Below are 57671 nucleotides of genomic sequence, written 5' to 3'. Positions count from 1 at the left end.
GAGAGGTCAGTTAAGACTGGCTCAGTATGACAAACGTCTGGCTAAAGAAGATTTTCTGAAAGCACAGGAAATGGGAGTTAGCCAAACAATTGTAGCCGACTTTCTCAAATTGTGCAAATAACAAAAAGCCTCTCTTTCATCAAACATAACATTTATCAATATTAACATAATTATTATCTATTTGATTTATTAAGATTATGCTTCTATATTTGCAAGTATAACAAATAAACTAATAATTAAAATTAAGTAATTATGTCAGTATTAGTAGGAAAGAAAGCACCCGTATTCAATACAAGTGCTGTAGTGAATGGAAATGAGATAGTAGAAGGCTTCTCTTTGGAACAATACAAAGGAAAGAAATATGTATTGTTTTTCTTCTACCCTGCAGATTTTACATTTGTATGTCCGACAGAGATTATCGCATTCCAAGAAAAAATTGCAGAATTCGAATCACGTAACGTAGCTGTTGTTGGAGCTTCTACCGACTCAGCTTTCTCTCACTGGAAATGGTTACAAACAGAACAAAATGATGGAGGTATCAAGGGGGTTAAATATCCATTGGTATCAGACCAATCACTCATGATTTCTACTGCTTATGATGTACTGGCAGGATCATTTGACTACAACGATGAAGGTGAAGATGTATTCAACGGTGCGCCTCAGGCTTATCGCGGACTTTTCTTGATCGACAAAGAAGGTGTTGTACGCCATCAGGTAGTAAATGACATGCCGCTGGGACGTAGTGTAGACGAAGCTATACGTGTAATCGATGCACTTCAATTCACTGAAGAATACGGCGAAGTTTGTCCTGCAAACTGGAAGAAAGGAGATAAAGCTTTAAAAGCAACCCAAGAAGGGATTTCTGATTATTTATCCCATAAACATTAGTTCTGTCTTGTTTATAACGGATATAAGTTTAAGTTAATTTAGTTCATAAAAGCCGTAGTCCTTCTGATTACGGCTTTTTAATACATAAAAGGAATATATTGCCCTTATTTTTCATACTTTTGTACTCGTTATTTTTAATTTAACTCAAAATGAAATATAATTTCGATGAAATTATCAATCGCAAGGGGACCAATGCCTTAAAAACAGATGCTCTTGCGGCACGTTATGGTAATGCCGAACTCATTCCTTTATGGGTTGCAGATATGGACTTCAAGTCCCCACCGGCAATAACGGAAGCCATCATCGAACGAGCTCATCACGGCATTTTTGGTTATACTTGTGCATCTCAAGAATATTATAATTCTATTATAAATTGGGTTAATCGCCACCATAACTGGCAAATCCAACAAGAATGGATTACATTTATTCCCGGAATAGTAAAAGGAATAGCCTTCGTTTTAGATTGCTTTACGTCCAAAGATCATCAAATAATAATACAACCGCCCGTATATCACCCTTTTCGTATAATCCCGACTTTGCACCATCGTATTGTTGTAGACAATCCTCTAACATTGGAAGCCGGACAATACAAAATGGATTTGGAAGGATTGAAGAATATAATCAATCCGGCTAGTAAAGTACTGATACTTTGCAATCCTCACAATCCGAGTGGAAGAGTCTGGACACGTCAGGAATTAATTGATATAGCTGAAATATGTTACGAGCACAAAATATTGGTTATATCAGATGAGATTCATTCAGATTTGGCCTTTGCTCCACACAAGCATATTCCATTTGCCAGTGTGTCAGAGAAAGCTGCGCAAAACAGCATTACATTCATGGCTCCTAGCAAAACATTTAATATAGCGGGTATTGTAAGTTCATATTCAATTATTCCGAATGACGAACTCAGAAAAAAATTCAACAAATATTTAGAAAGCAGCGAGCTTGACGAAGGTCATATATTTGCTTATTTGGCAGCACAAACCGCATACGAGCACTGCGACGAATGGTTGGCACAAGCTAAAGATTATATATGGAATAATATCAAGTTTGTGGACGAATATCTAAAAGCGAATATTCCTCAAATAAAAGCAATGACTCCTGAAGCATCATTTCTTGTATGGCTAGACTGTAGAGAATTGAATCTTTCTCAAAAGGCATTAGTTTCTCTATTTGTAGACGATGCCAAATTGGCACTGAACGATGGCGAGATGTTTGGACAAGGGGGAGAAGGATACATGCGCTTAAATGTGGGTACGCCTTTGGCCAACATACAAAAAGCGTTGGATAATCTTAAAAAGGCAGTATACGCAAAACAAATACATGACTAGAATTGTTTCTATTACAATTTTGGGCACGATTATTGTCATACAAAAATAAAGTAAAAATAGGTCTTAGGACTTGGTTATTAATCCATATAAACAATTAACAAATAAAATGAAAATTTCAACTAATAAGTTTGTTGCTCTATCTTATGACCTGACAGTTGGTGAAGGTGAGGAACGTGAACTAATGGAAAAGGCTACAGCTGAGACTCCTCTTGAATTTATCTTTGGTACAGACTCTATGCTTCAGGCTTTTGAGAAGAACATCGATGGATTAGCTGAAGGAGATTCTTTCGATTTCACACTCACACCGGAAGAAGCATACGGCGAATACGATGATGATCATGTGGTTGATCTCCCACGAAATATATTCGAACAAGATGGTGTATTGAATGAAGAAGTGATCTTTGAAGGAAATACAGTTCCAATGATGGATACAAACGGAAATCGTTTGAATGGTTCTGTTGTGGAAGTAAAAGAAGATGTTATAAAAATGGACTTCAATCACCCATTAGCTGGAGAAACATTAAATTTCTCAGGAAAAGTACTAACTGTAAGAGAATCTACACCTGAAGAAATTGCAGCATTGTTTGCACCTCAAGGTGGTGGATGCGGATGCGGTTCAGGATGTGGTTGTGGCGACGGAGAAGAAGACTCTTGCGGATGCGGCAGCGAAAAAGAAACAGCTGGCGGATGCGGTTCAGGATGTGGATGTCACTAAAATTTGATTGACATTATATAATATATAAAAGACAGATGCTAAAAAAACATCTGTCTTTTTCTTTTATCCGATTATTTCAATCCGGGCAAACTTTAATAATAATTGCTTTACTCCGGAATTTTCAAATTCTACGGTTGCCTTACGACTATCTACATCACCTGTTACTGCGGTCACTTTTCCGATGCCAAAACGTTCGTGTTTGATAATAGCCCCTACACTTACCTCTCCTGCATTACTCCCTGCCGACGTTTTAGGCGTAGCTGTTCTAGCATTTACAAATTTAGGTTGACCGAAGCTTTCATTTTTCGGTTGAGATAGAGGAGTTGATTCTCTTTGTACAGATCGTTCCGGATGAGTAGTACGAGTATTGGATGAGTAGTCAAACAGCTCTTTGGTGTATGTCTCTGGACGATTGAGAACACCAAAGCCTCCCGATCCGAGTACTCCGGCATTTACATTCAGATAATCCGTATCGATATCCCTTAAGAAACGACTTGGATTACATGCATTAATCTGACCATTACGAAATCGGCTTTTCGCATAAGTTATCATACAAAACTCCTTCGCCCGTGTTATTGCCACATAGAACAAACGCCGTTCTTCTTCAAGTCCTCTGAACTCATCCTTTGCCATAGCCGAAGGAAAAAGATCTTCTTCGAGCCCTACGACAAAGACATTATTAAATTCCAATCCTTTAGCTGCATGGATTGTCATCATGGTCACCTTCTCTTTATCTGCCTCCTTGTCGGTATCTTGATCACTAAGAAGAGATACTTCGGACAGAAAGTCCATCAATCCAATTCCACCGAGCCCTTCTTCCTGACGGCTCTCACAGAACTCATGAATACCTCCGAGCAATTCCTGTAAGTTCTCCTGACGGCTCATACCTTCAGGAGTCTGATCTTGGTATGCATCAGAAGCAATACCACTTTCCTTCACAATACGGGTAGCCAGTTCGTAAGCAGAGAGTTCTTGCAATTGAGCGATAAAGCTTTCTATCAGTTCTTTGAATCCGGCCAATTTCTTTGCAGTACCGGCATTAACATCCAGATTGAAACCCAACGGATTGCTGATTACCTCCCACAAGCTTACATTATGCAGGCGTGCTGCATCAGCAATTTTATTTAAGGTTGTATTGCCTATACCTCGGGTAGGAAAATTAACAGTACGGCGAAAAGCTTCCTCATCGTACGGATTTACCACCATGCGAAAATATCCTATTACATCTTTTATTTCCTTACGCTGATAGAAAGATAGTCCGCCATAAATACGATAAGGTATATTCTTCTTTCTCAATGCTTCTTCAAAGATACGAGACTGTGCATTTGTACGATACAGAATTACAAACTCACTGTATGGAGCATTCTTATCACGACGCAAATCCCATATCTTATTAGACACAATCACCCCTTCCTCAAAATCGGAGAAAGCACTCGCCACTTCGAGTCGATCTCCTTCTTCATTTTCGGAATATATTGTTTTTTTTATTTGATCTGTATTTTGTTTTATCAAGCTATTTGCTGCATTTACAATATTCTGGGTAGAACGATAGTTTTGCTCGAGTTTAAACATCTTAGCTTCCGGATATACCTCCTTAAACTTTAATATATTTTCAATATTGGCTCCACGAAACGAATATATACTCTGGGCATCATCTCCTACCACACACACTCGATGATGTGCATCAGCAAGCTGTTTCACAACAAGATACTGAGCAAAATTTGTATCCTGATACTCATCTACAAGTATAAACTGATAACGCTCCTGATAGGCAGCTAACACATCCGGATGATCTCGAAACAATCGGTTGGTATAAAACAGCAAGTCATCAAAGTCCATTGTATTCGAAGCCCTCAACCGATTGTTATATTCTCTGTATAGATCTTTTATCATGGGCATCTTTGCTCGCTGATCATACTCTATAAGCTCTTTGTTGTGAGCATACATCTGTGGAGATATCAGAGTATTTTTTGCATTCGATATGATCGATTGCACACGTGCCGGCTTGTAGACTTTATCATCAAGCTGAAACTGTTTTATTATGGTTTTTATAAGATTACGGGAATCAGCAGAATCGAAAATAGTAAAGTTAGCTGTGAAGCCTATTCTTTCTGCTTCGGTACGTAAGATTCGTGAAAAAACAGAATGAAAGGTACCCATCCATAAGTAGCGGGCATATTGCCAGCCAATAAGTTGCGCGATACGTTCTTTCATTTCACGTGCAGCCTTATTGGTAAATGTTAGCGCCAATATACTTTGAGGATGATAGCCTTGCTGCATCAGATAGGCTATTTTGTATGTCAATACACGAGTCTTGCCAGACCCTGCTCCGGCGATAATTAGAGAAGGTCCGCTATTATATTCTACAGCTTCGCGTTGTTGTTTATTTAATTGATCGAGTAAGTTATTCATAAAAAGTTGAGATAGGATAACAAAGGTAATGCTTTTTCAGCGAACAATAATAAGCTTATCACCTACAGAAGTACATGTATTTTTCGTACTCTTCAAATTAATCTATATAAATATTATAAGGTTGAAAGAATATATCTACTAACTTTGTTTTTGTTACAGTAAAATAAATATTCAAGAGTATTAATCATAAATCGAAATAGATAGATGTATGTATTTATATCTCCACATTTTGACGATGCCATAGGGTCGTCCGGAGGTGTTATAAACAGACTCGTTGAATCTGGAGAAGAATGTTGCGTAATGACTATTATGACAGCGATACCATGGTATCATCCCAAATATGCATATTATGTATTACACAGACAATCTGAAAACAGGAATGCAGCCAAGGCATTAAAATGCAGTGTAAAAAATGCCCCGTTTCTGGATGTTGTATATAGAAAAGGGATGAGAAAACAGATGAAGCAGGCGAAGAAAAAGTTATTCACAGTAGAAATTACAGAGTATGATTTGATTGAAAAGATCCGATATTATATTCTGATAAATACAAAGTCTGATGATATATTGATTGCTCCTGCAGGACTGGGTAATCATATAGATCACCGTATCGTAAATATTGCGGTTCAGGGTCTCGATAGACGTGTTTATTTATACGAAGAATTCTATTATGATATTGATCGCCATTGACAGCCGATTATGCATACGTGTATTTAACAAAGAATGAAATTTCTGAAAAATTAGATGCAATGTTGATGTATAAGAAAACCCTACGAAAACTATTTCGCAGAAATTGGAAAGAGAGAACGGCCCACTATTATATGAAAGAACGTATACATGCAGGCAAGCCTTATGAACGGTTTAACGATATTACTTTTATAGATGGGAAATAAAAGAATGATAGGATCATTAACATCTTATCCGGCTAGGATAACGACTGTTCACCGTGTAATTGAAACTATTTTAAATCAATCGGTACCACTAGATAAAGTTATCCTGTATCTGGCCGATGAACAGTTTCCCGATCGACAATTGCCACAAACATTAACTGATTTGGCAAAAATGAGGATTTGATGTATGACAACACACAAGGGAAAAAACTCAATGACAAGAATATTAATAATATTATGGATGCATATCCCGAAGTAAGGGCTCGCCTCATCAATCGGAATATAAAGTGACAAAACAACGGTGTTTTTTACCGTTGTTTTGTCACTTTATATTTCTATCGGATATGTTCTACTCTTCTATTTTATAACTAATGACTACAAACTTTACTTACATCTACAGTAAATCCATTATCATTTGAAGGCATAAATTTTCCTTTATTCTTTAAAAACACTATTAATTCATCAATATCCATATCTTCTGCTGAACAAGCATAAAACTTTTGATCTTTACCAAATTGTTCAATAATGGCTTCCTTTAAAGAAGACTCCGTGTAATTATTTCCTTCCATCATATGAAGTACTTCATGAGCATGCAATTGTTCCATAATTATCTTATTCTTAGTTTTCCATACAAAGATAAGGAGTAAACACCCAGAGCGAACGTAACATATGTTACACAAATATTCCTCTTTACTTAAAAAATATTTTTATTTAGTTTTCTATTTTGTTGTATCTTTATGTGTTCAAATCTAAAATCAAAAAAGTTCATGAGAAAAACCCTTAAAACCATTTGTTATTTTTTACTTGTAACCGCTACATTAGCCGGATGCGAGAACAAAATTCCACTAAAGGCTAATTACGAGGTTATACCATTACCTCAAAGTATAACTTTGGCGGGAAATGAAAGTTTCACGTTAAATAGTAATACTCAGATTAGTTATTCGAAAGGCGATGAGATACAAAAGCAAACAGCCGAATTTCTGTCCGAGTACCTCAAATTGAGTACAGGTTTGAGCCTAAAAGTAACAGATAAAAAAGTATCTGAAAACTCGATTATACTGAAAGCTGATTATCAGGGAGAGAAGTCTGAATCATACAGTCTTATTGTAAACAGCAAACAGATAATCATTAATGGGAAAGACAATGCCGGAACATTTTACGGAGTACAAACATTAAGAAAATCGATCCCCGAAGATGCATCAAACAGTACAATCATCTTTCCGGCTGTAGAAATAAAGGATTACCCACGTTTCGAATACCGAGGAATGATGCTTGACGTAGGTCGCCATATGTTTCCTGTAGAGTTTATAAAAAAATATATAGATATCTTAGCTCTACACAACATGAACCGTTTTCACTGGCACCTTACTGATGATCAGGGATGGAGAATAGAAATAAAAAAATATCCCGAACTCACCAAGGTAGGGTCTCAACGTGCTCAAACTGTTATCGGAAGAAACTCTGCTAAGTATGATGGAAAACCTTATGGGGGTTATTATACACAGGAGCAAATAAAAGAGATAGTAGCGTACGCTCAGAAACGTTTTATAACTATTGTTCCGGAAATAGACCTTCCGGGCCATATGTTGGCAGCATTATCAGCCTATCCTAATCTTGGTTGTACAGGAGGCCCATATAAGGTGGGTGAATCTTGGGGTGTATTTGACGATGTGCTATGTGCCGGTAATGAAGAGATATACACTTTCCTGGAGAATGTATATTCTGAGCTTATAGAGCTATTCCCATCTAAACTTATACATGTAGGTGGTGATGAATGTCCTAAAGTGAGATGGAAGGAATGTCCTAAATGTCAGGCTAAAATTAAAGAATTAGGACTTAAAGGAGATGCAAAACATACGAAAGAAGACATGCTACAAAGCTATGTAATATCTCGTATGGAGAAATTCTTGAATAGTAAAGGACGTGAAATCATTGGTTGGGATGAAATACTCGAAGGAGGATTAGCCCCTAATGCTAAAGTCATGTCGTGGAGAGGTATGGAAGGCGGTGCATCTGCTGCAAAAATGAAACATGAAGCAGTGATGACTCCTACATCTCATTTATATTTCGATTATTATCAGACAGATGACACAACGGGAGAACCTCTTGCTTTCGGCGGATTTGTTTCTGTAAAGAAAGTATATAGCTTCGAACCTGTTCCTAGTGAACTTACAGCGGAAGAAAGCAAATATATAATAGGTACTCAGGCTAACTTATGGACAGAGTATGTAGTAGACTCTAAACAGGCAGAATATATGGTATTGCCTAGAGCTGCGGCATTAAGCGAAGTGCAATGGACAATGCCGGAAAAGAAAAACTATGAATTTTTCCTGCCTCGCCTTGGCAAATTGATGGACCTATATAAAAAGCTGGATTACAACTTTGCAACGCATGTAGTAGACATTAGTTCCGAAATTATTCAAGATGTTGCTAAAGGTGTAGTGAATGTAAAACTTTTCACCTATGATAACGCTCCTATATACTATACTCTAGATGGTAGTACACCATCGACTAAGAGTATAAAATATGAGCACCCTATTGAGATTAGTACAACAGCAACTATAAAGGCTATAGCATTCAGAGACAAGGAACAAAGTAAAGAATATACCGAATCTTTTGAGTTCAATAAAGCCACATTCAAAAACATCAAACTGGAGAATGCCCCTCATAAAAATTATACTTACAACGGAGCAATCACGTTGGTAAATGGAAAAAGAGGCGGTACTTCTCACGCGAATGGTGAATGGCTCGGTTTTTATAATACAGATTTCGTTGCAACTATTGACATGAAAGAACCGACAGAAATGTCAGAGGTTACTACCGGGACTTTTGTTAGTCCGGGATCGTGGATTTTTGGAGCAACAGGATATATTGTATCTCTTTCTGAAGATGGAGAATCTTTCAAACAAGTGTTCGAAGAAAAATATCCAATTGTGGATAAAGATAGCCCGAGTGACAGAGTGCAGGATTTAGTAGCGAAATTTCCAACACAGAAAGCTCGTTATGTAAAAATAACAGCAAAAGTTACCAAGTCAATCCCTGAATGGCACGTAGGGAAAGGAAGCCCTTCATTCGTATTTGTAGACGAGATAATCATTGAATAAAAAAATGTAATGATAAAAAGCAAAGGAGCTGTCTGATTAGACAGCTCCTTTGCTTTTTATATAGAATTATACTTATTTCAACAGTTATACACAACACTATATATTTTACTGCGAATATCTACCAAGTTACGCTCAATATCAATATCTCCGTAAGACATTAGTTTCATCGGAATGGCATTCCCATCATTATGATAAGCCGGTTGTTGATATTGTACATTCTCCCACAATCTGAATCCTAAACGCTGATAGAAACCAACACGGCGCTCGGATAATATAGTCGTAGGAAGTTCTACTTCAAGAATTATAGGCCTAGAGGCTTGCATAAACAACTCCATCACTTTACGTCCGTAACCTCCATTTCGGAAGTCGGGTGAAATAGCAAAGTGTTCTGCAAAAATAAATTTATCTAAGTCCCAATATGTGAGAAAACCAACTAATTTACCATCTTCTATCGTAACAGATATAACAAATGGGCTCTTGCCTTTATGCAAATCCAGCATTTTCTCGAAAGGGCGTCGTTCGCTAAGAGGAAAAGATTCGATATAAAGATTTTCTATAAACGAAACCTCTGCATGATTTGATATATCTAATTCCTTAATCTCCATTTTCTTGTGTTATTTTTATTAATTCCCTTGGCTGGTTTTTACTTCTTTCAAGTAACCGTCTTCGCATTTTACGATGCGCCCGGGATATTTTTGTACAACGGCATAATTATGCGTCGACATGACTACAGCCGTACCATTTCCTGCTATGGTATGAAGTAATTGAACAATCTGCCCCCCCATCTCAGGATCTAAGTTTCCGGTTGGCTCATCAGCCAATATAACCTCCGGTGAGTTGAGTAGAGCTCGAGCAATAACAATTCGTTGCTGTTCACCACCCGAAAGCTCATGGGGCATTTTATAGCCTTTATTTTGCATACCAACCTGAGTCAGTACTTCATTAATCCGTAGACTTATTAAATCTTTGTTTTTCCATCCGGTAGCCCGTAATACAAATTCAAGATTCTTTTCTGCCGAGCGATCGATCAATAATTGAAAATCCTGAAAAACAATACCGACCTTTCTTCTCAGGTAAGGAATTTGTTTCTTTTTGATATTTTCTAACTCATAGTCCAAGACTTTTCCTGTACCTCTAACTAAAGGTATCTCATGATACATACTTTTGAGAAGAGTACTTTTCCCTGAACCAACTTTGCCAATCAGATAAACAAAATCTCCTTCTCTGATAGTCAGATTAATATCACTTAATATTGTGTTGCCATCTCGTTCGAGATCAACTCCTTCGTATTTTACAATTACTTCTTTTTCTGTATCCATAATTACTCTATTTCAACAGTTAAACAATTAGCAGATACTATTTGCTCACAGTCTACGTGTTTTATTTCTTATGCCTCTTTTGAAGCTCTCTAGCTAAATCTTCAATACTCAAACCTTTTGATGTTAGCAAAACAATCAAATGATAAAGCATATCGGCAGATTCATAAATCAGGCGATCATCAGTACCATTACATGCTTCTATTACAGATTCTAATGCCTCCTCTCCCACTTTCTGAGCCATACGGTTTATTCCTGACTGAAAAAGAGATGTTGTATATGAGCCTTCGGGCATTTCTTTGTAACGTTTCTCTATAAAATGCTGCAGATATTTAAAGAAAAGAATATCTTCTTTATTATCCTCCTCAAAGCAGGTATCAGCACCTGTATGACACACAGGGCCAACAGGATTCACCTTAATGAGTAGCGTATCATGATCGCAATCGTCTTTTATACTAATTACATGAAGAAAGTTTCCACTCTCTTCTCCTTTTGTCCACAAACGTTGTTTCGTACGGCTGAAGAATGTAACCTTTCCTGTCTCCTGAGTTTTATTCAGAGCCTCTTCGTTCATGTAACCCAGCATTAGAACTTTGTTTGTTACATTATCTTGTATAATTGCAGGGATAAGTCCACCCACTTTATCGAAATCAAGTTTCATCTTACATTTATATTTTCTTTTTTCAAATACTCTTTCAAATCTTTTATTGCAATCTCCCCAAAATGAAAAACACTCGCTGCAAGTGCTGCATCGGCTTTACCTTCCACAAAGACATCCCGAAAATGTTGCATATTCCCTGCGCCTCCGGATGCGATGATGGGGATATTTAATGTTTCGGATAACATGCGTAAAGCTTCATTCGCATAGCCTGTCTTCACCCCATCGTGATCCATACTAGTAAATAGAATCTCTCCTGCGCCTAAATTTTCAACTTCCTTTGCCCACGAGAAGAGTTCTTTATCAGTCTTGTTGCGTCCACCACTCGTATAGCAAGACCACAGTCCATCTTTGAGGCTGGCATCTATCGCACACACACATACCTGAGAACCAAAATTCTTGGCTATCTCTTCTATTATCTTCGGATTTCTGATAGCCGTAGAATTTACTGATATCTTATCAGCTCCCGCATTCAAAAGTCTGTCTACATCAGAAAGCTCATTAATACCACCACCTATAGTAAAAGGAATATTAATATTTGCAGCAATGCGCTTAACTAGATCTATAAAAGTTTTACGTTCTTCGTGCGACGCTGTGATATCAAGAAAGACCAATTCATCCGCTCCTTGCTCACTATAACGTACTCCCAATTCGACCGGATCTCCGGCTTCTCTGAGATTTACAAAGTTCGTCCCTTTTACGGTTTTCCCATCTTTTACATCAAGACAAGGTATAATTCTTTTTGCTAACATTTATTCTTTTTATTTTATCTCCTACTCAGTTCCTTTAGTGTTACTCTATTCTCATAAATAGCCTTTCCTAAAATAACGGCAGGCACTCCCGATTTTTCTAAATCAAGTATGTCTTGAAAACAACTGACACCACCACTGGCAATGAGATACAAATTCGGAAAAACATTTAATATATCCTTATACAAATCAATTGATGGCCCCTGTAACATACCATCTTTGCTTATATCGGTACAAACAACTTTCGAGATGCCTTTTCGGTTATAATCGCCGATAAAAGGTATTACCTCAACTGAGGTTGCTTCCTGCCAACCCGATACGGCAATCTTATGATCTTTACAATCGGCACCAAGGATAATCTTGTCTGCTCCATATTTGGTTATCCAAGAAGTAAAAAGCTCCTGATTTCTGACAGCAATGCTGCCTCCGGTAACCATCGATGCGCCCGAATTAAAAGCGATTTCAATATCCTCATCACTTTGCACACCTCCTCCAAAATCAATGATAAGAGATGTGTTGGATGCGATTTTCTCCAATACTGATTGATTGACTATATGCTTTGTCTTAGCTCCATCAAGGTCTACCAAATGTAAGCGCCGAATACCGGCACCTTCAAACATTTTGGCAACCTCCAAGGGGTCTTCATTATATACTTTTTTGGCTTCATAGTCTCCTTGCGAAAGGCGTACACACTTCCCATCAATGAGATCTATAGCCGGAATTATTTCTATCATTTATATCAGGTAAAAAACGGTATGCTTAGAGGATATTTCCAATACTCTCCATTATTGGCTTTTAAGGCAGCAATAATAATGAACACAATCTCAATTATTCCTAAAGCGATAAGCATAGGTATACCAATAAGGACGAGACAAAGTATGATTGATATAACTATATAGATAAGCATACTCAACATAAAGTTGGCGATATTCTTGCCATGCCTGCTTACAGCCTCACTCTTATCTGCATTAACCAACCACATCACAATTGGGATAACAAAACCCAAGCCGGCAATAATGAAGCCGGCAAACTGAGAAAGGTGCATCAACATCAAGTATGTGTTTTCTTCCATACCGAGTGAATTTTTCGTTTGGCCACTAAAAGAGGAATTCAGGATTTTATCCTTTTCCCTTTGATATTCTTCTTCTGATATGGCTCCTTTCGATCTTAGATCTTCCAATATTCTCAAATCCTCATATTTATCCATAACAAAATGACGTTTTTTTTAAAGTAAAACGATAATCCTGTAAAGATAATATAAAGTTGTAAGTTATAAGATAAGTGTTAGGCGTTTATTACACGTACTTTACCCGATATCATTTCCAATTCGCCACGATCAACTAAAAAGCGAATGGTATCCAAGATGTCTTTTTGATTATATTCCGACAATGAACCGACAACATGATCCACAGACAATAAATCGCTTTTTATCAACTCCTTTACAGACTTAGATATTTCATTAAACGTCTTATTATTCAGCCCCGAACCATTCTTTGTCAAGCATATATCACACTGTCCGCAATCATTTATTTTCTTTTCTCCAAAATAAGAAAGTAAGATACGACTCCGACAGATTTCATTTTGTTCTGCATAATGACTAATCGCCTCTATGCGTTTCTCGAAGCGAAATCTACGATCTTCGTTCACTATTCGGGGGATATTAAGATACTTAACATCTATACGAGGTTGGGTATAAGCAATCAGTGGAGTTTTTTTATGAGGTATAAAATCGATAATATTTCTTTTATCTAGTACTTTGAGCATCTCATAAACTACATTCCGCGACTTATCCATCCTTAAAGCTATCTCAGCCTCATTTATAGTTGCATAATTAGTAAAAAGTCCGGTATAAAGTCGCAATATTGTGTTTACCAATTGCTCATACTCCTTATCAAAATTATAATGGTATAAATCATCTCGGTAAACAGTAAACATGAGCCTAGAGCGATTATCTACTTCATCCGTATATTCAATATAACCGGCAAGATCAAGAATTTTCAAAGCATTATGTACAGGTAATATCGGTAACTTATACACCGAACAGAACTGATGAATATTAAAATCGTAAATCATGCCTATTCCATAACCTTCAGCTATTTGAAAAAAATAAGCTAATGATTGATACACGTGAAAGATAAACTCTCTTTCAGGAAATTCATCTCTTATGCGCTTTTTGAGTTTAGCAGTGTCATTTCTATCGTACAGTATAACTGCATAAGACTTTTCTCCATCACGCCCTCCACGTCCCGCTTCCTGAAAATATTCTTCGATAGAATTAGGTAGATCGGTATGTACTACCAAGCGGACATCAGGCTTATCGATTCCCATTCCAAAGGCATTTGTACAAACTATTATTCTGATCTCATTATTCTTCCATGCATTTTGCTTGCGTATTTTATCCGAAGCATTCAATCCTGCATGATAGAAATCGGATGAAAAACCATTTTTAATTAAGAAATCAGAGATATCTTTCGTCCGCTGCCTGCTACGCACATATACAATGCTAGACCCTCTTATTTTTTCGAGAATTCGAACTAACTCTTCTTGTTTTCCCTCTGTGCTACGAACGATATATGCCAAATTCTTGCGCTCGAAACTTTTTCGGAATACATTTTTTTCCTTAAAGTGAAGCTGCTCTTGAATATCATCGATCACATCAGCTGTTGCAGTCGCAGTAAGAGCCAATACAGGCACTTCGGGTATATGCTGACGTATTTCTACTATCCGGAGATAAGACGGACGAAAATCATACCCCCATTGAGAGATACAATGCGATTCATCGACTACAAGTAAGCAAACATTCATATGTTGAAGCTTACTCAGGAAAAGTTGTGTAGCAAGTCTTTCAGGGGATACATACAGAAACTTATAATCACCAAATACTGCATTCTCCAGTGTAGTTATAATCTCTTGGCGAGTCATTCCCGAATATACAGCCAAGGCTTTAATTCCTCTTTCACGAAGATTATCCACCTGGTCTTTCATCAATGCTATAAGAGGGGTAACAACTATACAAATGCCCTCCATAGCCATTGCCGGAACCTGAAAAGTTAGAGATTTCCCTCCTCCTGTGGGCATAAGCCCCAATGTATCTTTCCCTTGGCTAACTGAATGGATAATATCTTCCTGTAATGGACGAAACTCATCGTAACCCCAATATTGCTTTAATATTTTGTGATATATATCCATTCTAAAAAACCTATTAATAAATATGCCAACATCCCAATTTGATTATAATATTGGCATATTGGCACATTAAATTCAGTTTATCCTATATTAGTTTTTCATTGGACGAATCTCTAATTTTATATTAGTATCATCCAAGTACTTACCTATTTTCTCCTGATCAAATTCTGACATGTGATAAGGGTAAAGAACTTTCGGCTGTACTTTTTTAGCAGCATCAACAAACATATCGTCATTCATTGTATAAGGAAGATTTTTGGGTAAGAAAGCGATATCTATCGTACCTTTCAACTTATCCATTTCAGGAATATTTTCGGTATCCCCAGCTACATATACTCTTTTATCTCCGAATGCTATAATGTATCCGTTTCCTCTACCTTTTGGATGATAGGCTTCTCCATCCGGCTTTTTATTGACGATGTTATATGCAGGCACAGCATCTATATGAAGATTAGCCCAGTGAGCATGATCACCATTGTTGATTACATCACCGTATTTAAGGATTTCATTACATACTTTAGATACAATAAAATGTGTATCTGCCTTTTTCACGGCAGCAACAGCAGCACTATCGAGATGATCTCCGTGCTCGTGAGTGAGCAGTATAAGATCGGCCTTAGGCAACTTCGAATAGTCTGCGACTTTTGAGTAAGGATCTACATGTATTATTTTCCCTCCAAACTCGAACATAAGTGAGGCATGACCAACCAGAGTCACTTTCAAAGGACCAGCATTGGTTTCATACACATCCGCTTTAATATATTCAGGTTGAGTATTCATACTTAATGAATCGGTTGGCGCTACAGATGAATTTGCTGTAGATTTATTACCACAAGAAACGAATAAAACTGCAGTTAATACGAATATTGATAATAATGATTTCCTCATAAGCTTATAATTTTGAAGTTAGCAAAATTGTCCGGTATCAATATCTTTCACATAAAGCTGAATATTAGTCTTGCCATTATGCGTATTTTCTTCCAATGTATAACATATATCGAAAGGCTTACCGCTTTTAACCTTATCTGAACTATCCTGTTGCCTGAAAGCAATTCCATTAACAGGTGTCGACATTGTATCGTCTATCATTTCAAGCTTGAGATGAACATTATCTTTTCCCACCAATTTGCTTGTACCGTAATCCATAACATTGCACGTAACAAATATAGGATTCAGGTTTTCAGGACCAAAAGGAGCAAAAGCAGCTAAATCTTCAGTAAACTTCTGATTTATTTCCTTAAACGAGAGTTCAGCATCGACACGTATCTGAGGACGCATCATCTCGGGAGCAATCATTTCGAGAGAAAGGGCTTCGAAACGGCTTTTGAATTCCTTTAAATTTTCTTCTTTCAATGATAATCCGGCAGCATAGGTATGTCCTCCAAAGTTTTCCAAGATATCTTTGCAGGCTTCAATCGCCTTGTAAACGTCAAAACCCATTACAGAACGGGCAGAACCGGTAATTAACCCCTGAGACTGGGTAAGAACGACTGCCGGCCGTAAATATTTTTCAGTCAAACGTGAAGCGACAATCCCGATAACACCCTTGTGCCATGTTTCATTGTAGATAACGATACTTTTCTTTTCTTTCATATCTACATTTTCATCGATAAACTGTATTGCTTCTTCTGTAATTCGTTTATCGAGCTCGCGGCGATCATCATTATAATGGTCTATATTCATACTTTTCTCACGAGCATCTTCGATCGTGCTCGACAAAAGTAAATCTACAGCCTCTTTTCCTTTCATCATACGCCCCGAAGCATTGATACGTGGTCCGATTTTGAAAATTATATCATTGACTGTAATGTTCTTATATGTTAAGCCACAAATATCAATTATACCTTTCAATCCTAAACTGGGATTGGAGTTTATCTGTTTCAATCCAAAATAGGTAAGTACCCTATTTTCTCCTGTAATAGGTACAATATCGGATGCCACACTTACAGCTACCAGATCTAGCAAATCTGTAATTTCTGAAAAATCGATTTTATTACTCTGAGCCAATGCCTGCACAAGCTTAAAGCCGACTCCGCATCCCGAAAGATGTTCGTAAGGATAGGTAGAGTCTAAGCGTTTGGCATCTATTACCGCTACCGCATCGGGCAAGACATCATCGGGCATGTGGTGATCACCGATGATGAAATCGATCCCCTTGCTTTTAGCATAGTCTATCTTCTCATTTGCCTTTATGCCGCAGTCGAGCGCAATGATCAACTTAACGCCTGTTTCCTCTGCATAGTCTATACCTTGTTCGGATATCCCATAACCTTCATCGTAACGGTCGGGAATATAATAATCCAGATTGGTGGTAAACTTCCGAAGAAACTTGTACACAAGAGCAACCGCAGTTGTTCCGTCTACATCGTAATCTCCGTATATAAGTATACGTTGTTTTTGTCCCAGTGCCTTTTCTATTCTCTTTATAGCCTTATCCATATCAGGCAACAAGAAGGGGTCATGCAAGTCTCTCAAGCTAGGATGAAAGAACTTACGGGCCTCTTCGGCAGAAGATATCCCTCTCTGAATCAAGAGCTGGCAAAGAACAGGGCTTATGCCTAATTTCTTAGCAAGCTCATCTCTCTGCTCTTTTTGCTGGGTTGTTAGGGCTTCGTAATTCCATTTGTAAATCATTATATATAGTTTTTCTTTCTTCTGTCTCAAGAGAGATAGGCTAGCATTTTTTTGTTAAATATGACAACAATATGCCCTTTTACCAATCTCTTAGTACGGCTATTTATATCGAAAAGTAGCCTAGTACGAATTCGTAAAGATAATATATATAAGTGAAATCAGTATCGCCGATTTTACTTTTTATTTTTTATTATGATAGAATAATCTATGCGTAAAACACAAATACAATCAGGCTATCGAGTGATTTATATGTATAAAAAAAGTCTTACTATTTTGAGTAAGACTCTATATCATTCGGAGCATATATTACTTTACATTACTTGCTTTCAATCCTTTGATAACCGATGACGTAAACCCTGCATGCTCCATTTCATTAAGACCCTTGATCGTTATACCTCCGGCTGTGGTTACCTTATCAATCTCGGCTTCGGGATGGGAGCCATTTGCCTCAAGCAGCTTCACTGCACCCAACAACGTCTGCATCACTATTTCTTTAGCCTGATTGGGGTACAACCCCATCTCCACACCACCTTCCATCGCCGCTCTAATATAACGAAACGCGTAGGCTATACCGCACGATGCTAAGGATGTTGCTGCAGGTAGTAGCTTTTCATCGATTAATTCTGTTTTTCCTAATTCATTAAATATTTCTATAATCTGTGTTATATCTTCTTTTTGAGCATTCAGAGTAGAGACAAAAGTCATACTTTGTTTTTCGGCAATCGCTGTGTTTGGCATCACCCGAAAGATGCTTTTCCCGACTACCGACCAACTCGCTAACTGCTCTAATGAAATACCGGAAGCAACAGACACCAATATCTGAGCTGGATTTTTCAATCTATCTTTGTTTTGCAACAATACTTCCTCTATAAGCCATGGTTTAACTGCAACAATTACAATATCGGCTGTATCTAATGAATCGTACTCACTGGCGACTACATTTAAGCCTGAACCCGAATCTTTCATCCGAGTTGCCGAAACCGAAGTCTTCGTAATGACTGTTATATCGTGAGCTTTAAAAAGTAAGCCGGTAGACAATCCTCGGGCAATAGCCCCGCCCATGTTTCCTCCGCCTATAATCGATATTTTCATATACTTATTTATTATAGTGTTTCTTTATATAGTCTTTATAATCTTCTTCCAATTTATCTATCTCGTTTATGAGGAAATCATAGAAATTACCATCAAATATAATCCCTTCCTCTTTTATTCCATTTTCTAAAACAGTTATTGCCCCTTCACTGTTTATATATGCCCTATAAAGATTTCCACTTCGTTTATAAAACATCTGTCCATAATCCCCATTGCCTGAACTTGCGGTCTCCTTATATTTTTCATCGTAAGTAAGCCATGATAGCATATCTTTATCTGAGGATAATCCATAAATAAACATTCCATACCCAAATTCCCATGCCGGAACTACATCATATTCTTGAGGTCTAGGCCAAATTTTCTCTTCTACTTCGAGTATTACAGCACCTAATGAGAGTAAAAACGTCCTCACTTCTTCGTTAAAACTTATTCCATACGATCTTTCATAATCTTCAATTTGCTCTATTGTTGCCGGACTGTTTTTATAATTGTACCACATAAAATCATCGTTCAATAATTCTATACGGTCTAAAAAGTCATCTAATATAGCCATTCTTACCTGTTAAGCTTCTTTTGTGGTAATAAAAAACAGTTAATGCTTTACTCGTTATATTATTTCTTTATCACCATTTACTATTTTTTGCATTCTGTATTTTAATGCCTGATTGATATCAGTAAAACGTAAAATTATCAAAAAATATTTCTTTTTTATCTAAAACACCTCCAATAACAAGATAATTATTTCATTTTCCTTACTTTTGCACAAATTCTAAATTATGCTCGATAGATTATTCAAGAAAAAAGACATTTCGGTTATACTTGCAGAGCCTTCAGAAAACAAAGAAGGGCTTAGAAGAAGTCTGACTGCGACCAACCTTATAACCTTAGGAATTGGAGCCATTGTAGGCACAGGTATTTTTGTTATTACCGGTCAGGCAGCTTCAATGTATGCGGGCCCGGCTTTAACTATTTCTTTTGTTATATCAGCACTGGGATGTGTTATGGCTGGTTTATGCTATGCTGAGTTTGCCGCAATGATACCGGTATCAGGAGGAGTGTATTCCTACAGCTATACTACAATGGGCGAAGTATTAGCTTGGTTTGTAGGTTGGATTTTAGTTCTTGAATATCTTTTTGCATGCTCCAGCGTTGCTGTGGGATGGTCTGGTTACATGCTCAGCTTATTAAATGAATGGGGAATACATTTTCCCGAGCAAATAGCAGGAGCCACTTTCGATCACCTGAAAGACGGAAGCTGGGTGTGGACAGGGAAAATTATCAATTTTCCTGCTGTATTTATCGTAGCCATAGTTTCCGCATTTCTTATAGGAGGCATAAAGCAATCAGCTCTTGTCAATAATGTCATTGTTGTTATAAAAGTCGGTGTTATTCTATTATTCATAGGTTTTGGTTTATCATATATCGACACAAGCAACTGGGTGCCATATATCCCTGAAAATACAGGAGGGTATGGAAACTTCGGATGGACAGGAATCCTTCGTGGGGCTGCTGTTGTTTTTTATGCATATTTAGGTTTCGATGCCCTGTCTACTGCTGCGGGAGAGGCCCGTAATCCTCAAAAAGATATGCCAAAAGGTATCCTCATATCATTACTTATCTGTGCTGTTCTTTATATTGGTGTAACAACAGTATTGACAGGAATAGTAAATTACAAAGACCTCAACGTAGATGCACCCATCGCATTAGCAATCGACCGTGCAGGTGAAGGTTTAGCATGGCTGAGCCCCTTTATCAAGCTTGGAGCTATTGCCGGACTTAGTTCCGTAATCTTAGTTATGATGTTAGGACAATCGCGAATATATTATGCTATTTCAAAAGATGGTTTATTACCAAGTATCTTCTCTAAAGTAAGTCCTAAACATGGCGTTCCTCATAATGCAACCATATTCGCCAGTATTGTAACAGGGTTAATAGCGGGTCTATTTCCATTGCATGTACTCAGCGAATTGGTATCAATCGGTACGTTAATGGCATTCACTATAGTTTGTATATCAATTGTTATACTACGTAAAACTCAGCCAGACCTAAAGCGTCCATTCAAAACACCACTTGTACCATTTGTACCACTCTTAGGTGCTGCTATATGTATCGTACAAATGGTATCTCTACCTTGGAGCACATGGGAAAGAATGATTGGCTGGACTATTCTAGGATTCATTATATATTTCACTTATGGCATTAAGCATAGTAAACTGAATAATAAGTAAGGCATTGTGCAGAAGGAGTAAGTTCGTACAATCCTCTCAGAACCAATACACACCTTTAAGAAATTTAATTTCAATATTTACAATCATTTTGACACACAACTAACACAAAATATTTCAAAAAGTTATTATTTTTGTCAACACGCATAAAATATAACAACTTAATGAAAGAACAACTACTCCGCAAGAAGAATATTGCATCCATTCTCAAAGATTCCCTCCAAGAAAAGGGTGGGTTAAAAAGGACCTTATCGGTCAGGCATTTAATCGCCTTAGGCATAGGAGCGATCATAGGTACCGGAATATTCGTTCTTACAGGAACTGCCGCTGCAAATTATGCTGGTCCTGCTCTGACAATTTCTTTCATCATTTCTGCATTAGGATGCGCAATGGCCGGTCTTTGCTACGCCGAATTTGCATCCATGATTCCCGTAGCAGGAAGCGCCTATTCTTACAGTTATTCTACATTAGGAGAATTCTTTGCCTGGTTTATAGGCTGGGATCTAATACTCGAGTATCTGTTCACGGCCGGAACTGTAGCTGTTGGGTGGTCGGGATATTTTGTGAGTTTTCTCGACGATTTCGGATTACATATACCAATGAATATGCGCCTAGCTCCATTCGATCACACCTCCGCCGGAGGTTGGGTCACAACCGGTAGCATTATAAACTTCCCGGCTATGTTTGTTGTGGCAGTTATGTCTGTACTGTTGATTCGGGGAATAAGTCAGTCTGCTACGTTAAACAACATCGTAGTTGTCGTTAAAGTTGTTGTTATACTATTATTTATAGGTTTTGGGCTATCATTTATAGACACTGCCAACTGGACACCTTACATTCCTCAAAATACAGGAGAATTTGGCCATTATGGTTGGAGCGGAATATTTCGTGGTGCAGGAGTTATCTTCTTTGCTTACATCGGATTTGATGCTGTATCAACGACTGCGCAAGAAGCCAAGAATCCCCAAAAAGATATGCCCAAAGGAATACTGCTATCGTTACTTATATGTACTATCTTATACATTGCCGTTACAGTTGTATTAACAGGGATAGTAAATTACAAAGAATTGAGCGTCCCTGCTCCCATCGCTCTGGCTATAGACAATGCGGGAGAAGGTCTTGTATGGCTGCGTATGCCAATCAAAATAGGTGCTATAGCAGGACTAAGCTCTGTTGTTTTGGTTATGATGCTTGCCCAATCACGTATATTCTATACTATATCCAGAGATGGCTTACTTCCTAAATTCTTTTCGAAAGTACATCCTAAGTATAGCACACCTCACAATTCAACGATTGTAACCTGTATTGCTGTTGGTCTTATAGCAGGGCTTCTACCGATAAATGTACTCGGGGAGCTTGTGTCTATCGGAACTTTAATGGCTTTCACGCTGGTATGTATATCAATAATAATTCTACGCAAAATGCGTCCGGATGTAGAGCGTCCATTCAAAACACCTCTTGTTCCTCTTGTTCCTATATTAGGCGTTTTAATATGTCTGTCGCAGATGCTTGCCTTGCCTTTGGATACTTGGCTTAGGTTGATAGTATGGATGGTTATAGGTTTTGTTATTTACTTCACCTACGGAATTAAGCATAGTAAACTCAATAAGAAATAATACAAAAGAGGTTGTACCAAAAGTAAAATACTTTTATCATTATCCGTCTTGTCATTTTTAGTGTAATGGAGAATCTCGGCTATTGAGATACGAGATGTTTCACTTCATTCAAACTTGACTGGTGATAAAAAATATTTTCGGCACAACCTCTTTAATCTTTATAATTAGTAGGTTTATTACTTCAGCTCCTTAATTTTTACATTTTTAAACCACACTTCATCTCCATGATCCTGTAGTAAAATATTGCCTTCCGCTGCATTTCCAAAGTTAGGCCAGTTTGCGTATTTACTGTAAGCAACCAATGCATTCCACATCTGATTGTTACGCTCATACTCAACAATTTTGACGCCATTCAACCAATGTTGAACTTTATTATCAATAACTACAACAGTAGCAGTGTTAAAACCATTCTTGATAAAAGGTTTATCTGCCGATGCAGGAATCAGATCATATAACGATCCTAAAGTTCTATTCCCTTTTACGCCCAATTTTGCATCCGGGTGCTTTTCATCATCAAGTATCTGGAACTCACAGCCAATTGCAGAACCCTCTCCTTTATTTAAATCAGGGTTCACAAAATATTTTATTCCACTGTTTGCTCCTTCTGTAATTTTAAAATCTACTTTCAGTATAAAATTCTTATACTTACGGGTAGTTACGATATCTCCGCCATTCGTTGATTCGCCGCCACCGCTTTTCAGTACTTTCAAAATACCATTATCTATTACCCAACCCTTAGAAGGGAAAGTAGTAATTCGAGCTCCTTTCCATCCTTCTGTTGTTTTACCATCCCACAATAATTTCCATCCATCTCTTGTTTCCTGTTCGGTCAATACATTATCTTGAGCAAACAGAGACATCGTAAATAAACTGATAGCAACCGCTAATATATATTTCTTCATGTATGATATCTGATTTTATATTTTATAATATTGTTCCCAATCTTTGCGCGGAGGAATTCCGGTCAGCATTGCGTTGGCAAACGCATTATTTGTTATTTGTTTTGTTCTACTGTCGAAATAAAATTTCGTATTCAAGCGTTGAGCCATTACTCCTAAAGAGAAAACCTGACTTAATGGTCCATGAATTTCAAACGGAGAACGAGTCTTTTCTACTCCTGTACATGCTAGTAAGAAGTTTGCGAAATGATTTGAAGGGCTCTTCGGTACTTCCGGCAATTTAGAAGCCATATCCCTAGCCTTGCTTTCTGGTATGATAGAAAGTGTAGTGCCATGTGAAGCTCCTTTGAAAATCAAATCTTTACTATAAATAATCTTTCCCGGATTTAGAGACGTTTTCTTTATTTCACCTGCTCCCGAGGCAGGAATATTAGGGTCGAGAGCTGACTCTCCATATCCTTCAGGGATTGGAGGAAGGTTATCCACACCATCGTACCATGTTATATCACAAGCCGGCATTTCACCTCTTGGACCAAATTTAAACTGAATAGTCGAAGATGTTGGGAAAAAATAATCATTGTGTCCGGTCAATTTCACCGGATTGATTTCATAAGGTAGTCCTAAATCCAGAAATTCATGTACAGTATCTAAAATATGAGCACCCCAATCTCCTAAAGCTCCCATACCAAAATCGTACCAGCAACGCCATTCTCCATAATGATATTTTTCGTTATAGTCATGGTACGGAACAGCACAATTCCAAGTCATCCAGTCTAGTGTCGACGGAATAGGTTGCGCCTCAGGCAGCTTATAAATATTGGTATCCCATGTATGCCATCTGCGGGGATTATTCATATGAGCTACTACAGAAGTTACATCCTTTATTATACCTGCTTCTTGCCAAGCTTTGAATTGAAAGTAATTAGCTTCAGAGTGCCCTTGATTTCCGACCTGAGTAACCACATTCGGATACTTACGGGCGGCTTTCATCATCAATTCAGCCTCATAGAAAGTACGAGCCATTGGTTTCTCGACATACACATGCTTACCGTTAGCCATAGCCAACATTGTGATCGGAAAATGTGAATGATCCGGTGTAGCGATAGCAACAGCTTCAAACTCGTTTGCTATTTTGTCGAACATCACCCTAAAGTCTTTAAACTGCTTTGCTTTAGGATATTTGCCCATCACTTTTTGGGTATGCTTCGCGCCCATATCTACATCACATAGAGCAACGACATTCACCAAGCCCGTTTTTTCAAAGTCATCGATTATCTGTTCGCCTCTATTACCTATACCTATATAAGCAATATTCACCTTGCGATTTGCTCCCGCTACTCTGCTATAGCTTGCCGCATTCAATGGGTTCATCGTACCTACAGCGATACCGGCAGAGGTCATTGCAGCGGTTTTTAAGAAATTTCTGCGTGTTACCATGTATTATATATTTAGTTTTAATAGTCACCAAGTGTTATATAAATATGAGCTATACAAAATAAGGCATATATTTATTAAAATCAAAACGTGTGTGCGAACACACAGCCACGAAATACCCATAAACAACTAATAATAAACGATATATAAAAACAGGCTTACAACCTTATTTTTTATGTTTTATAACATAGAATCTTTATTCAGCCACAAACTACATATCGCCCTATTATTTTATTAAAGTTAACAATAAGGGTTATCTAAACATTGATTAATAAAGATCTTAAAGAAGCTATTCTTTTGCTATTTTAATCCAAGTTGCTTTTTTCCACAGCCATTCCAATGGCCCATGACGATGAGAACGAAGCCACCAATGACAAAAGAAAAACTGAATAAGGAATATTCCGATACCCATCAAGAAACATACAGTAATACCTGTGTATTTATAAAGACCTAATCCCCAATTGTAAAACAAAAAACCACCGATCAAAGACTGCGACAGGTAATTTGTCAAACTCATGCGTCCATAAGGTGCTAATAGGTGAAGAACATTTTTAAACTTTGTCAAATAATAAACAAGTATTACTCCAGCAAATAATATCCCCGTGAAAGCAAGATTCGAAAGAGATTTAAGTATAAGGATAGAAGGAACAAGCAGTGCATCCCGACTTACAAATTCAGGAAGAGTAGCAATCAAGCCATAAATTGGAAAAAATGCTATGACTGCTATAATAAATACTTTAATCCATAATTTTATATTTTTCTCGGAATAAAGAAATATTCTTCCTCGTCCTATTAACATACCAATCATAAATAGTCCTGCAGTTTGTGTAACCCTCCCATGTAATAACATCCACCCCATATTGGCAATATTACCTGTCCATATAGCTGTTTTGCACATTTCGAAGAAAGAGCCTTCTTTCTGAGCTACATTGACTATCTCCCAATATGGAGCGTCTAACTGAGCATTAATCCCGGTATATTCGGGATTGAAGAGAGCATATATTACTTGTCCCCATTCAAAAGGTTGCAGAAGAAGAACAATAGCTATAGCCATTACCGTACGAGTAGAAAAACGACAAACTGCTATCAGCACATAACCGAGTAAAGCATAGAGTACTAATATTTCACCCGGAAATAAAGCAGAATTGATACACGCTATAAAAAACAGTAATACTAATCGCCAAGCAAACCGTCTACGAAAATCTTTTCTTTTTTCTTTTTGTGAATTGTCTTGAATAAAAAAACTGAAGCCAAAAAGTAATGCAAAAATACAATAAGCCTTACCGGAAAAAGTAAAAAATATACTATCCCAAATTATTCTATCGGTAAACATCATAAAATTTGATGTTTACTCCGGAAAACTATAGAGACTAAAACGTTCAATAAAGTGAATAAGGGTAATTCCCATTACAGCGAAACCGCGCAATACATCTGCGATCTCGATACGATTATTACTGATTAGAGTAGTAGATACGGGCATTTTTTAAGATTTAAATGTTAAGATACTCTTCTATTTTGAGATGCAAATCTAACATAAACCTTTTATGTAACCTAACAGGCACAATATATTTAATTCCAATCTTTATTTCCCTACATTTGTTATAGCATAGTATTATTTGCTAATTTATACTCATTATTAAAATCGATAACTTTTAGATGTTGTGCTTCATAACCTTTCTAATATGCAGAGAAGATTGTATTGCCAAAACAAATGATTAGAGTTTAGAGTTTAATAATAAACAACTCAGTAAGAAAAAAAAATATCAATAAAAAAATGAAACTGACTTATATTTTTCATAGCGGTTATGCAATAGAAGGTGATGATTTTACCATCATTATAGATTATTACAAAGACTCGTCTGATATATCCGGCGAAGGCATCGTTTACAAAGAACTTCTGAAAAAAAAGGAAAAGCTATATGTCCTCTGTACTCATTCACACCACGACCACTTCAACAAAGAAATACTAAAATGGAAATGGGAACACCCGAATGTTATTTATATCTTTTCGAAAGACATCTTAAAATACAGGAAAGCGAAAGAGAGGGATGCTATATACCTTGACAAATCGGATACATACAGTGACGAAACACTCTCTATTGAAGCCTTTGGCTCTACCGACTTAGGTATTTCTTTCTTGATAAATGTAGAAGGAAAAATCATCTTTCATGCAGGTGATTTGAATAACTGGCATTGGAATGAAGAGTCTACTAAAGAAGAGATAGATGAAGCGGAGGGCTTTTATCAGAAAGAACTGAATTTAGTAATCGACAAAGTTAAACATCTCGACTTAGCTATGTTTCCTGTAGATCCTAGGTTGGGGAAAGATTACATGAAAGGTGCTGAACAATTTTTAGATGCTATACAAACAAACCTTTTTGCACCAATGCACTTTGGAGAAGCTTATGATAAGGCAAACGCATTTGCTGAATATGCCGAAAGCAAAGGTTGTAAGTTTATAAAGTGGCAGCACACAGGGGAAAGCTTCGAATTTTGACATCAACAAAATATATTCAATTAATGACGTAATTTATTCTATTTTCATTAGATTTGTACATAACAATGCTACTGTACAAAACATTTGGATACAATAGGTAAATCCGTTACATCATGAAAAATATAATATCTCTATTATCGTTATTAGTGACATTCTTGTTTACTTCTGCGCAAGAGGGTCATAAGCTTAATGCCGGGATAGATATGTCTTGGGGAATGCATTATTTCAATAGTGAGAAGAACAACCCCACGGCTGTTGGTGGTAGCATAGGGTACGAGTATGATTTTATCTTTTTCTTCGGAGTAGAAGCCGGATTTCGTTTTGGTGGATTCAATCAAAAGGTAGGTTACACAGATCCTAATATAGGACAAGGAGGAATAGGTGAAACCAACGGAGATTTCAAAGACATATACAGAGGCACATATTGGGCACCCTATATTGCCCCCAAATTATATTTCCCGATAGGTTATGACGAAAAGAGAGATCGAGCTCAGTATCTGTATCTTGAGAATAGGCTATCGTATACCCGAATGAATCTCAATCTGGACAAAATAACCAACATGGAGGGATCTGCTCACAAATACAGACTTCAGTACGAGATTAGGGCTGGCTATCAATTTCCTGTAACAGAAAGATGGGCTATTAACTGTTGGTTAGGCTATAATACTTTCGATTTCTCTAAAATTAAACCGGAAGCTATTAAATTCAAAAACTCTACACCTATACAAATTGGAATAGGATTTAATTACATTATAAAACAATGACAAGCCATGCTACGAAATGCCTCCCTGCTGATTTTTCTGTCGTTTTGTTTGTTATCTATACAAGCACAACAGAATAAAATAACCAGTATTCTTGAAATACTGAATATCGAAACAGGTGAGCGAACCACAGTAAAAGAATTCCCTTATCTGATAGAAGCGCCAAACTGGACTTATGACGGACAATGGCTTATTTATAACAGTGGAGGTAAACTTTGGAAGCTCTCCCCTGCCACTCCTACCGAGCCACAAGAAATATATACAGGTTTTGCAACCAATTGCAACAACGACCATGTATTGTCTTTCGACGGAAAACAAATAGCAATCAGCCACGGCACAAAAGAAGATGGGCTGTCACGCATCTATACATTACCCATTGGCGGTGGAGATCCTCAACTCATAACCCCATTAGCACCAAGTTACCTACATGGCTGGAGTCCTGATGGCCTATACCTAACTTATTGTGCAGAGAGAAAAGGCAATTATGATATTTATTCTATTCCGGCTAAAGGTGGTGTAGAAAAGCGACTCACACATTCGGACGGTTTGGATGATGGTCCGGAATACTCGCCCAATGGAAATTATATTTGGTTCAATTCGGTGCGCACAGGCCTAATGCAGATATGGCGAATGAAAGCTGACGGAACGGAGCAAACTCAAATGACATTTGACGAAACACGTAACTCTTGGTTTCCACATATATCACCCAATGGTGAGCTTGTTGTATTTATTACATATTACAAAGATGATCTAAAGCCCGATGAACACTTGCCTAATAAGAATGTCGAATTACGCATTATGCCGACTAATGGAGGAGAAGCTAAAACATTGGCAAAACTATTTGGAGGGCAGGGTACTATAAATGTTAATTCATGGTCACCCGATAGTAAATATATTGCCTTCGTAAGTTATCGTCTAAACAATTAATAATAAAATGAATTATAATCCCGAACCGGAGAAAGTAACCAGTATACTCGAAATATTCGATATCACTACAAACAAAAGTATATTAATAAAAGAATTTCCTTATCTCATAGAAGCTCCCGACTGGACGTCTGATGGAAAATGGCTCATATATAACAGTGAGGGATTAATATATAAACTATCTGCATCGGGAGGCGAACCGCAATTAATAGATACCGGCTTTGCAAACCAATGTAATAACGACCATCTAGTTTCTCCCGATGGCAAGTGGCTTGCAGTAAGTCATCGCTCATTGCCTCAAGGGAGACCTACTATTTTTATACTCCCCGCCGAAGGTGGTACACCCAGACAAGTGACGCCATCAGCTCCGAGTTATCTGCACGGGTGGAGTCCTGATGGAAAATCACTGACGTATTGCGCAAACCGAGAAGGAGAAATGGATGTATATACTATAAATATAGATGGAACGAATGAGACTCGTCTTACTTTCTCGGAAGGCTTGAATGACGGGCCGGAATACTCACCTGATGGTAAATACATCTGGTTCAACTCAGTCCGTACCGGATTGATGCAACTATGGAGAATGAAAACTGACGGTTCGGAACAGACTCAAATGACTTTTGATGAAGATAGCAACTCATGGTTTCCTCATATCTCACCCGATGGCAAACATGTAGTTTATATAGCATACAAAAAAGGGGATCTTGAACCTCATGAGCATCTACGCTACAAAAATGTAGAGATTCGCATAATGCCGGCTACAGGAGGCAAACCTCAGACATTAATAAAACTTTTTGGAGGCCAAGGAACATTCAATGTCAATTCTTGGTCGCCAGACAGTAAACAGTTTGCTTATGTAAGATACAAGACAGAACTTAACTCTAAATAACTAATATGAAATCTATTAAACTTTTATTACTTGTAATACTACTTTCTACAGGGAATTATATTGCAGCTCAAAGCTCTCCATTGTCTTTTACTATCAATGCAGGAGGAAGTCTTTCCGATATGCGGGTAAAGGGTAGTTCCACCGATTCCAAATATGGATTTCGAGGAGGGGTAGGCCTGGAAATGAATCTCCCTAATAATTTATTTTTGCAAACAGGATTGGATTTTGCTATGAAAGGAGCAAATTCGAATTCAATGGCAGTCGGAGATATTAACGGAGATGGCTATTCTCCTGATTTTTATATGGCGGAAGAAAAGGTGAGAGCTTCATATCTTGTCTTACCCATTAAAGCGGGCTACAGACTTAATGTGTCAAGGGTGGTACGCCTCAATTTTACTTTTGGACCATATCTTGCCTACGGTATTGGTGGAAAATATAAAGCAAAAGAAGCTATAAAAATGGCTCTACCGGGGGATCGTGAATTATCGAATGGTACTTATACCGAATATTCAGAGTTTGAATATGACACTTTTTCAAGCGAAACACTGAAACGCTTCGACATGGGCTTAGCCGGATCTGCAGGAGTAGAATGTAAACGTATATTACTGAACTTTGGTTACGAACATGGTTTGGTCAATTACTCCAGAGGCAATTCTTCGTCATATAACAGTGCTTTGTTTTTAACTTTAGGTTATCGGATATTTTGAATTCAGAAATAATACAAGACTAGGATTTGATTAAAAATATTTTTTGATTTATAAGATTCAATGCTGTATAATTATTTTATAGATTTGTAGATTAATAATTACACCAGAACAGATGGAAAACATTAAAGCTCAGTACTGGAAGTATTCTCTTATAATACTTATTCTTTTCATAGCCGTTGTCCTGTTCCGAGAACTTGCACCGTTTATGAGTGGGGTACTGGGAGCTTCTACCATCTATGTTATGGTAAGAGGGCAAATGAGATACCTTACGCAGAAAAAGAATTTGGGACGGGCTTTGTCTGCTATTCTTATTGTTATCGAGGCCATATTATGTTTTCTTATCCCCATTTCTGTGGCAGTATGGTTATTAGTCGGGGAATTGAACAATATAAATCTTGACCCGTCGTCTTACATATCAGGAATACAACATTTCAATGAGTTAATTCAACAAAAGACAGGGTACAATGTACTCAGTTCAGAAAATTTGATAAGTGCAGCATCTTATTTACCTAAAATAGGCCAGATATTACTAGATAGCGTCAGCAGTTTTATCATCAATTCTCTGGTACTTGTCTTTGTGCTTTATTTTATGCTAATCGGTGGTGAACGAATGGAGAAATATCTTTTCTCACTCCTTCCTTTCGATGATGATAATAAAAAGAGCGTTATACATTCTGTAAAAATGATGGTAACATCAAATGCTATCGGAATACCTCTATTAGCTATAATACAAGGTTTTGTTGCTACAATCGGATACATTATATTTGATGCGCCCAGCCCTATTCTTTTCGGATTCCTTACATGTTTTGCCACAATTATACCATTAATCGGTACATCGCTGATATGGTTCCCGTTGGCTGTCTATTTAGCACTAACCGGCGATTGGTTTAATGCCATTGGCTTAGCTATATATGCTCTGATCGTAATATCCAACTCCGACAATCTGATCCGTTTTATATTGCAAAAGAAAATGGCCGATACGCATCCATTAATAACTGTATTCGGAGTTATAATCGGTCTTACATTATTTGGTTTTTGGGGTGTAATATTCGGTCCTTTATTGCTTTCCGTATTTATCCTTTGCATTGATATATTCAAGAGAGAGTATTTAGATGAAAAAGACACAGCAATGACTATTGACGACTATAAAGATGATGAAAACCTAAATTAATAAACATGAAAAGAACTTTTTTATTTACCATTACTTTAATCATATCAATGGTATATATCCATGCACAACAGGCATTGGGTGAGGGTTCGGAGATTACATCCCCGGAAGTACACAGTAATAATACTGTTACATTCCGTCTATATGCTCCGAATGCAAACACGGTAGAAATAACCGGAGATTGGATTCCTCGAGATAATTGGAAGCCGGGAATGGTAAGCCTTACTAAAGACGCAAAAGGGCTTTGGTCTTACACGACAGAAGCTTTACCTTCTGATCTTTATAGCTATTCATTCTTTGTAAACGGAGTAGAAACAAAAGACCCTAATAATGTATATCTCAACAGAGATGTAGCTACTGTATCTAATATATTTATAGTAGGTAACGGCAACGGAGATCTGTATAAAGTGCAAAACGTACCTCATGGTTCGGTTACTCGTCGTTGGTACGACTCTCCCGGAAATAATAAAACACGCCGCATTACAATCTATACTCCTCCGGGATATGAAACAGGTAAAGATAAATACCCTGTTTTATATCTACTACATGGAATGGGTGGAGATGAAGAAGCATGGATGGCTCTGGGGCGAACTTCACAGATCGTAGATAATCTTATTGCTCAAGGCAAAGCTAAACCGATGCTTATCGTGATGTCGAACGGAAATGTATCTCAAGAGGCTGCTCCCGGAGAATCGAGCTTAGGGTTTTACAAACCTATATTCCAGTTACCTCAAACCATGGATGGAAAGATGGAAGAAACATTTCCGGATATAATAAAATTCATAGAAAGCAATTACCGGGTCTACACAGACCGTTCGGAACGTGCTATAGCCGGTTTATCTATGGGAGGATACCATTCGCTGCATATCTCACGATATTATCCGAATACATTCGACTACATTGGTTTGTTTTCTCCTGCGATAAATCCGCCAAATAAGAATTCAAAAGTTTATGAAGATATTGATGGAACACTATCAGGACAAATAAATAATGGCTATAAACTTTATTGGATAGGAATAGGAAAGACAGACTTTTTATATAAAGATGTAGAAGCATTCAGAGCCAAGCTTGATAATATGGGTGCTAAATACACTTATGTAGAATCTGAGGGTGGACACACTTGGAGCAACTGGCGTGTATACTTATCAGAATTTTTGCCATTACTATTTAAGTAATTAAAATATAATATAAGTGACGGCTGTAAAAGATGAGACATTAATATTTTTTGCAGCCGTTCGACTTTTTGATCCACACGGAAAAACGATCCTCTTTAACTGCAAATTCTCCATAACCATACTTATCTATAAGTATATCATATTCTACATTCCCGGTTAAATCACACCAAACTTCGCCACCTCGGTGAATGCCAACATTCATCATTTTACTTCCATCTTCACCATTGGATATGAGTAAAGCCAGACCTGAATCTAAATGATCTGTATCACCCAGTCTCACAAAACCAACAATAGCTGCATGGTCAAAATAATCAACCTGATGACCGTATGCATATTTATGTCTCGTTTTTAGTAGTGTATCTATCGTTTTTCGATGATTGGATATTTTACCATTCACACCATAATAGTCTCCATAAAAAATACATGGATATCCGTCTTTCATTAATAATATCAAGGCGTATGCCGATGGCTTGAACCAATCTTCAACCTCAGACTCTAACGAACTTCCTTTCTGCGAATCGTGATTATCAACAAAAGTCACACCTAACTCAGAATGCATAACCGACAAAGAATCTTTTAATAGATTTCTCATATCATACTCTTTTTTCTTTCTGGAAGCATCGTACAGACTATAGTGTAAAGGCACATCGAAAAGATCGATGCTCTTATCCACCGCTTCCAAATAGTTATTTAAAGTATCTACATTACCACTCCAATATTCGCCTACCGCATAGAAATCTTCGCCTCTATTCATTCTAACCCACTGGATAAACTGTTTGATAAACTTATCATCCATATGTTTAATGGCATCCAAACGCATCCCATCAAGATTCAGTTCGTTAGCTACCCATACTCCCCAACGATTGAGTTCGGTAATGACTGCGGGATGATTCAAATCCAGATCGTTGTACATCAAGAAATCATAATTCCCGTGTTCTAAATCTACCCCCCTACTCCAATTCTTATTTTCACCTATAATTCGAAAAATACCGCTTCTCCTTTTTATATCATCGAACCCGACACCCGAAAAGTGATACCAATGCCACTTGAAACTAGAATATTTATCTGCGCGTCCAAAAAAATCATACCCCGTCCAAGCCTGTATCTCAAAATCATCAGAAATGTCACGATTTCTTTCTTCAGGATCTACTTCTCTAACTGTAAACTTTTCAGTATAATCCCCCTCTGCCTTATGATTCATCACAGCATCAAGGTATACAGAAATATTATATTTATGCAGCTCGGCAATCATAGACTTCAACTCTTCCTTCGTTCCGTATTTTGTCCTTACCGTATTATTCTGAAAGAACTCTCCCAGATCAAAGAGATCATACGTCGCATAACCCTCATCTTGTTGTTCATCAGCTTTGTAGGCAGGAGGTATCCAAACAGCAGTAATACCAATTTCATGTAGATGCCCGGCATCTGCACAAAGTTGCTTCCACAGTTTACCGTCATTTGGTAAGTTCCATTCGAAGTATTGCATCATCACTCCGTTTTTCATAATCTACGATAGCTTTGATTTCTTTATTCTACAAAAGTAGATTATTTTTCAAAAGCTTAGGACATCCCCCCATTCTAATGATTAAAATAGAACATATTTTTCAATAAAAATAGCAGCAAGTAAATTTACTTGCTGCTATTTTATCCTATATCTTATATCTTTATTATGGTGTATTAATACCGTTTAATTCAGCTTGTTTTATTGCCCACGCCAGTGCATTTGCAAAGAAAATTGAATTACAAACAGAATACATCATATTCATCCTAGAATCGATTTTATTTATGCCAAATCTAAATCTTTCAATTGGAAGCAATGTCCCGATTTCAAGTCTGAATGGCATTTTATCAGGACTGACAGGTATTGCTGGAACATAAGAGAAAAAGCCACCATCTCCTACATATATAAAATTTAGTTTTTTGTGCTTAAATGCTGTTACTGACTCAGTTTCATTTACAATTAACTCTCTAGTTGGAGTAAAACCATAACTATAAACGTCTATTTTATCGGAAGGGATTCCCTCCAATCCGCAAGTTGGAGACAAATCCTTACCCCAGTATCGTGTTCTCACATCACCAAATGGACCATTTAATATCTCATCATTTACCATTCCAAATTTATAAATAACTCCACCATTATGCATCCTCCTTTGGTAAATAGTCGTTTTACCAAATACAGCTCTCATTATATTGCCAACAGATCCTGCATCCTCACCACCATCACCATCGCTAAAGAGTAACACTACTCCTTTTTTGTTTATATAATCAGAGAGATATCCTGCTTGTTCTGCGCGAATATGAGTTACCCTGCCAATAATAACAATATCCGGTTTAGCATCTAATAGTGACTTTAAGGTTGCAGCCGGGGGAATTGAATCTGAAATAGATGTAATCTCAAATCCTTCTGAAGCTACAATACTGCTGGTAAGGGTTCCAAATGCCCGAGGATTATTCATTAAAACGTTCCCTCCTGATTGGTAATTAGCGACGTTATTGACGCCTTGACCTAAAGCTAATATTCTCTTTCTAGGGATCGATGTTGCAATAGTAGTTTCACATATTGACGCCGACTTCGTACTATTGGAAGTAATAGTCATCAACTTTTTTTTTGTATTGGTCGGTATCCCTGTGCCTATCAACCGGACTGTCTGATTTACAGATGTCAGTAACCCTTCTCCACTAAACGAAATTCCATCAACTTCATTCGTTCTTATGACATAAGTTGAACCAAGAGCTTCGCTATCAACCTTTAATGGTATATCTATGTAATGTTGACTAGCTATTAGAGAATAATTAACCTTATACACTCCCCCCACTTTAATATCTAAGCAGTTCATTAAGAATGAAGCTTTTTTTGAAGAATCAATAACATCTATATATTTTTCACATCCGGTTATTTCTTTACCATTAATATTTACTTTCATTAAATCCCCTGAAGTACCTGTCGTATGCTTGTTTGGAGTACCTGCACCGGGAACTGAGACATAATAATATCCGGTTGTTAAAAAGATTCCGCTCGTTGTAAAATAATAGCCATTGTCTTTATCTGATTTTGCAGAAATCGTATACCCACCGGGCTTAGTCACATGTAGAGGAATATTCATATAGTTTTCACTTTTTAGGGATACTCCATTCTGATATTGACCTAGAAAGAGTAAAGAATCACAGTTACCTAAAAGTGCAATGGCATTTCCCATTTTATATTGGAAACAATTCCACTGATTACCATCCCATTGATTAAGACCTCGGCACAGATCTTGACTTGCATCTTCTGTCAAATTATAAACAATAAGCCCGATATGCGCAATCTTAGCATCTTTATAAGCTTGGCTATTCAAATCCACTTCATCTTGTGTAGCAAAAGGAAGTAGTTGATCCTTTTTTTTCAATTCGACTCGAGGCAACAACAAGCCACCCTTCTCGGACGTTACCCCACCCAAATCATTTAAGCTTTGAGATGTCTTATCTCTAATTTGCAAAGTTGCATACTTTTCAGCAGGTTCACCTGCTCCTATAGTTACCTGAGAATAAATCTCCGTTATCCCTCCTGTAATATACAACAGAAAGAATAACAAAATTGATAGTTTTGTTTTCATAAGTTAATTAAATTAGTACAGTAGCAACTACAACTTTTCGAACAAAAAGTTGAAATAAATAGATTATATTTCTAATAGGATAAGTTAATTACTGTGCTATATATTTGTCTTCTCTATATTATGTTGTTTTGTATCGGATGCGAAATTAAGACATTTAGCAGACTTTTACAAATGTATTTACAAGAAAAGGATGAACAGTTCATCCTTTTCTTATAAATCATTATCTATTTATTAAAATTGTCTGAGAATTTTTATTTTTCAGGATATAAACTATTCCACCAAGCAGTATCCTCCTTTAGCCATTTACTAAACCAAGCCATTATAGAATTATTCCATTCCACACGTCTTTTATAATTTACTACTCCATGATTTTCATCTTTCACCTGAATAAATTCAACCGGTTTTCCGAGTATTTTGAGAGCCGTGTACATTTGAATGCTTTCTCCAATAGGAACATTCGTGTCAACAGTTCCGTGTGTCAACAAAAGAGGTGTTTTTATTTTATCTGCACTAAACAAAGGGCTCTGTTTAACATATAAGTCCGGATTATTCCAAGGATAACTATTGGCACTAGCCCCCGAACTATATGTATAACCCCAATATCCTTCACCCCAATAACTACTGATAGAGCTGATTCCGGCATGGGAAACAGCAGCAGCAAACATATCAGTCTGGGTTTGAAGATACATCGTCATAAAGCCGCCATACGAAGCTCCGATACAACCAATCTTCTTATCATTCACATACGGATGTTCTTTCACAAACTGCTTCGTTCCTTCTATTATATCTTCAGCAGTACGCTTTCCCCAAGCATTAACATGAAGAGCCGAAAACTTCTGTCCAAAGCCGGTAGCTCCACTTGGCTGCACAACATAAACAACATATCCCTGCGAAGCAAACACATGACCGGGATATGGTCCTTCGAATGTACGGGATGTAGGCATAGTACCACCATAATAATAAACAATCATCGGATATTTTTTCGTAGGATCAAAATTCGGCGGCAAGTAGAACATTCCTGTAATCTCTGCTCCGGCTGAATTTGTAAAATTCCAACCCTCAACCTTACCTAATGTCATTTGAGATAATCTTTCTTCATAAGGGTCGGCTATCCGGATCGACTTCTGGGTCTTAAGATCATAGATATAAGCTCTGGTAGAGTTAGATACGCTAACACCGGCGTAAATACCTAAAAGGGCATTCCCCGCAGTACTAAATGTACGAATAACTTCTTCGTCTAAAGGAAGTTTAGAAAATGCTTTAGTCGAAAGATTATAAGTATACATATTCACACAATCTTTATCCGTTGTACGAAAGTATATAAGGTTATCTTTTTTATTCCAAAAATAGGTATCAATACTGGGATTAAAATCTTTAGTTATCGGATCTATCTTTTTCGTTTCTAAATCCATTATGAAAGCCAAAGTATTATAACTATTCGCAACCTGCCCTTCATCAATATTCAATCCTATACCATGAAATGCTTCACCGGCTCCCGCAACAAGGATTTTCTTTCCATCAGGGGAAAATGATGCACTATATGCAAAGTCTTCTTTTGTCCAAAGAGTATCAACGGTCATAGTTGACAAGTCGAGTTTATACATAGAATTTGTACTGAAGGGCCTGCTAGTAATAGTCTCTTCTGATATTGAAATCAATAATTGCTTCGAATCTGCACTTATATCATTCAGCGATGTAGAATGAGAGCCAAATGTCAATTGTTGACTTAGCCCTGTAGCCAAATCATATTTATATATAAAAGACCTGTTTCCATAACCGGATTGACGATCCTCTGGTGACCTTAAAAGCTTCAGATCACTTTTATTTTCAGCTTCTTTCTCAAGCTTGGTATAGAATAGAGTTTTTTCATCAGGCGAAAACATAATACTTTCATCCGGTATGTTCTTTGCGAGAACAGCTTCCTGCAATGTTGCAGGATCTATTGCCCTTAGCTCTGAGCCTGAGTCATCTTTAGAAACATAAAACATTTTCTCGCTCTTGGGCATCCAGGCGAGCTGGCTTTTACGACCGTCGGCATCAATCAAGAGACTACTACGAGTCTTCAGGTTATATAACTCAGTGGTTGTAACACTTTTTTCTCCAAATGTTTCTCTATAAGATAGCAAGGCATATTGTCCTCCTGCTGATAAACTTACATTTGTCACTCGTTTCCCCAGAAGCATGTCTGAGAAGTTTACATTTCGGTTTACAGTATTTGACATTGTAAAATTAGAGACAGAATCAGTTTTTTCGTTTTCTATTTCAATTTTCAAAGTAGGGGGTACTTCATCTTTAGCCGAAGCCAAGAGTTTTATTACGACGCGATTTTGTAGAGGATAAGGATTTATCGAAGCCGTAATATCCTTTTTGTCAGACCGAAAAGTTTTTTCTTTTGTTATTTTTGAAGCAGCCAGCTTTCCATCAATGTATATCTCCAACATATTAGGACTAGTCACCCTCAATGTTCCCTTCGCATATCTATCTGAAGTAATATAAAATGATATCAATTGCAAAGAGAAGGCTCCATCCTGCGGTTTTTCAGGATATAAAAAACCATCACTATCGGCTTTCAGTGGCCTTACAAAAGCAGACTGCTCAGGTATTGAAATCGACATTTTTAGCAAATCTGATTCAGAAAACTTTTCTCCTTTCAGGTTTACACTATCAATCTTTAGTGGGTTTACGATTGCTACCGGAGGGGTGGTATATGCCTGTAATAAGCACTCTTTTTCCTGCCCAAACAAAGTGACTGCGACAATAAAATTGAGCAATAGAATAACTGACCTGAACTTCATATCTTTATTTTTAGTGTTTTTATATACTACAAATGTACAAATTATAGAATGAGTTTGTGTTTCTTCATAAATCTGATTTTTGAAATATTTCATATCATACCTTTAACAAATTAGATTACTTTTTAATATTATATTTATTATCTTTGTGTGTCTAATAGTAAAGCCTAAACAAAACTAAGAAAATGAAATTCTCCTCTTATGTAATATCTAGTATAATACTTATTATCATATGTTTATCCTGTTCCGATGAGTCTATAAGATTATATCATCCTCCGCAAGAAGATCCTGAACCTGAGCCCGAAATACCTGAATATTATTGGTTATTAAAAACGGTTACTTATCCGGAAGATAATCCCGGGTTTTCTTTTCGTTATAGTCAGGAATTTACATATACAGATAATGATTTGATGAAAACGATACAAAGTTCTAACATCAAAGATTCTGCAATAGTAGTAGACTATATAAGCGACAAAAAAGTATCATATTCCAGATTAATAAAACAAAGCGAGTCTACAATATATTATGATAGCTTGTTAGTCTTTCGTAATGATAAAAAGCAAGCTGAATATGCTTTACATGTAAGACACACAGAAAGAACATCAAACGGAAAGATCTCCAAACAGGTGACTATCAACGACTCTACCACATTTATTTATGATGATGCGGGATATATCAAACAGCTTGATCATTATGACAAAACTGGTGTTACCTCATCTTTGAATTATACTGAAAACTACACTATTAAGGATGGAAATATAACAGAGATCACAACATCTAAAGGATACAGGTTTGTGTATACATACGATGATAAGGAATACGCAGCACCATCAGACTATTGCTATGAGATGCCACGCAATACATTCAATATGGCAAGTACATGTTGGCTAATGGCAAGTCTTCCGTTTCTGTCGGAGCATATGGGTACAAAAAATAAAAACAATATTATCCAAGCAGAAATTATCCAAATGGAAGGGGAAAGAAAGTATGCTGATATAAAATACAATTATACTTTTGACGAAAACAACCTTGTTTCTCAAATCGTGATGTCTGGAACAACAAAGTACAATAAAACATTTGAGAATTATATAACTTCATTCTCATACATTCAAAAAGAGAAAAAGAAAAATTAAAAAAATATACAAATGTCCCCTGATTGCAAGTAATGAGGACAGAGATGAAATTCTATTTTCATCACCCAATTAGGGCAAGACTAAGGTTAATAGCCATATAGCGAAAGTTACTTTCCATGAGAAAGGTGGACTATCTTTCCTGTTATTTTATCTATCTTAATTTCTGAAACGCCACCTTTTCCTCCATCTTTTGATGACCCGACAACAGTCCATATATTATTTTCAAGACTTACCAATAAAGGTTTTTCAGAATCGACTATTTTTGCTCCATACATAATCTTTAATTCAGATTCCGCTCTTTGTAAAACGCTTTCTATAGTGGGATAGGCAGATGTATCAATGGTTAACGGATTAGGCTTAACAGAAGCTTCTTCAAAAGGAATACTTCTAAGAGATCTACTTTTGGAGTGATATAGGGGAATGGACACAATAAGCCCGATTAGACATACAGCGAACACAGACGATCGGTTACTCATAATTTATACTATTAGCGGTTAATATTCAATACCTTTTATTTAGTAGAGATTTATTCGTTTGATTTTCCATAAAAGAATAAAAAAACGCTGAAAGTATTTTCAGCGTTTCTAATCAATATGTCTTTCTCCTCTATTTTTCCAATAACCTAAGAAGCAATTCGGGCTCATCTGTTGTTATAAAATCCAGTTTTAATTTGAGCATTGCTTGCATATCCTCTTCTTTATTCACCGTCCAAGCATTAGTAAGCAAACCCATTGACTTCGCCTTATCGGCTAATTCCGGATCTTTCTGAAATAATGAGTAATGAAAATCAATACCATCTATATTTGCTGCTTTTAATTCCTCCAAACTTTTATCGGATCCTAAATAAAGTACCTTTGCTGCAGGGTCTAATTCTTTAACTCGAGTAAGGTATTGCATACCGAAAGATATATAATCTACCCACGCCTGAGCTTTCATACGATGTACCAAATGCACAACAGAGTCAGCGATAGCCTTTCCTTTATTTGTTCCTTTTATTTCTATGATTAGTTTTGTTTTATTTTGTGTTTTTATATAGTTGATATACTCTTCTAGAGTTGGTACAAAATCTCCATTCTTCAATGCTACAGCAGACAATTCTGCTGCTGTAGTTGATTCAACATCCTTCCCGCCTATCGAAGGATCGTGTGAAAGCACAACAACATCGTCTGATGACATCCATACATCCAGTTCTGAGCCTTCACAACCTATCTCTACTGCATGTTTCAATGAGCTCATCGAATTATGGCTAAAATCACGATCTTTCCAAGCTCCTCTGTGAGCAATTACCTTGTTGTGTAAAAACTCATCTTTTACCAGCTCGAATGATTTTTCGGCGTTTCCGTCTTTCAATATTACCTTATAAGAAATAGGCGAATTTGCAGTTAACAGTTTTCCTTTCTTTAACCTTATATTTTTTTCTTTATCGATTTCAAATAGTCCGAAAGGATCTTTTAATGTAATCTTTTCATTTCGCTCTGAAATGACTTTTCCTATCACAGCACCCTTTTTATTTACCGGGATAGTATAACTATCCAATACAAGAAATTGGTTCTGAGAGTATGTATGGATAAAACAAACACTTAGCAATACGAATAACAAAATAACTTTTTTCATAATAAAAATCTCATCTTTTATATTGACTTGTAAAGATACCAATAATCTTTTTTTCGCTGAAAGTTTAAATTGGATATATTGTACAATAAGCCCTCTTTTTGCTTATCACGCCTACAATCTCAAACAGAAGTGCGCTATACTGAGTTAAAGGATAAGATAGAGATACTAATAATGACATCGAGGACACTATTTTTAAACATGTTGACACTTTTAGTTAGTAGCATTTTATTACCTTTGTTTCAAAAATATAATTATCATGAGCACTTATTCTGGTTTTCAAAAGTACCTACAAAACGAATTAGCTGACATTCAGTCAGCAGGATTATATAAAAACGAACGTATTATTGTATCACCTCAGGGTGCTGCAATCAAAGTAAATACCGGACAAGAAGTCCTTAATTTCTGCGCAAATAATTATCTGGGATTATCTAACAATAAGGAACTTATACAAGCAGCCAAAGATGCTATGGATGAACGTGGTTTTGGCGTTTCTTCCGTGCGTTTTATTTGTGGAACACAAGATCTGCATAAACAATTGGAAGCAGCTATTGCTAAATTCTTCGGCACAGAAGATTCAATTTTATATGCAGCATGCTTCGATGCCAACGGTGGAGTGTTCGAACCTCTTTTGAACGAACAAGATGCTATAATTTCTGACTCACTAAATCATGCTTCAATAATAGATGGTGTACGCCTATGTAGGGCTGTACGGTATCGTTATGCAAACGCAGATATGGCAGATCTGGAAAAACAATTGCAAGCAGCCAAAGCCCAACGTTTCCGAATAATAGTGACCGATGGAGTTTTCTCTATGGATGGCAATGTGGCTCCGATGGATAAAATATATGAACTGGCACAAAAATATGATGCCATGATTATGATCGACGAATCGCACTCTGCGGGAGTGGTGGGTAAAACAGGACGCGGTACAACCGAACTATTTAATCTTCGTGGAAAGGTAGAAATCATTACGGGCACGCTTGGCAAATCCTTCGGTGGGGCTATTGGCGGCTTTACGACAGGAAAGAAAGAAATCATCGACATGTTGCGCCAACGTTCCCGCCCTTATTTATTTTCAAACTCTATTCCTCCGGCTATAGCTGCAGCAGGTATTAAAATGTTTGAAATGATGGATCGCACAAATGAGTTGCAAGACAAGCTCCATGCTAACACCGATTATTTTGTAGAAAAAATGAAAGCAGCAGGGTTTGATATCAAACCTACTCAGTCTTCTATCTGTGCCGTAATGCTCTATGATGCAAAACTATCTCAGGATATGGCTGCAAAATTATTAGACGAAGGTATTTATGTTACAGGCTTCTACTATCCTGTAGTACCTAAAGATTTAGCTCGTATCCGTGTGCAAATATCAGCAGGACACGAAAAAGAACATCTCGATAAATGTATCGCCGCATTTACGAAGGTAGGAAAAGAACTGGGCGTTATTAAGTAAGTGGAATATTGAAACAAGATACAACTAAACAATCACCCTTTTACAATTAGATTTTTCTTTTATGAAAAACATTCTTATCGTAGGCAGTACGGGCCAGATAGGCTCGGAATTAAGTATTAAATTACGCTCTATTTATGGAGAGAGTAATGTTATCTGCGGATATTACAAACCTCCTTTTCCTGAAAACTTTTTCGAATCGGGCCCTACTGTAGAAATAGATGCTACAGACATACAGCAAATAGCTGACGCAGTAAAAAAATACAAAATTGATACTATTTACAATCTGGCAGCAATATTATCAGCTACAGCCGAAAAAAATCCTAAGTTAGGGTGGGATGTCGGAGTAAATAGCCTGATGAATTGCCTCGATGTAGCACGCGAATTTGGTTGTGCCGTTTTTACTCCAAGTTCTATAGGTGCTTTCGGTCCTAACACACCAAAAGACAAGACACCTCAAGACACTATCCAACGTCCGAATACAGTGTATGGAATTACGAAAGTAATGGGTGAACTACTTAGTGACTATTATTATACCAGATGGGGAGTAGACACTCGCTCAGTACGTTTTCCGGGCATCATATCCAACCTTACTCATCCCGGTGGAGGTACAACAGACTATGCCGTTGAGATATATTACAATGCAGTAAGAGAGGAAAAATTTATATGTCCTCTTAAGCCGGGAACATTCATGGACATGATGTATATGCCCGATGCTCTAAATGCAGCAATAAATATAATGGAAGCCGATCCGACAAAACTTATCCATCGAAACTCGTTCAATATTGCATCTATGAGCTTCGACCCGGAAATGATCTATACAGCAATAAAGAAACATTACCCTAGCTTCGTAATGGAATACGAAGTAGACCCTCTAAAACAAGCTATAGCAGATTCATGGCCAAACTCACTTGACGACACTTGCGCCCGTCACGAATGGGGATGGCGTCCTGAATATGATCTGGAGAAAATGACTGCTGATATGATAAAAGTTTTGAAGGAAAGAGAAGTGTTTTTAAACGCCTAACATAGAGAACTCGTTTAGCGATAATTAAAACTTAAAAACTCCCTGCTTATACAAGATGTTAAGCAGGGAGTTTTTTCATTCCCTATCTCTATAAAAAATTTCGGTTATTTTGTTGCACAATCAAAATATATCATATTACTTTGTATTTCAAAGTAAATATTATGGATACAAATTTAGATGATATAAAACACATACGTTCCATGATGGAACGTTCGAGCAAATTCTTATCGATCAGCGGTATGTCTGGTGTTATGGCAGGTACATTTGCAATATTGGGTGCTATATTGGCTTATTTTGTATTGATAGGCAAATTTACTTTTACAGGGAATCTTCTATATGATCTTATTTTGATTGCCACGGTTGTACTCATTAGTGCTGTTGCAGTGGGATTATATTTCTCAGCTCGTAAGGCTAAAAAAAGCAATTCAAAACTTTGGATGCCTGTAACGTTAGAGATAGCTAAAGATTTTAGCGTGCCATTAGTATCAGGAGGTCTATTATCCATTATCCTTATTTACAAAGATGTTTACTTTATGGTAGCACCGTGCATGCTCATCTTTTACGGACTAGGGCTCATAGCTGCCGGTTCTCGCACATTCCGTGATGTAAAGGTATTAGGAGCATGCGAAATAATATTGGGATTGGCTGCAGCTATAACTGTAGGCTATGACCTTATATTTTGGGGAATAGGTTTTGGTATTTTACACATTGTATATGGCATACTCATTCATTACAAATATGATGTAAAATCAGAGAAAAACGGTTGATTATGAAAGATATTATATCAGGATTGAATAAAATCTTCGACAGCCGCATCCGATTAGGTATAATGTCGGTACTAATGGTAAATGACAGTGTAGACTTCAATACAATGAAAGAGCTGCTTGACGTTACCGACGGAAATCTGGCCAGCCACTTGAAGGCTTTAGAAAAAGAGGAAGTAATTGAGGTCAGAAAACAATTTCTGGGAAGAAAACCCAATACATCTTACAAGGTAACTCCTCTGGGGCAGAAACTATTTAAAGAACATATAGACGCTCTCGAGAGATTACTTAATCCTCTGTCGTAATTTTTTTTTATTTATAAACTTTGAATTTCAAAGAACTTTTATATATATTATTAATTTAATTATTTATGAAAACAAAATTCGATATCGGAGTGAACATGATTTTTGTAAAAGTCATTGTTGTTACAGTTTTAATTGCCGTTATGCTATTACCGATCAATCTGGTAAGATCACTCGTTGAAGAACGCGAAGGGAATCAGAAAGCAGTTCAAGACGAAATAAGCCAGAAATGGAGTGGGATTCAAACTATATCAGGTCCTGTATTGGTACTCCCTGTACTGAGCGAGACTGATAAAAATCAAAATGTAATTACCAATTATGCTTATTTCCTTCCCGACAGCTTCAACGTTGAAGGAAATATAAAAACAGAAGAACGCTCTCGCACACTCTTCAAGACATTGCTATATCAGTCTAATTTGCATGTAAGTGGAACTTTCTCTCTACCAGACTATGCTAAGTTAAACATAAAACCCGAGCAAGTAATGTGGGATAAAGCTTTCGTCCTGATTGGTATCACGTATCTGCAAGGGATTAAGAATAAAATTGTTTTTAATGTAAATGGAAAGCCACAGATCGTTCAACCGGGGATCAAGAATAATTCTTGTGTAAGTTCGGGAGTGACAGTTGAAACACCTTTAGATCCCGCTATCAACAGTTACGATTTCAATTTCGAACTGGCTCTAAATGGAAGCGAAGGATTATACTTCAACCCTGTGGGAAAAGAAAGTACCATACACCTTAAATCGTCATGGAATACCGTATCTTTTGATGGCAACTTCTTACCTACAGAACGCACCGTGAATAAAGACGGCTTTGATGCAAAGTGGGATATATTTGATTACAACCGTAATTATGTACAAATGTGGGTTGGAGATAACGACGTATTAAAATCATCTGCCTTAGGTGTAGATATGAAATTCCCGGTTGATAAATACCAGATGACAATGCGTTCGGTAAAATATGCAATCATGTTTATAGTATTCACTTTTGTTGTGTTTTTCTTAGTTGAACTTCTTAGCCGAAAAAGGATTCACCCTGTACAATATTTATTGGTAAGCAGTGGGCTCGTTATATTCTATGTACTATTACTTGCGATATCAGAGCACCTCAGTTTTGGTTTATCATATCTGATTTCGAGTTCTGCAACTACTATCCTCATTTCCTTATATTCAATAACAATGTTTCGGAGCACCAAACAAGCAGGTATGATGGGGCTATTCCTTGCGGGACTATATACCTATCTGTATATAGTATTACAATTGGAAAACCTCTCTTTGCTATTCGGAGCTATTGGCCTATTTATAGCATTAGCTATCGTAATGTTTGTATTGAGAAGAGTAAATTGGTACAATGATGATAATAAATCAGACCAAATAGCAGACGAGGATTCTAATCATAATTAAAAGATGAAAATAGTAGTATAAATTAAGTTTAAAATTAATCTAGGCCTGTCTCCTATTTTCGGTGACATACCCAACTCTTTAAGCCGTGTGAGTAAGATATATAATATCTCACTCACACGGCTTTCTTTATTATTCATATATCATTTTTTCAATAATGAACGAACAAAACAGTTAATTAAAGTTAATTATTCAATAACACAAAACGCATAAAAAACTATATATCAACAACATAAATAAAACATACAATTTACCCATAGGTACTATGTATTGCATGGTACTTATATTTATTTATATATTTGCATTACAAACAACATTGTATAGGATAATATTAGGTAATAGAATACAAAAAAACAAATAGTCTAAAATATGAAAAAGGTTATTGAAGTAAGTATAGGAGGCATCAATTTCACAATGGAAGACGATGCATATTTCAGATTAAAAGATTATCTGAAACGATTCGAAGAAACTATTCCAGACAAACAGGAAGCTCGTGAAGTAATGGAAGATGTTGAAGCTCGTGTAGCTGAGATATTGCAAAAAGAAATGAAATATTCAAATCAAGTTGTAGACATGAAACAAGTACAAACAGTAATAGACCATTTAGGCGAAGTAGACTCTAAATCGTCAGAACAGGAAACTGAATATAAAAATTATAAAAGCTCAGATAAAGAATATACAAGAGGAGATAAACGCATGTATAGAGATATTGACGAAAAAATGGTATCAGGTGTATGTAGCGGGTTAGCGCTATACCTTGGTATCGACGTAACTATCATCAGGGTGATTTTTGCAGCTACTTCTTTCTTGTATGGTACCGCCATCCTTGTATACTGTGTTCTTTGGATTGTAATGCCTAGAGCTATAAGTGTAGCTCAGAAGCTGGAGCTGAGAGGTTATGCTCCGACAGCCGAAAACATTAGAAGATTTACATCACAACACAAATAATTGAACAATATGGAAACTATAAATGTAGACAATATAAAGGCTCAGATGCGTAAGGGCATATTAGAATATTGTATCCTCAGTATTCTATCTAAAGGAGACGCATACGTATCAGATATAATAAATGAACTGAAAGATTCGGAGATGATTGTAGTTGAAGGAACATTATATCCGTTACTTACCCGACAAAAAAATCAAGGACTACTCTCTTACAGATGGGAAGAATCGACACAAGGGCCACCCCGCAAATATTATGCAATCACAGAAAAAGGAAATGCCGTATTAGGAGAATTGGATGGCGCTTGGACTGATCTGGTAAGAGTAATAGACAATATTAGAAATAAATAAAATCTGATAACAATGAAACCAACAATTAGAGTTAGCATAGGAGGTTTAGCTTTCAATCTCGAAGAAGATGCATTCCGTGTCCTCGACGATTACCTGAAAGCCTTAAGAAGGCATTTTGAAAAGAATTCAGAATCGGGAGAAATCATATCTGACATCGAACTTCGTTTGAGCGAATTATTACAAATGCGTGTAAGCTCGGCTGATGGGGTCGTATCTATGGCGGATGCGTTGGATATTATAAAAATTATGGGAAGCCCAAAAGACTTTGACGATGCTCCGCAAGAAGAATACACTGAAGAAGATTCTGAAAAGAAATCGTTTGGTAAATCAGACTATGCAACCGACGACACACAAGATTTGTTCAAGAAAAAGCTATACAGAGACACTGACAACAAATTTATTGGTGGAGTGTGTAGCGGATTGGGGCACTATTTCAGAATAGACACAACTATCATGCGTCTTATATTCTCGGGAATATTCCTTTTCTTATTATTCTTCATGCACAAAGGTCCGTCATGTATGGTGATAGTGTTGATATATGGTATACTATGGGCAGTAATGCCTGCGGCTCACTCTTTCAAGCAAAAACTATCAATGACCGGATCGGATCCTTCTATTTCAAATATTGAAGAAGACCGGACTCAATCAGCCCGAAAATATAAAGGTAGCTCCTTGGCTTCGGCAATAGGTATTCTTGTGAATGTATTCATTGGTATTTTAGCTGTAATCTTGTTTCTCATCATCATTGCGATGATTGGTTCCTTTATTTGGTTGTATTTTGACACAACAATCCTAGGTCTGAATAATTATCTTATACTATTAGGATTAAGTTCGATTAATTTAAAGATTGCATTCTTATTAGCATCTTTAATTCCACTAATGGGGCTACTATCTCTAATGATTAAAATCTTGAAAAGATCTCCATTTACAACTCAGACATTAATAAGTTTTGTTATAGGATTTGTATTATGGTTAGGGGCTTCTTTTTATTTAGGAAATACCGGATTTAAATTCGGATTAAACCATCGTCACACTGCGGAAGCTGTTGAGAGTGTAGATGCAAATACAACCTCAGATTCCCTATACGTAAAATTGGGTAGCGAATATTTAAGCGCAGAATCACAACCGAACAATCCATTTGTTTTATATACCGGATCTTCGGACAATAAAAAGCTGTGTGTGTTACCTTCGATACAAACCAGTGTGGATACAACATTAACTAATTATGTAATTGAAATACATAAGAAGAATTTCGCAGACAATGAAATGACGGCTAAAAGAAAAGTTGAAGATTTACACTTAGATTACACCCTGACTGATTCTTTATTAACGATTAATCCTACATGGCATACAAATTCAAATCCATGGAGTTTAGAAACGTTTGAGATTGTGATAAAAACGCCACGTGATAAGAAAGTTATAAAAGAATATCCCTTAAACAGATCTTATAAAGATTTCAATATAAATATAAACAGATATGGTTATAATCGTTGTTTTTACAATTTTACTATTGATTGAAGTCATAATAGAACATCTTATATAAAAGATGCATTACCTACTGAATGATAATAGATAATAAGTTTGGTGTTAAGAAATCGGATAAATCTTTTTGTCCGATTTTTTATCGAAAAAGATGCAACATTTTAGCTATTTTTACGTTTAATATATGTACATTTGTAAATTATTATTAATATTAAAGCTGTGAAAGCGAAATTTTTAACATATATACTGATGGCCTTTTCTATAGGTCTCTTTATGCTGTCTTGTGATGGAGACGAAAACCCACCTACAAGCACCATAGAAGGGCATTGGATATATACAGCAACAAAAGTTGATATCTCCGTCACAGACCCGGCGTTAAAAGCAAAAGTTGAAGAATACATCAAACAAAATGTAATATCCGAGCATACAAGCTATGAATTTAAGAATGATAAGACCTATTATTATTATCTTAATTTCGCAGACCCGCTAAAAGGTAAATATAAAATGCAGGATAAAGATTATGCAACACTGGATGACTCAAGGGGATTAAAGAAAGTAATTTGCGAAGATCCTTTGATTTACGTTCAATCTGATTTGAAAAGCCAAATTGCAAAAGATTTAAAAATCAGTGAAAGCAAGATCATAGAAGCTACAATTACAGAAGTTTTCGAAAAAGGGTTGAAACCCTCGAATTAGAGAATATCATACAAACCTAAAATAAAACCTCAAAAGCTTCATTCTGCTTTTGAGGTTTTATTTTTTATATCAATACAAACGTTTAATCTTTCTTTGATCCAATCCACGTTGCCTTTTTCCAGATATATTCCAGAGGCCCATGCTTGTGGTTTTTCATCCACCAACAAGAGAATATATATTGTACTATAAATATTCCTACTCCGATGAGAAAAGACATTGTTATACTCACAGATAAACCAAGTCCCCAACTGTAAAATATAGCTCCACCGAGCAAAGATTGAGTTATATAATTGGTAAGGCTCATTTTACCATAAGGTATCAACTTTCTTAATAAGGATTGCCCTTTTTCAGTAGAATAATAAACAATAAGGACTAATGATACAAGGAAAAACAGAAATGAAACATTGGCAAAAGATTGAACTATTATACCCAAAGGCTCTAAAACTGCTTTATTTTCAATAAAGCCCGGAAGCATAAGAGTCAGCCCCTTGAGAGGGAAAAAGCAAACAACTCCAAGAATTAGCATACGAACCCATTTGCGCATATTGGTTTCGGGATGAAGGAAAAATTCTGTACGCCCTATAAGCATTCCGAACAAGAAAAGTCCGGCAACCTGACAAAAACGTCCATTTTCCCATGCCCACATAAAGCTGCCCCATTCTCCATGATGCAACATTACATTAAATATCTCACTCAAACTTGCCGATTTATCTATCAAGATAGGATTTAACTTACCATAATGGTATCCTACCATACTTTCGCCCATTACATAGTCCGGATTAACCAAAGCATATATCACCCGCCCCCACTCTATAGGCTGAAGAATAAAGATTGTAGCTATAATCAATACAGTCTTGGTAGACAAACGCGCTGTTAATATAAGCACAATACCAATGAGTGAAAACATCACCAGAACATCGCCTGTATAGAAAAGAGAATTGATCATTCCCCAAACAAAAAGTAAAACTAAACGCCATAAAAAACGAGGGCGAAAATCGTTACCTCTTTTCAACTGATTATTATCTTGAATAAAAAAACTAAAGCCAAATAATAAGGCAAATATACCATAAGCTTTTCCTGCAAAAATAAAAAAGGTAGAATCAAACAGAACCGAATCCAAAAACTTCATAAATGGAGCATCTATCGGAGTAAAATTGAAAAGATTATAGTTTTCGAGGCTATGTACTAACACTATGCCTAGTACCGAAAGACCTCTCAGGGCATCGGCAACATCAATACGGTGGACACTTTTTGTCATTTTTCTAAAATATGTTTTTTGGTATTAAAATTCGAAATACAAAATTGCACTCTCTGCATGATGCGACAAAGATAATATTTTATATAAAAAGAAAAAGCATGAGACTATAGACTAGCCTCATGCTTTACAAAAAATATCTTTCTCTTTTAATCCCAGATATGCTTTTTACTAAGAGCATATTTGCCACCACCGGTAAACACTAAAGCCAAAGCCCCAAAGAAGTACAATCCTTGCAATTCCAGCATCCAGCCTCCGGTCTCATTTAGCGAGAATACATCACCGCTATGAGCGAGCGAAACTGCAACCAACATATTAAATACAAATATCGCTGCAGCAACACGTGTACCGTATCCGAAAATTATAAACAAAGGTGCTATAATCTCTCCAACATACACTCCATAAGCGATAAAAGAAGGTAGTCCTGCACCCTTTACCATTTGTTCTATCATTCCTGCCCCATGTGATAATTTAGCTATCCCATGCAAGAGCATTAATATACCCACACTTAATCTTAGAATAAGTAGTCCTAAATCTGTATTACGTTCTAATGTTTTCATCAATATATACTGTTACTATTTACATTACAGATATAAAACAATGAAAAGTTAAATTAGTTCACATGAGAGTTATTTTCTATTTAGGTAATTCAAATGAAATAGGCAACATCACCTGCTTTGTGACAGGCACCCCATCTTTCAATCCGGGAATCCATTTAGGCATTTTCTTTATCAAATAATAAGCTTCTTCATTACAATCCGGAAACACGCCTTTAAACAACCATATCTTTGATATCTCACCTTCTGCCGACACCTCTATATTAAATATAACCCGACCTTCTATTCCATATTTAATGGCACGCTTCGGATATTTCATATTAGTCTTCAAGTAAGTATCTAGTGCCTCCTGCCCTCCCGGATATTGAGGATCAGTGTTTAAAGAGTCAGACTCTTGAACAATCTGTTTTTCTTCTATCTGTGTCAAGGTATCTGTCGGAATCATTACCAAAGATGACTCATTTGTTAATTTCTGCTCTTCGTTTTTAGGCTGTTCCTTTGCTTGTGCTATTAACGCATCGGTCAACTTGAAAGTGACAGAAAGATGCTGAGTGAAATCCACAGGATTACCATCAAGCAAGGCAGGCGACCATTTGGGCATCGCTTGCAAAACACGTATAACCTCGTCATCTGCATCCGGATCAAATCCTCTTACTATTTCTACATCTTTTACACTTCCATCTTTAGCTACGTTGAACTTCAATTCCAGATCCCCTTCCATCTTTATTTTTATCAAAATAGGAGGATATTTTATATTAGTCTCTAAAAATTCGTATAACGCCTTCTCGCCATCCTTATAGAGAGGAGGAATAACACCATTTAATGACGATGTTTCTTTTGTCAAAAGCTTTGCAGTAATAGCCTTCTGTGAATAAACAGGGGTTAATATACAAAACAAGAATATAAGTAAGGCAGTATGTACAAATTTCATTTTTGGCTCTTTTTTACAAACAAATATATACAAATTACTCAAGTCTAGTATGTATTTATATTTTATTAAACCCGTAAAATATATTTATGTTAATATTAACGTTTTTAATATTTGGAAACAATATTTTTAACAATACTATATATATCTTTACAGCCAAATAAAAAAACAATATGTGTGGAATTGTAGGATATATTGGCTTTAGAGAAGCCTACCCCATTTTGATAAAAGGTTTACATAGACTAGAGTATAGAGGTTATGACAGTGCCGGAGTAGCAATAATAAATAGCGAAGACAACCTTTCGGTATACAAAACAAAAGGCAAAGTACAGCACCTTGAGGAATATACGAAAGGAAAAGACACAACCGGCACAATCGGCATAGCACATACCAGATGGGCCACACATGGCGAACCGAGCAACTGCAATGCACATCCCCACTACTCTCAATCAGAATCTTTAGCCCTCATACACAATGGAATCATAGAAAACTATGCAGTACTTAAGGCTCAGCTAACACAAAACGGATACAGTTTTCAAAGCAGTACCGACACGGAAGTACTGGTACAGCTAATTGAATATATCAAAAGCTTAAATAATTGCGATCTGTTTACAGCAGTTCAAATTGCACTCAATCAGGTAGTAGGTGCATACGCCATAGCAGTGATAGAAAAAGGAAAGCCCGACCAGATAATTGCAGCACGCAAAAGCAGCCCGCTAGTTATCGGAATTGGTGATGGCGAGTTTTTCATCGGATCAGATGCTTCTCCTATCATAGAGTATACCAACAAGGTTATTTATTTGGATGATGAAGAAATAGCTATACTCAAAAGAGATAAAGAGCCTAAGATAATTACGATCTCCAACATACAGAAAACACCAGAGATCAAACAATTGGAAATGAATCTCAGCCAACTCGAACGTGGCGGCTATCCGCACTTTATGCTAAAAGAAATATTCGAGCAGCCTGATACGCTCCAAAACTGTATGAGCGGGCGCATTAATATAGAAGGCACGAACATAACTCTATCGGGGATAATAGACCATAAAGAAAAATTCATAAATGCACGACGTATCATTATCATCGCATGTGGAACTTCATGGCACGCCGGACTAATAGGAGAATACTTATTCGAGGAGTTTTGCCGCATTCCCGTTGAAGTAGAGTATGCCTCAGAATTTAGATATAGAAATCCTGTTATCTATGCCGACGACATCGTAATCGCTATTTCTCAATCGGGAGAAACTGCCGATTCACTTGCAGCAATCGAGTTGGCACGCAAAGCCGGAGCTTTTGTATATGGAGTATGCAATGTTGTAGGATCATCAATTCCTCGCAACACCAATTCGGGCTCATACACGCATTGTGGACACGAAATAGGAGTAGCATCGACCAAAGCGTTCACAGCACAGGTTACAACCCTCATATTAATGGCCTTGACTATTGCGAAAGAGAAAAAGGTGATAGAGGACGAAAAATATATAGAAATCACCAAAGAGCTTCTGTCTATTCCGTCAAAAATAAAAAAAGTTTTATCAAGCAATGAAAAGATTAAGGAACTATCCAATATCTTTACTTATGCACAAAACTTTATTTACCTCGGTCGTGGATACAATTATCCTATAGCTTTGGAAGGGGCCCTCAAGCTAAAAGAGATATCGTACATACATGCCGAGGGTTATCCGGCAGCCGAAATGAAACACGGACCAATAGCGCTCATAGACAATGAGATGCCGGTGGTAACGATTGCAACTCATAGTGCCATATACGACAAAGTAGTCAGCAACATACAAGAAATAAAGGCCAGAAGAGGCAAAGTGATAGCCATAATAAACGAAGGCGATGAAACGATGAAGTCAATAGCCGACCATTATATTGAAATACCTACGACAATAGAATGCCTCGACCCTTTATTAACCGTCATACCCCTACAACTACTTGCCTATCATATTGCTGTAAATAAAAACAGAGATGTAGATATGCCGCGCAATTTGGCAAAATCGGTAACGGTTGAATAGACTGCTTGTTTTCACAATATATATTAAGTTTTGAATCCGATATTCAAAATATTTCTATCTTTGCATAAACTTTACACAAAAACATAAAATTATGAAAACAAACATTTTGATACTCACGTTTCTTTCTTTGTTTGCACTGAATCTGAGTATTAATGCCCAAAACTATCTTGCAACAGGAACTCAAATAACAATGGGAGACGATCTAAGAAAAGGAGTGGAAGATGTTACTGTGGGCGACGTTATTCTATCTTACGACTACACAAAAGACTTATATGAAAAGAAAAAAGTAACAGGAGTGGACAAAATCATGTTCAACAGATTAGCACGCATCGTCTTAGAAAACAAGATGCAGGTACTTGTTACTTCTCAATATCCCTTCTGGAGCGAAAGAGGCTGGGTTTCTATCGATCCGGAAATGACAATTCAAAATCCCAAATATGCATCAGTAAAATCATGCAATGTGGGCGATTATTTAAAATTCTATGATATACTGAGTACAGGTTCGGATAGAATTGCTATTATAGAAGGCATACTCGAACCAATCATGGGCTATAATATCCAGCTCGAAGAAGGAGGCTCTATTATTGCCAACGGTTTTATCATAGGCGTTGATTAATAAAATTAAATGAAGCTGAACACCAATAACATTCAAGAACGTATTAAAGATACATTGATAGAGACGTTGAACATCACATTCATAGAATCGGATGATCAAACGTCTCTTGAAGCTATTATGCCTGTAGAAAAACATTTGAGTCAAACGATGGGCGTATTACACGGAGGAGCAACAATATCTCTGGCAGAATCTGTTGCCGGCGTAGGTTCTAACACACTATGTGCACACGATGAGCAATGCTTTGGCATGCAAATAAGTGCCAGTCATATATCTAGTGCAAGACTAGGCGATGTGGTAAGAGCCATAGGTACCTTACAACACAAAGGGCGATCTACTCACGTCTGGAATGTTGACGTCTTCTCGGAGACAACAGGAAAACTAATTTCGTCTGTGCGTGTCACAAATGCAGTTGTAAAAAAAATATTATACACAAAAGGAAAATAAAGGCAAGGAATGTAATAGGGGTTAGAATTTTTTAACCCTGGTTATATTTTCCGCTATTTCGTCCTGATTAAAGCGAAGTATCTCGAATAAGAAAAGCGAGATGTTTCACTCCATTCGGTGTGACATAATAGATTGGATGTTCTACCCCCTATTACACCCTTGCCTTTTACGAATTGAATTCTATTAAGCAGGAATGAGATTTATAAATTAAGTATTATAGAGAAGATACTATCATCTCCATTATTTGAAATATCATTAGAATAAAACAAATAATAACGACTGCAATCATAATATTTAAAATTTTGTTTGTATATTTTTTCATTTTACTTCCTTTTTAAATTGTTCGTACTGCTTTACTATATCATCGATACTTATATCGAGTAAATTCATAGAACGAAAAGTTTCGGGTAGTACTTCTTCAAAAAATTCTTTTTTCTGAAGCTTCGATATCTGTCCTCTAGCATTTTCTGCGACGTAATATCCCATCCCACGTTTCGAATATATAATTTCCTCAGACTGCATATATTCAAATGCTCTCATAGCCGTGTTAGGATTCACCTGCAATGTCATAGCCAGCTCCCTCACAGATGGAATCCGATCATTTTCGGGCCATTCTTCTGTAAGGATATGCTGAAAGCAAAAATCTACTATTTGAAGATATATTGGTTTATTTGCTTTGAAATCCATAATACTATACTTCTGTTTCTCTTAATTTGAAATACGTCAACACCCACATTCCAACAGGGAATATCGCTGCCAGTATATATTTAACTACATCATACAGCAATGTTGCCTGTGTTGCTACAAAACGCGATGAATCCCCCTCGGGGATCCAATATCCATTAAAGCTCAGAACAGAAATCGGATCCATAGAACTTCTTATATACGATACCTCCGGATAGAATTGGCTTATAATAACCTTAGAAACAATTATTATAAAAATAAAAAACACAGCGATTAATGACAATGTCTTCACAAAAGACCTTTTCTTCAAACATGCATACCCAAACAGAAAAACGGATTGAGCAGCATAC

The 57671-nt window shown here is 36.8% G+C and carries 52 protein-coding genes and 2 pseudogenes (2 of these 54 only partly in view); 28 read left to right on the top strand and 26 right to left on the bottom strand.

Features of this window, described 5'->3' with window-relative positions:
* The 4 genes from E4T88_RS03115 to E4T88_RS03100 all read left to right on the top strand — a co-directional run.
* Positions 1 to 121: the end of a tetratricopeptide repeat protein gene (locus tag E4T88_RS03115; RefSeq protein ID WP_135104007.1), read on the top strand. 701 nt of this gene lie to the left of the window's left edge; the window shows 121 of its 822 coding nt (coding positions 702-822); the start codon falls outside the window, past its left edge; its stop codon occupies positions 119 to 121.
* A 131-nt stretch (positions 122 to 252) separates the two neighbouring features.
* Entirely contained in the window at positions 253 to 888 is a 636-nt protein-coding gene (locus E4T88_RS03110; protein ID WP_135104006.1) for a peroxiredoxin, read from the top strand.
* Between the two features lie 149 nt (positions 889 to 1037).
* On the top strand, positions 1038 to 2222 hold the full coding sequence (locus tag E4T88_RS03105; protein WP_135104005.1) for a MalY/PatB family protein: 1185 nt from the start codon (positions 1038 to 1040) through the stop codon (positions 2220 to 2222).
* A 106-nt stretch (positions 2223 to 2328) separates the two neighbouring features.
* Positions 2329 to 2937 (top strand): FKBP-type peptidyl-prolyl cis-trans isomerase, encoded by a 609-nt coding sequence (locus E4T88_RS03100; RefSeq protein ID WP_006842643.1) that lies wholly within the window; start codon positions 2329 to 2331, stop codon positions 2935 to 2937.
* Positions 2938 to 3000: 63 nt separating this feature from the next.
* Here E4T88_RS03100 and E4T88_RS03095 read toward each other — a convergent pair whose 3' ends face one another.
* A complete protein-coding gene (locus tag E4T88_RS03095) occupies positions 3001 to 5349 on the bottom strand; it encodes an ATP-dependent helicase (RefSeq protein WP_135104004.1) in 2349 nt (782 codons plus the stop codon).
* 204 nt (positions 5350 to 5553) lie between these two features.
* On the opposite strand from E4T88_RS03095, the gene E4T88_RS03090 reads away from it, so the two are divergent.
* Positions 5554 to 6036, top strand: coding sequence for a PIG-L deacetylase family protein (locus tag E4T88_RS03090; RefSeq protein WP_228093696.1), 483 nt, complete (start codon positions 5554 to 5556; stop codon positions 6034 to 6036).
* 568 nt (positions 6037 to 6604) lie between these two features.
* Here E4T88_RS03090 and E4T88_RS03080 read toward each other — a convergent pair.
* Positions 6605 to 6841, bottom strand: coding sequence for a YecH family metal-binding protein (locus E4T88_RS03080; RefSeq protein ID WP_135104003.1), 237 nt, complete (start codon positions 6839 to 6841; stop codon positions 6605 to 6607).
* A 162-nt stretch (positions 6842 to 7003) separates the two neighbouring features.
* Between E4T88_RS03080 and E4T88_RS03075 the strand changes: the two genes are divergently transcribed.
* Positions 7004 to 9340, top strand: coding sequence for a glycoside hydrolase family 20 protein (locus tag E4T88_RS03075; RefSeq protein ID WP_135104002.1), 2337 nt, complete (start codon positions 7004 to 7006; stop codon positions 9338 to 9340).
* A gap of 77 nt (positions 9341 to 9417) precedes the next feature.
* Here E4T88_RS03075 and E4T88_RS03070 read toward each other — a convergent pair whose 3' ends face one another.
* The 11 genes from E4T88_RS03070 to E4T88_RS03020 form a co-directional block, all read right to left on the bottom strand.
* Positions 9418 to 9945, bottom strand: a complete 528-nt coding sequence (locus E4T88_RS03070) for a GNAT family N-acetyltransferase (protein ID WP_135104001.1) — start codon at positions 9943 to 9945, stop codon at positions 9418 to 9420.
* A gap of 18 nt (positions 9946 to 9963) precedes the next feature.
* Complete coding sequence (locus E4T88_RS03065; RefSeq protein WP_135104000.1) at positions 9964 to 10659, bottom strand: cell division ATP-binding protein FtsE; 696 nt, start codon at positions 10657 to 10659, stop codon at positions 9964 to 9966.
* A 61-nt stretch (positions 10660 to 10720) separates the two neighbouring features.
* Positions 10721 to 11317: a bifunctional phosphoribosyl-AMP cyclohydrolase/phosphoribosyl-ATP diphosphatase HisIE gene (gene hisIE, locus E4T88_RS03060; RefSeq protein WP_135103999.1), complete on the bottom strand. Its 597-nt coding sequence runs from the start codon at positions 11315 to 11317 to the stop codon at positions 10721 to 10723.
* The gene (hisF, locus tag E4T88_RS03055) at positions 11314 to 12066 is read right to left on the bottom strand and encodes an imidazole glycerol phosphate synthase subunit HisF (RefSeq protein WP_135103998.1); all 753 of its coding nucleotides are present in this window, start codon (positions 12064 to 12066) and stop codon (positions 11314 to 11316) included. Before hisF ends, hisIE begins: the two co-directional genes overlap by 4 nt.
* A 14-nt stretch (positions 12067 to 12080) precedes the next feature.
* Positions 12081 to 12797 (bottom strand): 1-(5-phosphoribosyl)-5-[(5-phosphoribosylamino)methylideneamino]imidazole-4-carboxamide isomerase, encoded by a 717-nt coding sequence (gene hisA / locus E4T88_RS03050; RefSeq protein ID WP_135103997.1) that lies wholly within the window; start codon positions 12795 to 12797, stop codon positions 12081 to 12083.
* Between the two features lie 5 nt (positions 12798 to 12802).
* Complete coding sequence (locus tag E4T88_RS03045) at positions 12803 to 13270, bottom strand: magnetosome magnetite crystal formation protein family (RefSeq protein WP_135103996.1); 468 nt, start codon at positions 13268 to 13270, stop codon at positions 12803 to 12805.
* A gap of 77 nt (positions 13271 to 13347) precedes the next feature.
* Positions 13348 to 15252 carry a RecQ family ATP-dependent DNA helicase gene (locus tag E4T88_RS03040; RefSeq protein ID WP_135103995.1) on the bottom strand — a complete coding sequence of 635 codons (1905 nt, stop codon included), beginning with the start codon at positions 15250 to 15252 and terminating at the stop codon, positions 13348 to 13350.
* A gap of 87 nt (positions 15253 to 15339) precedes the next feature.
* Entirely contained in the window at positions 15340 to 16137 is a 798-nt protein-coding gene (locus tag E4T88_RS03035; RefSeq protein ID WP_135103994.1) for an MBL fold metallo-hydrolase, read from the bottom strand.
* An 18-nt stretch (positions 16138 to 16155) separates the two neighbouring features.
* Complete coding sequence (gene recJ / locus E4T88_RS03030; protein ID WP_135103993.1) at positions 16156 to 17883, bottom strand: single-stranded-DNA-specific exonuclease RecJ; 1728 nt, start codon at positions 17881 to 17883, stop codon at positions 16156 to 16158.
* Between the two features lie 306 nt (positions 17884 to 18189).
* Positions 18190 to 18975, bottom strand: coding sequence for a pyrroline-5-carboxylate reductase (gene proC, locus E4T88_RS03025; protein ID WP_135103992.1), 786 nt, complete (start codon positions 18973 to 18975; stop codon positions 18190 to 18192).
* Between the two features lie 4 nt (positions 18976 to 18979).
* Entirely contained in the window at positions 18980 to 19528 is a 549-nt protein-coding gene (locus E4T88_RS03020; RefSeq protein ID WP_135103991.1) for a hypothetical protein, read from the bottom strand.
* A 223-nt stretch (positions 19529 to 19751) separates the two neighbouring features.
* Between E4T88_RS03020 and E4T88_RS03015 the strand changes: the two genes are divergently transcribed.
* Both E4T88_RS03015 and E4T88_RS03010 read left to right on the top strand, forming a co-directional pair.
* Positions 19752 to 21203, top strand: a complete 1452-nt coding sequence (locus E4T88_RS03015; RefSeq protein WP_135103990.1) for an amino acid permease — start codon at positions 19752 to 19754, stop codon at positions 21201 to 21203.
* A gap of 161 nt (positions 21204 to 21364) precedes the next feature.
* Positions 21365 to 22816, top strand: coding sequence for an amino acid permease (locus E4T88_RS03010; RefSeq protein WP_135103989.1), 1452 nt, complete (start codon positions 21365 to 21367; stop codon positions 22814 to 22816).
* A 176-nt stretch (positions 22817 to 22992) separates the two neighbouring features.
* Here E4T88_RS03010 and E4T88_RS03005 read toward each other — a convergent pair.
* The 3 genes and pseudogenes from E4T88_RS03005 to E4T88_RS02995 form a co-directional block, all read right to left on the bottom strand.
* Positions 22993 to 23631: pseudogene (locus E4T88_RS03005) on the bottom strand (3-keto-disaccharide hydrolase); the annotation flags it as partial.
* Positions 23632 to 23733: 102 nt separating this feature from the next.
* Entirely contained in the window at positions 23734 to 25152 is a 1419-nt protein-coding gene (locus E4T88_RS03000; protein WP_135103987.1) for a Gfo/Idh/MocA family oxidoreductase, read from the bottom strand.
* Positions 25153 to 25438: 286 nt separating this feature from the next.
* Positions 25439 to 26629: pseudogene (locus tag E4T88_RS02995) on the bottom strand (DUF418 domain-containing protein).
* Positions 26630 to 26923: 294 nt separating this feature from the next.
* On the opposite strand from E4T88_RS02995, the gene E4T88_RS02990 reads away from it, so the two are divergent.
* The 7 genes from E4T88_RS02990 (at position 26924) to E4T88_RS02960 (ending at position 33270) form a co-directional block, all read left to right on the top strand.
* Complete coding sequence (locus tag E4T88_RS02990) at positions 26924 to 27646, top strand: MBL fold metallo-hydrolase (protein ID WP_135103986.1); 723 nt, start codon at positions 26924 to 26926, stop codon at positions 27644 to 27646.
* A 113-nt stretch (positions 27647 to 27759) separates the two neighbouring features.
* Positions 27760 to 28410: an outer membrane beta-barrel protein gene (locus E4T88_RS02985; protein WP_135103985.1), complete on the top strand. Its 651-nt coding sequence runs from the start codon at positions 27760 to 27762 to the stop codon at positions 28408 to 28410.
* 6 nt (positions 28411 to 28416) lie between these two features.
* Positions 28417 to 29334: a TolB family protein gene (locus E4T88_RS02980; RefSeq protein ID WP_135103984.1), complete on the top strand. Its 918-nt coding sequence runs from the start codon at positions 28417 to 28419 to the stop codon at positions 29332 to 29334.
* Positions 29335 to 29341: 7 nt separating this feature from the next.
* On the top strand, positions 29342 to 30220 hold the full coding sequence (locus E4T88_RS02975) for a TolB family protein (RefSeq protein ID WP_135103983.1): 879 nt from the start codon (positions 29342 to 29344) through the stop codon (positions 30218 to 30220).
* A gap of 5 nt (positions 30221 to 30225) precedes the next feature.
* On the top strand, positions 30226 to 30927 hold the full coding sequence (locus E4T88_RS02970) for a porin family protein (RefSeq protein WP_135103982.1): 702 nt from the start codon (positions 30226 to 30228) through the stop codon (positions 30925 to 30927).
* Positions 30928 to 31039: 112 nt separating this feature from the next.
* Complete coding sequence (locus E4T88_RS02965) at positions 31040 to 32098, top strand: AI-2E family transporter (RefSeq protein WP_135103981.1); 1059 nt, start codon at positions 31040 to 31042, stop codon at positions 32096 to 32098.
* 5 nt (positions 32099 to 32103) lie between these two features.
* A complete protein-coding gene (locus tag E4T88_RS02960; protein WP_185146720.1) occupies positions 32104 to 33270 on the top strand; it encodes an esterase in 1167 nt (388 codons plus the stop codon).
* A gap of 40 nt (positions 33271 to 33310) precedes the next feature.
* Here E4T88_RS02960 and E4T88_RS02955 read toward each other — a convergent pair whose 3' ends face one another.
* The 3 genes from E4T88_RS02955 to E4T88_RS02945 all read right to left on the bottom strand — a co-directional run bounded on the left by E4T88_RS02955 (position 33311) and on the right by E4T88_RS02945 (position 39661).
* Positions 33311 to 34774 (bottom strand): alpha-amylase, encoded by a 1464-nt coding sequence (locus E4T88_RS02955; RefSeq protein WP_135103980.1) that lies wholly within the window; start codon positions 34772 to 34774, stop codon positions 33311 to 33313.
* Between the two features lie 163 nt (positions 34775 to 34937).
* Positions 34938 to 36866, bottom strand: a complete 1929-nt coding sequence (locus tag E4T88_RS02950) for a phage tail-like protein (protein WP_135103979.1) — start codon at positions 36864 to 36866, stop codon at positions 34938 to 34940.
* A gap of 251 nt (positions 36867 to 37117) precedes the next feature.
* On the bottom strand, positions 37118 to 39661 hold the full coding sequence (locus E4T88_RS02945; protein WP_135103978.1) for a S9 family peptidase: 2544 nt from the start codon (positions 39659 to 39661) through the stop codon (positions 37118 to 37120).
* A gap of 182 nt (positions 39662 to 39843) precedes the next feature.
* Between E4T88_RS02945 and E4T88_RS02940 the strand changes: the two genes are divergently transcribed.
* Complete coding sequence (locus E4T88_RS02940; RefSeq protein WP_135103977.1) at positions 39844 to 40791, top strand: hypothetical protein; 948 nt, start codon at positions 39844 to 39846, stop codon at positions 40789 to 40791.
* Positions 40792 to 40898: 107 nt separating this feature from the next.
* On the opposite strand, the gene E4T88_RS02935 is transcribed toward E4T88_RS02940, so the two are convergent.
* Entirely contained in the window at positions 40899 to 41267 is a 369-nt protein-coding gene (locus E4T88_RS02935; RefSeq protein WP_135103976.1) for an NTF2 fold immunity protein, read from the bottom strand.
* A gap of 130 nt (positions 41268 to 41397) precedes the next feature.
* On the bottom strand, positions 41398 to 42405 hold the full coding sequence (locus tag E4T88_RS02930) for a glycerophosphodiester phosphodiesterase (RefSeq protein WP_135103975.1): 1008 nt from the start codon (positions 42403 to 42405) through the stop codon (positions 41398 to 41400).
* Between the two features lie 256 nt (positions 42406 to 42661).
* Here E4T88_RS02930 and kbl point away from each other — a divergent pair, with 256 nt between their 5' ends.
* The 9 genes from kbl (at position 42662) to E4T88_RS02885 (ending at position 50819) form a co-directional block, all read left to right on the top strand.
* A complete protein-coding gene (gene kbl / locus E4T88_RS02925) occupies positions 42662 to 43858 on the top strand; it encodes a glycine C-acetyltransferase (protein WP_135103974.1) in 1197 nt (398 codons plus the stop codon).
* Between the two features lie 61 nt (positions 43859 to 43919).
* Positions 43920 to 44882: an NAD-dependent epimerase/dehydratase family protein gene (locus tag E4T88_RS02920; protein ID WP_135103973.1), complete on the top strand. Its 963-nt coding sequence runs from the start codon at positions 43920 to 43922 to the stop codon at positions 44880 to 44882.
* A gap of 161 nt (positions 44883 to 45043) precedes the next feature.
* Positions 45044 to 45649, top strand: a complete 606-nt coding sequence (locus E4T88_RS02915; protein ID WP_135103972.1) for a hypothetical protein — start codon at positions 45044 to 45046, stop codon at positions 45647 to 45649.
* Between the two features lie 2 nt (positions 45650 to 45651).
* Positions 45652 to 45951 (top strand): winged helix-turn-helix domain-containing protein, encoded by a 300-nt coding sequence (locus tag E4T88_RS02910; RefSeq protein WP_135103971.1) that lies wholly within the window; start codon positions 45652 to 45654, stop codon positions 45949 to 45951.
* Positions 45952 to 46016: 65 nt separating this feature from the next.
* A complete protein-coding gene (gene creD, locus E4T88_RS02905; RefSeq protein WP_135103970.1) occupies positions 46017 to 47351 on the top strand; it encodes a cell envelope integrity protein CreD in 1335 nt (444 codons plus the stop codon).
* 366 nt (positions 47352 to 47717) lie between these two features.
* Positions 47718 to 48296 (top strand): PspC domain-containing protein, encoded by a 579-nt coding sequence (locus E4T88_RS02900; RefSeq protein ID WP_135103969.1) that lies wholly within the window; start codon positions 47718 to 47720, stop codon positions 48294 to 48296.
* 9 nt (positions 48297 to 48305) lie between these two features.
* A complete protein-coding gene (locus tag E4T88_RS02895; protein ID WP_006842604.1) occupies positions 48306 to 48641 on the top strand; it encodes a PadR family transcriptional regulator in 336 nt (111 codons plus the stop codon).
* Between the two features lie 12 nt (positions 48642 to 48653).
* Positions 48654 to 50159: a PspC domain-containing protein gene (locus E4T88_RS02890; RefSeq protein WP_135103968.1), complete on the top strand. Its 1506-nt coding sequence runs from the start codon at positions 48654 to 48656 to the stop codon at positions 50157 to 50159.
* Between the two features lie 183 nt (positions 50160 to 50342).
* Positions 50343 to 50819, top strand: coding sequence for a hypothetical protein (locus E4T88_RS02885; RefSeq protein WP_260393661.1), 477 nt, complete (start codon positions 50343 to 50345; stop codon positions 50817 to 50819).
* Between the two features lie 82 nt (positions 50820 to 50901).
* Here the strand turns inward: E4T88_RS02885 and E4T88_RS02880 are convergent, their stop codons facing one another.
* The 3 genes from E4T88_RS02880 to E4T88_RS02870 all read right to left on the bottom strand — a co-directional run bounded on the left by E4T88_RS02880 (position 50902) and on the right by E4T88_RS02870 (position 53562).
* The gene (locus E4T88_RS02880) at positions 50902 to 52077 is read right to left on the bottom strand and encodes a DUF418 domain-containing protein (protein ID WP_135103967.1); all 1176 of its coding nucleotides are present in this window, start codon (positions 52075 to 52077) and stop codon (positions 50902 to 50904) included.
* 146 nt (positions 52078 to 52223) lie between these two features.
* Complete coding sequence (locus E4T88_RS02875) at positions 52224 to 52634, bottom strand: DoxX family protein (protein WP_135103966.1); 411 nt, start codon at positions 52632 to 52634, stop codon at positions 52224 to 52226.
* A 76-nt stretch (positions 52635 to 52710) separates the two neighbouring features.
* Complete coding sequence (locus tag E4T88_RS02870) at positions 52711 to 53562, bottom strand: energy transducer TonB (protein WP_135103965.1); 852 nt, start codon at positions 53560 to 53562, stop codon at positions 52711 to 52713.
* A 170-nt stretch (positions 53563 to 53732) separates the two neighbouring features.
* Between E4T88_RS02870 and glmS the strand changes: the two genes are divergently transcribed.
* From glmS to E4T88_RS02855, 3 genes are all read left to right on the top strand, one after another.
* Positions 53733 to 55577 (top strand): glutamine--fructose-6-phosphate transaminase (isomerizing), encoded by a 1845-nt coding sequence (gene glmS, locus E4T88_RS02865; RefSeq protein WP_135103964.1) that lies wholly within the window; start codon positions 53733 to 53735, stop codon positions 55575 to 55577.
* Positions 55578 to 55668: 91 nt separating this feature from the next.
* Positions 55669 to 56193, top strand: a complete 525-nt coding sequence (locus tag E4T88_RS02860) for a Hint domain-containing protein (RefSeq protein ID WP_135103963.1) — start codon at positions 55669 to 55671, stop codon at positions 56191 to 56193.
* Positions 56194 to 56202: 9 nt separating this feature from the next.
* Positions 56203 to 56637: a PaaI family thioesterase gene (locus tag E4T88_RS02855; protein WP_135103962.1), complete on the top strand. Its 435-nt coding sequence runs from the start codon at positions 56203 to 56205 to the stop codon at positions 56635 to 56637.
* Positions 56638 to 56955: 318 nt separating this feature from the next.
* On the opposite strand, the gene E4T88_RS02850 is transcribed toward E4T88_RS02855, so the two are convergent.
* Entirely contained in the window at positions 56956 to 57324 is a 369-nt protein-coding gene (locus E4T88_RS02850; RefSeq protein WP_135103961.1) for a GntR family transcriptional regulator, read from the bottom strand.
* Positions 57325 to 57328: 4 nt separating this feature from the next.
* On the bottom strand, positions 57329 to 57671 hold the 3' end of the coding sequence (locus E4T88_RS02845) for a hypothetical protein (protein WP_228093694.1). 416 nt of this gene lie beyond the right edge of the window; 343 of the gene's 759 nt are visible here — the last part of the coding sequence; its start codon lies off the right edge, out of view; its stop codon occupies positions 57329 to 57331.

This window comes from Dysgonomonas mossii (assembly GCF_004569505.1).
GTDB lineage: Bacteria > Bacteroidota > Bacteroidia > Bacteroidales > Dysgonomonadaceae > Dysgonomonas.
This window is presented reverse-complemented; position numbering and strand designations above follow the sequence as displayed.

What these genes read in the sequence shown, in the direction of transcription:
- E4T88_RS03065 (WP_135104000.1), bottom strand. Translation starts at nt 10,659, where the DNA reads ATGGATACAGAAAAAGAAGTAATTGTAAAATACGAAGGAGTTGATCTC.
- E4T88_RS02930 (WP_135103975.1), bottom strand. Translation starts at nt 42,405, where the DNA reads ATGAAAAAAGTTATTTTGTTATTCGTATTGCTAAGTGTTTGTTTTATC.
- E4T88_RS02945 (WP_135103978.1), bottom strand. Translation starts at nt 39,661, where the DNA reads ATGAAGTTCAGGTCAGTTATTCTATTGCTCAATTTTATTGTCGCAGTC.
- proC (WP_135103992.1), bottom strand. Translation starts at nt 18,975, where the DNA reads ATGAAAATATCGATTATAGGCGGAGGAAACATGGGCGGGGCTATTGCC.
- E4T88_RS02935 (WP_135103976.1), bottom strand. Translation starts at nt 41,267, where the DNA reads ATGAGTAACCGATCGTCTGTGTTCGCTGTATGTCTAATCGGGCTTATT.
- E4T88_RS02975 (WP_135103983.1), top strand. Translation starts at nt 29,342, where the DNA reads ATGAATTATAATCCCGAACCGGAGAAAGTAACCAGTATACTCGAAATA.
- E4T88_RS03020 (WP_135103991.1), bottom strand. Translation starts at nt 19,528, where the DNA reads ATGGCTATATTAGATGACTTTTTAGACCGTATAGAATTATTGAACGAT.
- E4T88_RS03095 (WP_135104004.1), bottom strand. Translation starts at nt 5,349, where the DNA reads ATGAATAACTTACTCGATCAATTAAATAAACAACAACGCGAAGCTGTA.
- glmS (WP_135103964.1), top strand. Translation starts at nt 53,733, where the DNA reads ATGTGTGGAATTGTAGGATATATTGGCTTTAGAGAAGCCTACCCCATT.
- E4T88_RS02860 (WP_135103963.1), top strand. Translation starts at nt 55,669, where the DNA reads ATGAAAACAAACATTTTGATACTCACGTTTCTTTCTTTGTTTGCACTG.
- recJ (WP_135103993.1), bottom strand. Translation starts at nt 17,883, where the DNA reads ATGATTTACAAATGGAATTACGAAGCCCTAACAACCCAGCAAAAAGAG.
- E4T88_RS03110 (WP_135104006.1), top strand. Translation starts at nt 253, where the DNA reads ATGTCAGTATTAGTAGGAAAGAAAGCACCCGTATTCAATACAAGTGCT.
- E4T88_RS02955 (WP_135103980.1), bottom strand. Translation starts at nt 34,774, where the DNA reads ATGAAAAACGGAGTGATGATGCAATACTTCGAATGGAACTTACCAAAT.
- E4T88_RS02960 (WP_185146720.1), top strand. Translation starts at nt 32,104, where the DNA reads ATGAAAAGAACTTTTTTATTTACCATTACTTTAATCATATCAATGGTA.
- E4T88_RS02855 (WP_135103962.1), top strand. Translation starts at nt 56,203, where the DNA reads ATGAAGCTGAACACCAATAACATTCAAGAACGTATTAAAGATACATTG.
- E4T88_RS03105 (WP_135104005.1), top strand. Translation starts at nt 1,038, where the DNA reads ATGAAATATAATTTCGATGAAATTATCAATCGCAAGGGGACCAATGCC.
- E4T88_RS03010 (WP_135103989.1), top strand. Translation starts at nt 21,365, where the DNA reads ATGAAAGAACAACTACTCCGCAAGAAGAATATTGCATCCATTCTCAAA.
- E4T88_RS03090 (WP_228093696.1), top strand. Translation starts at nt 5,554, where the DNA reads ATGTATGTATTTATATCTCCACATTTTGACGATGCCATAGGGTCGTCC.
- E4T88_RS02915 (WP_135103972.1), top strand. Translation starts at nt 45,044, where the DNA reads ATGGATACAAATTTAGATGATATAAAACACATACGTTCCATGATGGAA.
- E4T88_RS03070 (WP_135104001.1), bottom strand. Translation starts at nt 9,945, where the DNA reads ATGGAGATTAAGGAATTAGATATATCAAATCATGCAGAGGTTTCGTTT.
- E4T88_RS03035 (WP_135103994.1), bottom strand. Translation starts at nt 16,137, where the DNA reads ATGAGGAAATCATTATTATCAATATTCGTATTAACTGCAGTTTTATTC.
- E4T88_RS02880 (WP_135103967.1), bottom strand. Translation starts at nt 52,077, where the DNA reads ATGACAAAAAGTGTCCACCGTATTGATGTTGCCGATGCCCTGAGAGGT.
- E4T88_RS02985 (WP_135103985.1), top strand. Translation starts at nt 27,760, where the DNA reads ATGAAAAATATAATATCTCTATTATCGTTATTAGTGACATTCTTGTTT.
- E4T88_RS02900 (WP_135103969.1), top strand. Translation starts at nt 47,718, where the DNA reads ATGAAAAAGGTTATTGAAGTAAGTATAGGAGGCATCAATTTCACAATG.
- E4T88_RS02895 (WP_006842604.1), top strand. Translation starts at nt 48,306, where the DNA reads ATGGAAACTATAAATGTAGACAATATAAAGGCTCAGATGCGTAAGGGC.
- hisIE (WP_135103999.1), bottom strand. Translation starts at nt 11,317, where the DNA reads ATGAAACTTGATTTCGATAAAGTGGGTGGACTTATCCCTGCAATTATA.
- E4T88_RS02990 (WP_135103986.1), top strand. Translation starts at nt 26,924, where the DNA reads ATGAAACTGACTTATATTTTTCATAGCGGTTATGCAATAGAAGGTGAT.
- E4T88_RS02970 (WP_135103982.1), top strand. Translation starts at nt 30,226, where the DNA reads ATGAAATCTATTAAACTTTTATTACTTGTAATACTACTTTCTACAGGG.
- kbl (WP_135103974.1), top strand. Translation starts at nt 42,662, where the DNA reads ATGAGCACTTATTCTGGTTTTCAAAAGTACCTACAAAACGAATTAGCT.
- creD (WP_135103970.1), top strand. Translation starts at nt 46,017, where the DNA reads ATGAAAACAAAATTCGATATCGGAGTGAACATGATTTTTGTAAAAGTC.
- hisF (WP_135103998.1), bottom strand. Translation starts at nt 12,066, where the DNA reads ATGTTAGCAAAAAGAATTATACCTTGTCTTGATGTAAAAGATGGGAAA.
- hisA (WP_135103997.1), bottom strand. Translation starts at nt 12,797, where the DNA reads ATGATAGAAATAATTCCGGCTATAGATCTCATTGATGGGAAGTGTGTA.
- E4T88_RS03015 (WP_135103990.1), top strand. Translation starts at nt 19,752, where the DNA reads ATGCTCGATAGATTATTCAAGAAAAAAGACATTTCGGTTATACTTGCA.
- E4T88_RS02890 (WP_135103968.1), top strand. Translation starts at nt 48,654, where the DNA reads ATGAAACCAACAATTAGAGTTAGCATAGGAGGTTTAGCTTTCAATCTC.
- E4T88_RS02870 (WP_135103965.1), bottom strand. Translation starts at nt 53,562, where the DNA reads ATGAAATTTGTACATACTGCCTTACTTATATTCTTGTTTTGTATATTA.
- E4T88_RS03045 (WP_135103996.1), bottom strand. Translation starts at nt 13,270, where the DNA reads ATGGATAAATATGAGGATTTGAGAATATTGGAAGATCTAAGATCGAAA.
- E4T88_RS03075 (WP_135104002.1), top strand. Translation starts at nt 7,004, where the DNA reads ATGAGAAAAACCCTTAAAACCATTTGTTATTTTTTACTTGTAACCGCT.
- E4T88_RS03000 (WP_135103987.1), bottom strand. Translation starts at nt 25,152, where the DNA reads ATGGTAACACGCAGAAATTTCTTAAAAACCGCTGCAATGACCTCTGCC.
- E4T88_RS02950 (WP_135103979.1), bottom strand. Translation starts at nt 36,866, where the DNA reads ATGAAAACAAAACTATCAATTTTGTTATTCTTTCTGTTGTATATTACA.
- E4T88_RS02980 (WP_135103984.1), top strand. Translation starts at nt 28,417, where the DNA reads ATGCTACGAAATGCCTCCCTGCTGATTTTTCTGTCGTTTTGTTTGTTA.
- E4T88_RS02965 (WP_135103981.1), top strand. Translation starts at nt 31,040, where the DNA reads ATGGAAAACATTAAAGCTCAGTACTGGAAGTATTCTCTTATAATACTT.
- E4T88_RS03080 (WP_135104003.1), bottom strand. Translation starts at nt 6,841, where the DNA reads ATGGAACAATTGCATGCTCATGAAGTACTTCATATGATGGAAGGAAAT.
- E4T88_RS02920 (WP_135103973.1), top strand. Translation starts at nt 43,920, where the DNA reads ATGAAAAACATTCTTATCGTAGGCAGTACGGGCCAGATAGGCTCGGAA.
- E4T88_RS02850 (WP_135103961.1), bottom strand. Translation starts at nt 57,324, where the DNA reads ATGGATTTCAAAGCAAATAAACCAATATATCTTCAAATAGTAGATTTT.
- E4T88_RS03100 (WP_006842643.1), top strand. Translation starts at nt 2,329, where the DNA reads ATGAAAATTTCAACTAATAAGTTTGTTGCTCTATCTTATGACCTGACA.
- E4T88_RS02910 (WP_135103971.1), top strand. Translation starts at nt 45,652, where the DNA reads ATGAAAGATATTATATCAGGATTGAATAAAATCTTCGACAGCCGCATC.
- E4T88_RS03040 (WP_135103995.1), bottom strand. Translation starts at nt 15,252, where the DNA reads ATGGATATATATCACAAAATATTAAAGCAATATTGGGGTTACGATGAG.
- E4T88_RS02940 (WP_135103977.1), top strand. Translation starts at nt 39,844, where the DNA reads ATGAAATTCTCCTCTTATGTAATATCTAGTATAATACTTATTATCATA.
- E4T88_RS02875 (WP_135103966.1), bottom strand. Translation starts at nt 52,634, where the DNA reads ATGAAAACATTAGAACGTAATACAGATTTAGGACTACTTATTCTAAGA.